Below are 50,929 nucleotides of genomic sequence, written 5' to 3'. Positions count from 1 at the left end.
CTTTAAAAGGTAGAAGTAGCGCTACTGATACTTTGATAGAATCAGGTAATGTCAACTTTGTACTAACTTCCACAAAACTGACGGGATTAGGCACAGATGCTCTTTCTAGTATTGAAAAAGCACAGTTAACGGGGGGGGTTAGTAATAATACTCTTGATACGGTTAATTTCAATGGCTCTGTCATTTTATTCGGACAAGAAGGCAACGATAACCTAAAAAGTGGGAGTGAAGTTGATCAACTTTTTGGAGGGGATGGCAATGATACTCTTACTGGTGGCGCTGGTAATGATACTCTTACTGGTGGTACTGGTAGTGACTTTTTCCGTTTTAATTTTAGCACTGAAAGAGTTGATCGTATTACTGATTTTAACATCATTGATGATACTATTCTGATCTCCCGTAGTGGTTTTGGCAGTGGTTTAGTAGCTGGTACATTATTACCTACTCAGTTGAGAATAGGTTCATCAGCGACTACTTCCGCTCATCGTTTCATCTATAATTCTAGTAGTGGAGGGTTATTCTTTGATGTGGATGGTAGCGGTGCAACGGCGGCGGTGCAAATTGCTACTTTAAATACTGGTTTAGCTTTGACGAATGCTGATATTGGCGTAATTTAAGGTTGGTAGTTTGCCCAAGAGGGCTTAAAGGAACACTCAGTAAGGGAATAAAAGATACAAAGTGAGGGTAGGCAAAAGGCACTCTTGCTACAGCCAAGAAATATTTATGAAATACTTAAAATACAAACTTGGCTAGTATAGCCGTAACAATTGTGCAGTAAATGTTAACAATTCAAAAGAGAAGAAATCAGCCTTAAAAAATCAAATTTTAAGTTTTCGTGATCTAAGCTAAAAAGGTTCACCAATTTGACAAAAATAATGTTAGTTTTGTAACTGTATTAATATGTTACGACTTTTTAAAATTACTAACAAAAAATTATGGGTTTTCCGGCAGTTTTTGAATTATCCAGTCTCAATGGTACAAACGGTTTTATCATTAACGGTATTAACATAGGTGACGAATTAGGGACGGTAAGTAATGCGGGGGATGTCAACGGTGATGGTTTTGATGATCTCATTATCGGTGCAAAGGGTGCAGATGTCAATGGCACTGATTCAGGACAAAGTTATGTAGTATTTGGTAAAAGTGGTGGTTTTTCCTCTACCCTTAATCTATCAACCCTAAACGGTACAAATGGTTTTACCATTAACGGTCTTAACGGAGGTGACTTCTCAGGGACGGTAAGTAGTGCGGGGGATGTCAACGGTGATGGTTTTGATGATCTCATTATCGGTGCAAAGGGTGCAGATGTCAATGGCACTGATTCAGGACAAAGTTATGTAGTATTTGGTAAAAGTGGTGGTTTTTCCTCTATTCTTAATCTATCAACTCTAAACGGTACAAATGGTTTTACTATTAATGGTATTAACGACGGTAACTGGTCAGGGTATTCGGTAAGTAGTGCGGGGGATGTTAATGGCGATGGTTTTGATGATCTCATTATTGGTGCACCAGTTACAGATGCCAATGACACTGATTCAGGACAAAGTTATGTAGTATTTGGTAAAAGTGGTGGTTTTTCCTCTATTCTTAATCTATCAACTCTAAACGGTACAAATGGTTTTATCATTAATGGTAACGACGGTGAGGAATTAGGGATTTCGGTAAGTAATGCTGGAGATGTCAACAGTGATGGTTTTGATGATCTCATTATCGGTGGACCGTTTGCAGATGCCAATGGCATTATTAATAATTCAGGACAAAGTTATGTAGTATTTGGTAAAAGTGGTGGTTTTTCCCCTATTCTTAATCCATCAACTCTAAACGGTACAAATGGTTTTACCATTAATGGTATTAGCGCAAGTAACTGGTCAGGTTATTCGGTAAGTAGTGCTGGGGATGTTAACGGCGATGGTTTTGATGATCTCATTATTGGCGCACCAATTAAAGATGTCAATGGTAATGAATCAGGACAAAGTTATGTAGTATTTGGTAAAAGTGGTGGTTTTTCCCCTATTCTTAATCTATCAACTCTAAACGGTACAAACGGTTTTATCATCAACGGTATTAATGCACATGACTTCTCAGGGACAGTAAGTAGTGCGGGGGATGTTAACGGTGATGGTTTTGATGATCTCATTATCGGCGCATATGGTGCAGATGTCAATGGCACTGATTCAGGACAAAGTTATATCATTTTTGGTAGAGTAACAAGTCTTTCTCTCATAGGCACTAGCGGTAATGATAGTTTAACAGGGAATACAGAAAATGATACCTTACAAGGATTAGGCGGTAACGACACCCTACAAGGGTTAGACGGAAATGATAGCCTAGTGGGTGGCACGGGTGCTGACAGTATGGTAGGAGGTAATGGTAACGATACTTACAATGTGGACAATACGGGCGATCAAATCACCGAAAATCTCAATGAAGGAACAGATACGGTACAATCATCCATCAGCTATACATTAGGCAATAACCTAGAAAACCTCACCTTAAGTGGTACGGCTAATATTAACGGTACGGGAAATACCTTAAACAACCGTCTTACAGGTAACAGTGGTGATAATAACCTCAACGGTGGTGATGGTAACGATACCCTCAATGGTGCTAGTGGTGCAGATACTCTTATTGGTGGTAACGGCAATGATACTTATACCGTTGATAACCTTGGGGATGTCGTCACAGAAACATTAAACGCTGGTACAGACTTAGTTAACAGTAGCGTAACTTATACCTTAGCCGTAAATGTCGAAAATCTTACTTTAACAGGTACAACTAATATTAATGGTATTGGTAACGCTTTGGCTAACCGTCTTACAGGTAACAGTGGTAATAACAGTCTTAACGGTGGCGATGGTAATGATACTCTTAACGGAGGAGTTGGGGATGATACTCTCATCGGTAGTTTAGGGGATGATTTTTACTATGTTGATAACACTAGCGATGTAGTCATAGAGTTAGCTAGTCAAGGCACAGATACGGTAATTTCTACCATCTCCTATACTTTGATAGCTAATGTCGAAAATCTTACTTTAAACGGTAGTACGAATATCAATGGTATAGGTAATACTTTAAATAACTTTATTACTGGTAACACTGGGAATAATAGCCTTAATGGAGGTGATGGTAACGATACTCTTTTAGGTGGGGATGGAAACGATACCCTCATGGGTGATAACGGTAATGATAGTATTGTCGGTGGCAATGGCAATGATAGTATTGGCGGTGGTGTAGGTAATGATACCATGACGGGCGGTGTTGGCAATGATAGCTATACTGTGGATAGCAGTTTAGATGTAGTTATAGAGTTAGCTAATCAAGGTACAGATTTAGTCTTCTCCTCCCTTACTTATACCCTGACAGATAACCTAGAAAACCTGACTTTAACAGGCACAACGGCTATCAACGGTATTGGCAATACATTGAATAACCTTATCACCGGCAACAGTGGCAATAATAATCTCAGTGGTGGTGACGGTAACGATACCCTCAACGGTGGCAGTGGTAATGATACCCTAACCGGCGGTAGTGGTAATGATACCCTAGACGGTGGTATTGGTGCAGACAGTATGGTAGGAGGTTTAGGAGACGATACCTACTCTGTCGATAACACCAGCAGCGATCGCATTGTGGAAGCCTTAAACGAAGGCACAGATTTAGTATTCTCCTCCGTCACTTATACTCTAGCTACTAACTTAGAAAACCTCACCTTAACAGGTATAGAGAATATCAACGCTACCGGTAATATTTTAGATAACCGTATCACCGGCAACAGTGGTAATAATAGCCTTAACGGTGGTGATGGAAACGATACTTTAACAGGAGGTAGTGGTAATGATACCCTCAACGGTAGTACTGGTGTTGATAGTATGGTAGGAGGTTTAGGAGACGATACCTACTCTGTCGATAACATCGGCGATATGGTGGTAGAAATTGCCAATCAAGGCATTGATACCGTTTTATCCTCCCTTACTTACACCCTGACAGGTAACGTAGAAAACCTCACCTTAACAGGCACAACGGCAATAAATGGTATCGGCAACACCTTAAATAACCTTATCACCGGCAACAGTGGCGCTAATAATCTCACCGGTGGTAGTGGTAATGATACCCTAACCGGTGGTAGTGGTAACGATACCCTAGACGGTGGTGTAGGTAATGATACTCTAACCGGTGGTAGCGGTAATGATACCTATTATGTCGATAATAGCAGTGGCGATATGGTAGTCGAATTATTGAATGAAGGTACAGATTTAGTATTCTCCTCCGTTACTTATACCCTGACAGATAACCTAGAAAATCTGACTTTAACAGGCACAACGGCTATCAACGGTACAGGCAATACATTGAATAACCTTATCACCGGCAACAGTGGCAATAATAATCTTAGTGGTGGTGACGGTAATGATACTTTAACCGGTGGCAGTGGTAACGATAGTTTAACCGGCGGTAGTGGTAATGATTCATTCCGTTTTAATTCTACTTCTGAAGGAATTGATCGTCTTACGGACTTTAATATAACCGATGACACCCTTCGAGTTTTAGGTAGTGGTTTTGGCGGTGGTTTAATAACTGGTACATTATTACCAACTCAGTTTACCATTGGTTCATCGGCGACTACTTCGGCTCATCGTTTCTTCTATAATTCTAGTACGGGAGGGTTATTCTTTGATTCCGATGGTAGCGGTGCAACGGCGGCGGTGCAATTTGCCACTTTAAGTACTGGTTTAGCCTTGACTAATGCTGATCTTGTGGTCATTTAAAGTTTATAGTAGGGTCGGTATCAACCACCATTAAACCTTGATTTATCAAAATTTTGGGTTTAAAACCCCGTCCTTCTAGGACGGCTTTATATTTCTTAATCTTCTTACCATTCTCAAAAATGTATGTTAATATATAAAGACGAGTTTAAAGTATTAGTTAAATGTTAAAAGCATATCGTTACAGAATCTACCCAACCACTGAGCAAAAAGTCTTACTAGCTAAGTCTTTCGGTTGTTGTCGTTGGTTTTACAACTATGCACTCAACTTAACTAATGAAACTTACAAGGCTACTGGAAAAGGATTAAGTCGTAATGAAATAATCAATAAACTACCTGAATTAAAAAAAGAGTATGAATGGTTAAAGTACCTTCTCAGTCTTTGCAACAGGTAGCTTTAGATTTGTCGAGAGCTTTCCTTCATTTCTTTGAAAAACGGGCAAAATTCCCTAAATTTAAAAAGAAAGGTAACAGGCAATCAATCAGGTTTCCCCAAAAAATTAAGTTAGATGGTGATTATTTAACTTTACCTAAATTGAAAAAGGTAGAATGTAAAGTATCTCGTTTACCTGTAGGTAAATTAAAATCAATTACCGTGTCAGTAAATCCATCTGGACAATATTTTGCTAGTTGTCTTTATGATGACGGTATTGATTTACCATCCCCCCAATCCCCCTTAGTAAGGGAAGAATTAAAGGGGGGTTGTAAAGCAATAGGGATTGATTTAGGCTTAACTCATTTTTGTATTACCTCTGATGGTAGTAAACATGGTAATCCTAAACATTACCGAAAACATGAAAAAAAATTAGCTAGGAGACAAAAACAGTTAGCTAAGAAGCAAAAAGGTTCTAATAATCGTCAGAAAGCCAGAAAAGCCGTTGCTAAAGTACATGAAAAGATAACTAGATGTAGAGAAGATTTCTTGCATAAACTATCACGCAAAATAGTTGACGAAAATCAAGTCATTTGTCTAGAAAATTTAGCAGTGAAAAACATGGTAAAAAATCATAAATTAGCTAAGTCTATTAGTGATTGTGGCTGGGGACAATTCTGCACTATGCTTAAATATAAAGCAGAATCGGAAGGTAAAATTTACCTCGAAGTAGATAGATTTTTCCCTAGCTCTAAAACCTGTAATAACTGCTTACATCAAATAGATAAATTAAGTTTAGATATTAGAATGTGGCAATGTCCTCAATGTAGAACGATACATGACAGGGATATTAATGCCGCTATCAATATCAGGGATGAAGGTTTGCGTATTTTAAAAGCGGTGGGACACATCGCTATAGCTTCTGGAGAGAGAGTAAGACCGAGTAAAGGTACTGCTTTTACAAGGCATCACTCTGTGAAGGAAGAATCCTAGCCGTAAAAGGCGGGGAGTTGTCAATCTCGCTCATGACGCTCATGGTGCAAAGTGATTTTCGTAATTTTATGAAACAAAATTTAGGTAATCAAAGGGATTGGATTTGGCACGGTTGGCATATTCATTATACTTTTCAACGAGTCGCAAAGGAACACAAATCGGTGGATATTCCCATTCTACTTTTACATGGTTTTGGTGCATCCCTGGGGCATTGGCGACATAATATCCCTGTTTTAAGTCAACATCACACCGTTTACGCCCTTGATTTACTCGGTTTTGGTGCTTCCCAAAAAGTCTATACTAACTATGGTGTACCCTTGTGGTCAGAATTAGTTTATGATTTCTGGAATACCTTTATTGCTCAACCTTGTATTCTTATCGGTAACTCCATTGGTTCATTAATTGCTTTAAACACGGTAGTAGAATATCCCATGATAGCTAAAGGTTTAGTTATGTTGAGTCTCCCTGATATATGCGCAAGACAAAAATTAATTCCTCCTAAAATTCAACCCCTTATCAATACCTTAGAAAATTTATTTGCTTCTCCTTTACTTATCCGTCTCATTTTTTATTTAGTGCGTCAACCTAGCATTATTCGCCGTAGTTTGAAACTTGCTTATATAGATCATACTAATGTTGATGACCAATTGGTAAATATTATCAGTCTTCCCCCCCGTGATCAAGGTGCAGTTCGTGCTTTAATTGCTTTAACTAAGTCGGTGAGTAATTTTTCTTTATCAGCCACAGAATTATTACAACAAGTTAACATTCCTATTTTATTACTTTGGGGTAAAGGCGATCGATTAATTCCCCCCACTTTAGCTACTAAATTCTCACAAATCAACCCTAAAATTGAACTAAAATTATTAGATAATCTGGGGCATTGTCTTCATGACGAAAATCCCAATTTATTTCATCAATTATTATTTCAATGGTGGTTCTACCAAGAGTGCTATGTAAATGTATCTAAAGTTACAGAAAGGAATTTATGACTACCCTAATTACCACATCTAATTGGTATATTGGGAAAACAATTTTAGTAAATCAAAATAAAAGCCGACAAATTCGCTATTTTTTAAAGAAAGTATTATCGAAATAACTTGACACTATTTTTTTTCAATAACTTGATATATTTTTACCGTAAATAACTGATCATCCCCTGATTTTCCTAATGTCATTACCTCTTTTTTTGCTTCTATTCTACCTTGACGAGTAATGATTTTTTGACTTTCTAATTCTAAATAACTTATTTCAATTTCTGCCCAGTTTGGCTCGTCTTCTTCCTCATTTTCTACCTTTTCTTGGGCAATAACTCTACCAGTTTTTGGATAAATTAACCATTTTTCGCCGATTTCTTGCCATAAGTTAGCCTCAAAAATTTGCTCTAAATATGATAAACCACTCCAACCTCGATAATAGGGACGCAATTTGTTAATATCTTCAGAATGGTGAATTAATGTATCTAATATATCTAAGTTTAAATGTCCCCAAAATCTACCACTAGGAAAGTCAATTAAAGTCGGTGCAAAACGATGTCCTCCAATATGACTACAACGCCATATTCTCATATTTTCTTTACTATATTCTTTTCTTAATTTTTCATAAATAGGATAGCCAAAACGACTACAGACTATATCCACGTTACCATGGGTGCAAACTAAAATTTCTCTGATATTGTCCGAATTTTGTCGATATTCTTCAAATTCATCAAGATTCGACGATGTAATTAGGCTAATGGCTAAGTCGTTGATTTTGTCAAGGGGTAAAAGATATTCTCTCTTTTCTAGGTTGGCAAATAATTCCGCCGGGCGATGGTAATAAATTATACGGGTTAAGTCTTTTCTTGAGTATATCTTATCAGGTGCAATCGCTAACGGACGAAATTTATCTAATTTTCCTTGAGAGATTAATTCAGACATGAGAGAAACAAAGGGTTTTAATTCTTCTCTGCTAGTCCAAAATTTGGCTTCCCACGGTTGGGGTAATTCTATCATTAACCATTGATCATAACATCCTGCGCTCCCTAATGGATTTTCGCCACTATTTTGAGAGACAAGGTTACAAAATTGGCAATCATTTAGGGTTAACGGTGATTCTAACAACATAAACTACTTCAATTATTTTTTTTTGATCGTATCTTAATCCTGCACTTTTTAGGAATATTTTGCAATAACTTTATTATCTTTTTAGATTCTAGTTTTTCATAAATTCTAATAGTGTTAAATGTAGTTATTATTACTTTTCTCGATACCTATTTTACTGTTGATTATTTAAGGCGATCGCTATAATCATTCCCTCGAAACCTTTACAAAGATTTGAGACTCATCAGTTAAAATAAACGTATATCAAACTTACTAGAGGCAAAAAAAATATGGACACAAGCAGTGGAAAATGTCCAGTAATGCACGGCAGTGTTACTACAAATAGTATGTCTAATATGGAATGGTGGCCTAAGGCACTAAACCTCGATATTTTGAGTCAGCACGATCGTAAGAGCAATCCCATGGGAGTACATTTTAACTATCGGGAAGAGGTAAAAAAACTTGACATAGCATCCCTCAAACAAGATTTGCACACACTGATGAAGGATAGTCAAGATTGGTGGCCAGCAGATTGGGGACATTATGGTGGTTTAATGATTCGGATGAGTTGGCACGCAGCAGGAACTTATCGTATTGCGGATGGTCGAGGTGGTGCAGGTACAGGTAATCAGCGTTTTGCCCCTCTTAACTCTTGGCCGGATAACGTCAACTTAGACAAGGCTCGTCGTTTACTTTGGCCGATCAAGAAAAAATATGGTAACAAACTCAGTTGGGCTGATCTGATAGCCTACGCTGGTACGATCGCCTATGAATCTATGGGATTAAAAACCTTCGGTTTTGCTTTTGGACGGGAAGACATCTGGCATCCGGAAAAAGATATTTACTGGGGTTCGGAGAAGCAATGGCTTGCTCCTACTGATAATCCCCAAAGTCGCTATTCTGGGGAAAGGGAACTGGAAAATCCTTTGGCTGCTGTAATGATGGGGCTAATCTACGTCAATCCCGAAGGTGTGGACGGCAATCCAGATCCTCTCAAAACCGCCCATGATGTGCGTGTTACCTTTGCTCGTATGGCGATGAATGATGAGGAAACCGTTGCCCTCACCGCTGGTGGTCACACGGTGGGCAAATGTCATGGCAATGGCGATGCAGGGTTACTTGGTGCCGAACCAGAAGCCTCCGAAGTGGAAGATCAAGGCTTAGGTTGGATTAACAAAACTCAGCGTGGCATTGGGCGTAACACCGTCACCAGTGGCATTGAAGGGGCTTGGACGACTTACCCTACCCAGTGGGATAACAGTTATTTCCACTTACTGCTTAATTATGACTGGGAATTGAAGAAAAGCCCAGCAGGTGCGTGGCAGTGGGAACCCATCAACGTTAAAGAAGAGGATAAGCCTGTGGATGTAGAAGATCCCTCTATCCGCCGTAACTTGGTTATGACTGATGCTGATATGGCGATGAAAATAGATCCTGAATATCGCAAAATTTCCGAGCGCTTTTATCATGATCCTGAATACTTTGCTGATGTTTTTGCACGGGCGTGGTTTAAACTAACCCACCGAGATATGGGTCCCAAAACTCGCTACATTGGTACAGAAGCCCCCCGAGAAGACTTAATTTGGCAAGATCCCATTCCCGTAGGCAACAGCAATTATGATGCTCAATCCGTCAAGGAAAAAATTGCTAACAGTGGTTTAAGCATTAGCGAAATGGTATGCACCGCTTGGGATAGCGCCAGAACTTTTCGGGGTTCGGACAAGCGTGGAGGAGCTAACGGGGCGCGTATTCGCCTAACTCCCCAAAAGGATTGGGAAGGTAATGAGCCTGTACGTTTAGCTAAAGTCTTGGCTATACTCGAAGGTATTGCTGAAGATAGCGGTGCAAGTGTCGCTGATGTCATTGTATTGGCTGGTAATGTGGGTATTGAGAAAGCCGCTAAAGCAGGAGGATTTGATATTACCGTTCCCTTTTCTCCAGGGCGTGGTGATGCAACGGACGAGATCACAGATGCTGAATCCTTTGCACCTCTTGAACCCCTCCACGATGGCTACCGTAATTGGCTGAAGAAAGATTACGCTGTTACTCCTGAAGAATTGATGCTGGATCGAACTCACTTGATGGGGTTAACTGCTCCTGAAATGACTGTTTTAGTAGGGGGTATGCGTGTTTTGGGTACTAATTATGGGGCTACTAAACACGGTGTATTTACTGATCGTCAAGGTGTATTGACTAACGACTTTTTTGTGAATCTTACAGATATGAACTATTTGTGGAAACCAGCAGGTAATAACCTGTATGAAATATGCGATCGCAAAACTGGTCAAGTCAAATGGACAGCTACACGGGTTGATCTTGTATTCGGTTCAAACTCAATTCTTCGTGCCTATGCCGAAGTTTATGCACAAGATGACAACAAGGAAAAATTCGTGCAGGATTTTGTAAACGCTTGGGTAAAGATGATGAATGCCGATCGTTTTGATCTATAGCAGATAACGAGTTGATTAGGACGTTTTGAGATTCCTCTCGTTATCTCGGAATGATAACTATAGATTTTGAGAATGTCTTAACTAACCGGTTTATTGCTATAGCTTAAGCCTAATACTAAATCTCCGTATCAGAGTAACACAATGTTTGCTATATTTAGGATTAGATGCGTGTTGGGAAGCAGTTCTTAGCGAGATCGCTCTTTGTTGGTTTCTAAAACCTAGACTATATTTCTGTTTTAGATTTAGATTACTCCCGATGAGAGCCTTGCTAGATTTGCTTCATCAATTTAGATCTTATACTTGTGTTTTATAATGTTCTTAGTAAGGCTTTAGCTGTTATTTATCAAGGGTTATAAATTCTTTATAGAACCCATTTGGTATCTTTTTTAGAAGAATTACATAGTAATGATTTGAGAATAAATGCTTTAATCTCGTCAAAACCTTTTGTTATTTCGGTTACAGATGTAAATATCAAATAGGTTCTATACCGGCTTTATTTTTTCTTTGCTGCAATCGCCAATCCTGCACCCTTTACCTGTCTCAATTGATCCATGACGGCGACAACAACGCCATGAGATACTTTTTCGTCGGCGTTAATAATTACCATTCCCTGCTGATTGTTAGGGATTAATTTTGTCACTGCACTCGGTAAACTATTGACTTGAACGGGTTGTTTATTTAAGAAAACCTTGCCATCGGCTTGAATGGTGACATTGATTTGGGCAACTTTTTGCGATTCAGTGGTTTTTGCCGAAGGTAAATTAACGGGTAATCCTTCTGATCGAATTAAAGAAACACTGGATATAATAAAGAATGCCAAAATCGAGAAAATAGCGTCAATCATTGGCACAAGATTAATTTCCCCTTGTACCTCTTCCCGTTCATCTATTTGCATATACTTTTTCTCCTTTTTCGTAGATACGACGATATAAAAGTTCTAATTGCCCTCCCCATTCTTGAATTAAAGCGATTTGACGGAGATAAAGAGAACGAAAAACATTAGCAAACATTAAAGTAGTGATCGCTACCACTATTCCCATAACTGTAGAAATTAAAGCCTCACTAATACCTCCAGTTACTCCAGTGGTGCTTGTGCCTCCTGTGTTACCTAAATCAAGGGATGCAAAGGATTGCATTAAACCTAATATTGTGCCTAATAACCCAAATAAAGGAGCAATAGTGATCACGGTTTGAAAAAAAGTGTTAAATCTTTTTAATAAAGGTAACTCTGCTTGAGTCGCTGTTTCTAACGCTAAACGAAACTCTGTTGCATTTGCTTGTTCTAATTCTAAGGCTTCTAAAAAAATACGAGCTGTAGGTAAATCAGCATTTTTTCTTAACTTGGCGATCGCAGTTACATAGTCAGAACGATAAATTTTCAAAACTTCTTTGATTAAAGGTTTTTCCCTTGATTTAATACGATTCCAAAACCAAAAACGCTCAATAACTAAAGCTACCGTCATTATTGAGAAAGCTACAAGAGGAATTGAGACAATACCCCCAGCGACTAAAAATTCATATGCCGACATTGATTCTAACATCGATTTTTCAAGTAATAGCAAATTTTTATTAATTATTCTAAGATTCTAAATATAGCAAAGTTTGATAACTAACGCAAATAAATATCAATAACTGTCATCAATTTTGGAACATTATCAGCAAACATAAAAATCTTAAGTTAGTTTAGGGAGTGAAAATTACAAAATTTTTGTGAATTAATTATATTAATTGAGTAGGAGAAAAAACAAATTATAATCCCATTTTAAAATTAATTAATGGGGATCAAACCTCGAAATTTCATTTACCATTAGGGAAAAATAATCCTGAAATATTTTGGACAATTTCTTTATTATCTCAACACTAACTGTACTTTTCTAAGTTTTATGTATCTTGAATTTACAGACAAATAGAGTATGTTTAGCCATAAATTTAAGGGATATTTACTAGATATTTTTCAATGTCATCAAGAATAGCATTTATAGCAAAAATATCTGAATTATGCCAGTGAAACCCCACTAAATAAACTTTATCGAGTTGAACCACATTGAGTTGATTCCATAGTATATTACGTCTTAATTTATCTAAAGTAGTTTGATCATCTTGTCTTTCCCAACTGACAAAAAAAAGAACATCACCATCAATATCCGAAATTCTTTCTAAGGAAATATTATCAATATAAAAATAATCTCCTTTCTGTGACTCAGGGTGCTCAAATCCAATATCTTTTAAAACAGAGCCAGAATAATGATTTTCTCCATAAGCCCAAATACCATACTCCGATGAAGTATTTGCTACAGAAATTTCCATCGAATTTACAGAATCACCAAGTTTTTCTTTAATTTCATTTACTCGTTTCCAATACTCATCCATTAATTGACTACTTATATCTTCTTTATCAAGTATTACAGCTAAATTATTTAAACGCTCTTTCCAAAAAGAAGGTGCTGACGGATAATCAGTCTTAATCATTACAGTGGGAGCAATGTGAGAAAGTTTACTATATATTTGTTTTAACTGAGTATAAGAAATAATCAAATCTGGTTTGATCTGTAAAATTTTTTCCAGATTTGGTGAATCAAACGCACCTACAGACTCTATTTCTGGTAGCTTATCCTCAAGATATTTAGGTGTGGGAAAACCAGTGAACTCAGTATGGGCGATCGGTATAACTCCTAAAGCAATACTATTGGCTAAATCATATGGGTGAAGGATTATAACTTTTTTAATATTTTTAGGAATACAAGTTTCTCCTAACTCATGTTTAATCACACGGCAATTTTTTTCTGGGGATTGAGATGGTAAAGAATTATTATTTTCTAAATTTTGGGGATTGCAACCACTAATAAATAGTATTGTTAACAAACTAAATAAATAGCGTGAAAAACAGAAAAAATTTTTCATTCAATCCTCCATTAAAATTGTACTGAAAATGAGCCAATAAGGCTAAAGGGTTGTCCTGGCTCAATCCCTGTCTGATTTCCCGTTACCGATTGAATGTAATCAACATTAGAAATATTTTTAAAGTTGAGAGCAAAACGGTAGTTGTCACGGCGATAAAAAATAGCTGCGTTACCAATGATATAGTCGCCTACTGTATAGCTGTTTGCTAAATCTCCATAACGATCACCAACATAATTAAAACCGGCGCCAAATCCTAATCCTTCTAAAGTTCCTGATTGAATTTCATAAGTCATCCACAAACTCGCCATATTATAGGGAACTCCAAACAAACGATTATTAACAAAATCGGGATCAGTATCCTGTGTTACTTTGGCATCTATGTAAGAGTAAGAACCGATAATATTCCAACCGGGTAAAATCTCACCGACAATATCAAATTCAATCCCTTGGCTTTGTTGTTCTCCTATGGCAGAAGAAAAGAGCAGATTGACAGGATCAGTAACCGCCACATTCTGCTTGGTAATATTAAAATATGTCAATGTTCCTAGTAATTTTTGGTCAAATAATTCTGTTTTGATTCCCACCTCGAATCCTTCTCCCCGTTCAGGTTTTAGGGGATTACCACTGGCTGTTGTGGCCGAGCTAGGATCGAAGGATTGAGAATAATTAGCAAAGAGACTGAGTTCTGGAATTAGGCGATACAACAAACCTATTCTTGGAGTCACAGCATCATTGCTTTGTTCCAATCTTCCTCCATCAACAAAACCAGTTTGCACATTCGTTGTGTCTTGACTCACGGTGTCATAACGTAATCCAGCAACCAAAATTAAGTTGTCGAAGAAGGAAATTTGATCTTGAAGATAAATACCTAAGCGACTAGAAGTATTCAGGGTGTTATTAAAAGGTAACAAATCAGCACGACTAGGTTTAGAAGCGAGATTGTAATCTGGATTAAAGATGTTGATGGAAGAAGGACCACCAAAGAGTGAGATAATTCTGTCCTCATTGTGATTCAGGTCAATCCCTGTCAATAATTCATGTTTAACTGATCCCGTTGCAAACTTGCCCACGACACTGGTGTTTAGGGAATATGATTGCTGTTCACCATCTTGATCCGCATAAAAACGGGTGACGGTAGGACCATCAACAGCAAGAGGAAGGGCAACAACGCTGTAGTTATAGTTATAGCTGAGATAACGAAAACCGTTTCGTACTTTCCAGTTATCATTAAAGCGATGTTCAAAGCTATACCCGGCACTAACATAATCCTTGTTGATTGTGTCATTGGGATCGTTAATCACTCGTGATCGAGGAATTGGTGCAACTCCTTTGCCAAATTGACTAATTCCAAAATCTGCAGGTCCTCTATCGTTGATATACTCAACGGAAAACTCCATATCAGTGCGATCATCAATTTTCAAAGCGATAACGGGAGCGATAGAATACCTCTCCATTGCTATGTCAAAGTCTCAGAAACTCCATTCATGTTTATACAACCCATTCAAGCGATACAAAAATTGACCATCACGACTTAAAGGACCAGAAAGATCAAAACGAGGACGTACTAATCCATAATTACCTAGTTGAAGTTCTATTTCTGCAAAAGGTTCATTTAAAGGTTTTTTCGACACCAGATTAATCATTCCACCGGGTTGAATTTGTCCGTACAAAATCGAAGATGGTCCTTTAAGCACTTCAACTTGTTCAAGGTTTGCAACCTCTGGAATGGGATCAAAACTCCCGTAAACTCTGTATCCATCCCTTAAAACTGGAACAGAAGTCCCTAAAGGATTACCAAATCCTCGAATATTGAAGTTAGCCGAGCGTCCTTGAGAAGTACTTTGAGAAACCACACTACTAACATTCTGTAAAACCTCCTGAATATTGGTTGCTTGTTGCGATCTAATTACCTGTTGAGGTACAACTTGCACAGAAAAAGGAGTTTCAATAATAGGTGTATCAGTTCGTGTTCCCGTTGAAGCATTAGGAACAAAATATCCTCGTGATTGTTGTGCTTCTTGAGTTGCGATAATCTCAATTTGTGTCTGGGATGTTGCTGTATCTCCAGCCGTCAAACCCAAGACTAAATTAATTTCAGAGGGGATAACCTGAGCAGTGGGGATTCCCGTTTTACTCGTTACCGTAATCCTGATAGCGTCCGAATCAAGGGACGTTGCTCTAATTTCAGTGATGTTGTTACTGGGGTTTTCTACCCTAAACTCCTCCGTTAAAACTGCATCTAAAACGTCAATAACTAGGGTATTTTCTTGAGTGTAGATTAATGGCTGTAAACTGGTGGGGGTATCTGTTTCAAGGATAATTTGTAATCCTTTTTCCGATGATTCTACCCTAATGCCCCTAATTTGTGTTAGATTTTGACTTAAAAGTAACTCTGCTTTTTGAGAAATAGCTTCAATATCACTTAACCTAAGTACTTTATTTTCCAATTCCTCACTTTGAGCAGGAGTAGCCATAAAAGCCATCATTAAGCCCGATAGTAAAAAATGTTGAGAAAACTGATCTAATTTCATCTAGCTATAACTCCTCACAATAATTGAACAGTATTAAGAAAAATTCTTAATTAGACTGACAGTGTTTTTATGATAAGGAATTGACGCTTTAAATTGAGACGCTAGACGGATTTTTTTTAATAACGGTAGAGGGATTGTTATGATAGGCAAATAATGGGCAATCCTTAAAAGCGAATATCTTGCCATAATTGAGCATGACAAAAGTTTCTCAAATGTTTAACATTTTTGGTTGCAATGACAACATATCTACCCCTCCATCTTTCTTGTAAAAGCTGGTAAGTTGAACAAATAATAATATCTGCATCTAAACTTTTATTATCTGCGGTTGGTATTCCTGTGTTTCTAGTTTTTGCCCAGTTTATTGCCGCTAAGTCTAAAACAGTTTCATCAATAGGTAAAAATTCTAGCCATTTTTTCAATTCATTTAAGTTGTTTAATTCCTCATTCGATTATAAATCTTTTGCCCCCTTGATCCCCCAATTTTGGGGTAAGAACAAAACAACTCCCCATACTTGGGCTAAATCATACTGAGGACTCTTTCTCCACTTCTTCTATGTTTATTAACCACGATCGATCGCCCTCTTTCAAACTACTTTGATACTCAACAAACTCCCTTAAATCCTCGTCATTGAGGGGGTTTGTTTTACCTAAATTACTCTTTGGACTTAACTGATAATACCATATTTTCTTAGTGGCAGTTTCCCCAAATAGTTGTAAGGGTTTCTTCTCAAAAAATAACACTACTGTTTTAACTCTTGTTTTTGCCTTATCCTTATCATATTCTCCCTTCTCGTTTCTGGGTACTGCCCAACTTGACCAACGATACTCCCTATCAATGATAAAATTATATTCTTCCCCTTCAAACTCTGCAATCCTGTCTAGTTTAATGGAAAGGTCGATCACGAAATGGCGAACGATCAAGCTTGGCAAGAAGGAATAAAATTAAATTTTTATCACAATCCTTCTAAAGCCGGTATCTGTTTTGCTAATTCCTTCAATTTGTACTCGTCTTACCACTGCTAAAACTGATCATATATGTTATGTACTTCCAGATGAACCCAAATCTTGATAACGAGAAAATTCCTCCTCTTCCCTTTTCTTCCGCCTCCTCCCCCTCTTGCTTTCATCAATTTTCTGATGTCGTCATTTGGTATTGTTAAACCTCTCCTTTTTTTCTACTATTTGTATCAATTAGAATACATAGCCTTCTTTATTTTCCGCAGCATAACTTCTATTTAATAATTCGTTAATGGTAACATCAAAAACAGGTACACCATTAAATACTGTGCCAACTTGGTTTTGATTAAAATGAATCATGGCTACTTTATAAGCCGAATCTGGTAAAGGTAAATATCCCACTTCATGAACTACTTTAGACGCATTCTCAAGATAGAAAGCAACAAAATTGACTAAATCATCATTTTCTTGGGCTTTTTTAGCATTTACATAAATAAATAAAGGGCGAGTTAATGGGCGATAGGAATTATCAATAATTGTGGCATCAGAAGGTATTACTCCCCCCTTGCCGTTATCGATCGCTACGACTTGTAATTTGTCTTTGTGTTCCATATAATAAGCATAACCAAAATAGCCAAGAGAGTTAGGATCTTGTGCTACACCATTAACTAATGCTTCATCATCTTCACTATAAACATAATCTTTTCTACTACCTTTTTCGCCGATAATCGCCTTCGTAAAGTATTCAAATGTACCAGAATCTTCACCCGGACCAAATAGATTAAGGGGTTTATCCGCCCATTGACTATTAACTTGATTCCAACGGGTGATTTTATGTTCTGCCGATGGTTGCCACATGGTTTTCAATTCTTCTACTGTGATGGTTTTTGCCCAATCATTGGTAGGGTGAATAACAACAGTTAAGGCATCAAAAGCAACGGGTAATTCGATATAAGCAATACCGTTTTGTTTGCATTCATCCATAAAACGTTGAGGAATAGGTACAGATGAATTATTAATATCGGTTTTGCCTTCACAAAATTTTTTAAATCCGCCTACAGAGCCTGAAAATTCTGATTCTACTTCAATATTGTTTTTATTAGAAGCATTAAATTTTTCAACAATTAAGTTAGTAATAGGATAAACAGTACTAGAACCATCTACTTTTATATTTCCTGATAATTCAGATTTTGTTCCATTACAGCCCGATAATATAGCTGATAAAATAAAAGCAGAAAACAAAATTTTGTAAGGAGATAGTGAGAGATTATTTATCATAAATCGCCAGTTAATATTTTTTAATAAAACCTTTATGTACATTATAGTAATTCTTAATTAGTTGTCATATTAAATTAGCTCTAATCTTTATAATTGTAAAGAATAATATTTGATCATTTTTACCACCATGAAAGACTGCTATGTCATTTTTTTATTGATATTTTTGCAAAGAAATTATAGATTAACTAAAGAGAAAATTCCTTAATTTATTCTTAACCTTTTTTCATTTTGAGTTTTAAAAATATCCATATTTCTTATTTCTTATCTTACAATATTTGCCAAAAAGAACCTAAATATTTTACAAAATTTTAAGGTCTTAACCTTCTCTTTACCTAAAAAAAGTCAATACTATATTAATATAAAAACTTGAACAGTATAAAAGGAAAAAATTAAGAAAATATCGTGTTTAAAAGAAACAATAGATTAATTAGATCTTTATCAATACTAACTTTTGCCTTAAGTTTAACGGCTTGTGGAGGCGGTGGTGGGACAACTACCACTCCCGAAAAAACTCCTGAAGGAGGAGAAACCAGTAGTTTGAATGTTCCTTTTGAAAATACCGTTAGTTTAACGGGTGCTGGTGCTAGTTTTCCGGCCCCTTTATATCAAAATTGGTTTGTAGCACTAAACCAAAAAGTACCTAAATTACAGGTAAATTATCAGTCTGTGGGTAGTGGTGCAGGAGTTGAACAATTTACTGCCGGTACCATCGATTTTGGTGCTAGTGACACTGCCATGAAAGATGATGAAATAGCAAAAGTTAGTAAGGGTTTTTTAATGTTACCTGTTACCGCCGGTTCCATCGTTTTTGCTTATAATTTACCCGGGGTGGAAGGTTTAAAGTTAAGTAGAGAAACCTATGTCGAGATTGCTTTAGGAAAAATAACTAAGTGGAATGATCCTAAAATTGTGGCTGATAAACCTGATTTAACTTTACCCGATAAACCCATCACTTTTGTACATCGTTCCGATGGTAGTGGCACAACTGGGGTATTTACCAAACATTTAGCCTCTATTAGTGAAGATTGGAAAAAGAAAGTAGGAGAGGGTAAAACTGTTCAATGGGGACCAGATGGAGGAAAATTCCTTGGTGGCAAAGGTAATGAGGGGGTCACGGCTACCATTATGCAAAATCAGGGAGCTATTGGCTATGTCGAATATGGTTATGCTAAAAATAATAAATTAACTATGGCTGCCATTCAAAATAAAGCCGGTCAATTTATTCCTCCTACCGATGAGGCGGCTTCAGAAACTTTAGCTAACGTAGAGTTACCGGAAAATTTACGCGCTTTTATTACCGATCCTGAAGGAGAAAAATCTTATCCGATTGTTACCTATAGCTGGATTTTAGCTTTTCCTAAATACGATGATCCCCATAAAGCGATCGCCATGGAAGCGATGATTCAATATGCTTTAACAGAAGGTCAAAAAGTCGCTCCAGCATTGGGTTATGTACCTTTACCAGCCAATGTTGTCGAAAAAGTAGCAAAAGTAGCTGATCAAATTAGTCCAGATTTCACCATCAAGGTTAACTAAAATTTAACTATCATAGTCTAGGCTAGTTCCAAAATATAAAAGATTAAATAGATTTTTCCTCCTGAGGATTAAAGGATAAACTACATCTAATAAACAAACAACAATAATAGCTTTTAAAATTCTTTTGATACTCAATAAAGTATAACTAAGTAAAATGGCACAGTCCTATTTTTCTAATACAGATAATCTAAAGATGGGAGAAAGATCTCCTTTAGAAAAAATTTTAGATAATGGTTTTAAATGGTTTACCTTTGCCTTTGCTCTTAGCATTGGTCTAATTTTAATTAACATAGCACTTATTGTTATCGTTGCCGCTTTTCCTGGTATTAGAGAATTTAATTTTGGCTTTTTTACTAATAGTAATTGGAATCCTGTTACCGATGAATATGGAGTGATAGCTGTAGTTTACGGGACGATCGTCTCTTCCTTAATTGCTCTTCTCATTGCTATGCATTTGGTAGTAGGTGCGGCGGTGTTTTTAAGTGAAGACTTTATTCCCGAACAAATTCGCATAGTTTTAGTGTTTTTAGTAGAATTATTAGCGGCAATTCCTAGCGTAGTTTACGGATTATGGGGTATTTTTGTCTTAATACCTATTACTAATGTTTTTGGAACTTGGCTTCATAGTAATTTTGGTTGGTTTCCTTTGTTCAGTAGTGAACCGGCCGGAGCGGGAATGTTACCTGCTGGAATACTTTTATCTATCATGATTTTACCAATTATTATTGCCATTTCCCGAGACTCTTTAGCTTCATTACCCCCTGATTTACGTCAAGCATCTTTAGCATTGGGGGCTACCCGTTGGGAAACTATTTTTCGAGTTTTAATTCCTAGTGCGATTTCTGGCATTATGGGCAGTGTTATGTTAGGGTTAGGTCGTGCTATGGGTGAAACGGTGGCAGCAACAATGATTATCGGAAATGCTAACCGTTTAAGTATTTCTATACTAGATCCTGCTAATACCATTGCTTCCTTGATGGCTAACCAATTCTCGGAAGCTACTGGGTTACAAATTTCAGCATTAATGTATGCTGGTTTAATTTTGATGATTTTAACCTTAATTGTCAATATTCTCGCAGAATATATCGTTCATAAAGTTAAAGCCAAATATGAATAAATTAATGGATTAAAACAATCAAGTAATAGGTTACATTCTTTTACCACAAAACGTAATTACAACGGTGGCTAAAGTAGCCGATAAAATTAGTCCAGATTTTACGATAACTGTTAACTAGAATTTAACCTTGATGGTCTAAATTTATAGAAAGTAATTAAGACACTGAGAAAGGAAAACTGAAAATTAACTATTTTTAAATTTTAAGATTGAATTTCCTTCAGGTAGTAACATTATTAATGTTAAGATGGTAACAATTACTACAAAAATTAGATTAAAACGAAAAAATCAAAAGTTAATGGTTAATTATTAATTATTTAGTGGTGTTCTTATTAATAAAAAGATAACTAAAAAATGACACAATCCGATTATTCTAATACAGATAAGATAATGATGGGAGAGAGATCTCCTTTAGAAAAGACTTTCGATCAGGGTTTCAGGTGGTTAACCCTTGGTTTTGCCATAAGTATCGGTTTAATTCTAATTAGTATAGCGGTTATTATTGCCGTTGGTGCTTTTCCGGCTATTAAACAATTTAATTTTAGTTTTTTTACTAACAGTAATTGGAATCCCGTTACCGATGAATATGGTGTTATAGCGGTAATTTATGGTACAATTGTTAGTTCTTTAATTTCCCTTATTATTGCCATTCCTTTAGGAGTAGGTGCTGCGGTTTTTTTGAGTGAAGATTTTATTCCTGAACAAATCCGCACAGTTTTAGTTTTTTTAGTAGAATTATTAGCGGCAATTCCTAGCGTAGTTTATGGACTTTGGGGTATTTTTGTTTTAATTCCAATTACTACTGTCTTTGGTACTTGGTTAAATCAGAATTTTGGTTGGTTTCCTCTGTTTAGTAGTCCGCCAGCAGGACCGGGTATGTTACCGGCAGGGATAGTTTTATCCATCATGATTTTACCGATTATTATTGCCATTTCTCGTGATTCTTTAGCTTCTTTACCCCCTGATTTACGTCAAGCCTCTTTAGGATTAGGGGCAACTCGTTGGGAAACCATTTTTCGAGTTTTAATTCCCGCTGCTATTTCCGGTATTATGGGCGGTGTCATGTTAGCTTTAGGTCGTGCTATGGGTGAAACTATGGCTGCAACTATGATTATTGGTAACTCAAACCGTTTAAGTATTTCTATACTAGATCCTGCTAATACCATCGCCTCTCTAATTGCCAACCAATTCGCAGAAGCCAGTGGTTTACAAATTTCAGCTTTAATGTATGCTGGTTTAGTTTTAATGCTTTTAACTTTAATTGTCAATATTCTTGCTGAATATATCGTTAATCAAGTTAAAGCAAAATACGAATAACAATGAACAATGAATAATTATTATATCTGTATTTATATTTATTAAAAATTAGTTTATATGATTACTACTACGATCGGCAGTTTAAAAAAGAATTCCTCCAGTCCTAGAGTTATACTAGGAACGGTGATGACGGGATTAAGTGGTTTATGTATGATCTTAACTTTAATCCCTTTAATAGCAGTACTTTTCTTTGTCTTTGTACAAGGTTTTAGTCGCCTTGATACTGATTTATTTACCCAATTACCGCCTCCTCCTGGTTTAGATGAAGGGGGTTTAGCCAATGCTATTATCGGTACTCTTGTCGTGGTTGGAATAGCAGTAGTAATTGCGGTACCTGTAGGAGTTTTAGCTGCCGTTTATCTCTCAGAATTTAGTCACGGCAATAAGTTTGCCACCAGTATTCGGTTCGCTACTAACGTCCTTAGCGGTGTTCCCTCTATTATTGCAGGGATTTTTGCTTTCGGTTTATTAGTATCTAGTGGTATTGTTGGATTTTCTGCCATCGCTGGAGGTGTTGCTTTAGCGGTATTGATGTTACCGACTATTATTCGTACCACCGATGAGGCTTTAAAAATTGTACCTCAAGAAATTCGTTGGGCTGCCCTAGGAGTTGGTGCTTATAACTATCAAACGGTTTTAAAAATCGTCCTTCCCGCCGCTTTACCTGGTATCGTAACTGGTATTACTTTGGCGATCGCCAGAGCTGCTGGAGAAACTGCACCTTTAATTTTTACCGCATTATTCTCAAACTTTTGGCCTAATATTTCCCCTCAAGGATTAGCCGAGCCCATCGCTACGTTATCGGTATTAGTTTATAACTTTGCGATTTTACCTTTTAAACCCCAACAAGAATTAGCTTGGGCAGGGTCATTGATTTTGGTATTATTAGTATTAGGTACGAGTATTTTAGCTCGTTTAGCTACCCGTAGAAAAGTTTATTAAGTAAACTGAAAATATTTGTATTAAAAAAAACAAGTGAACGAGCAAACTAAAAAAAATTATTAATTAAATAAATAAATAAATAAAAGAGAAAAAATGCAAGAGTCACTAAGGAATGATGAAGAATTGTTAAGGCAATCAGTAATAGAATTAATGGATGTCGATATATTTTATGGTACTTATAAAGCCGTTAAAGAAGTAAATCTCAACATTCCTAAAAACAAAATTACTGCTTTTATTGGACCTTCTGGATGTGGGAAAAGTACAATTTTAAGGTGTTTAAACCGCTTAAATGACTTAATTAGTTCTTTTAAACTCAAAGGTAGAGTTACCTATCACGGACAGGATTTATACGCTAAAGATATTGATCCTGTTGAAGTAAGAAAACGTATAGGTATGGTGTTTCAAAGACCTAATCCTTTCCCAAAAACTATTTATGATAATGTTGCCTATGGTGCCAGAGTTAATGGCTATAAAGGTGATTTAGACGAGTTAGTGGAAACTTCTTTACGCCGTGCCGCTTTATGGGATGAAGTTAAAGATAAATTAGGGGAAAGCGGTTTTTCGTTATCTGGGGGACAACAACAACGATTATGTATTGCTCGTACTGTTGCTGCCCAACCAGAAGTAGTCTTAATGGATGAACCTTGTTCTGCTCTTGATCCTATTTCTACTTTAAAGATAGAAGAATTAATGCAAGAACTTAAGGAAAATTATACCATTGTTATTGTTACTCATAATATGCAACAAGCCACTAGAGTTGCGGATATGACTGCCTTTTTTAACGCCGAAGCAGTGGGTAATAAAGGTAATAAAGTCGGTTATTTGGTTGAATTTGATCAAACTGAAAAAATCTTTAGTAATCCTGAAGAACAATCCACAAAAGATTATGTTAGTGGTAGATTTGGTTAATAATTAGGAATTGTATCCAAAATTTTTCGGATGAATTATAAGCCCGTTAATCTATTTTCTTAGTCTTTTTCGGTTTAAGCTTATCGTGGATATTTATTTCAAAATATGCGTACTAATGCCATTCAATTACCACTAATTCCTATCATTAATGAATTAATCAAAAATAATCCCGATACTATTTCCTTAGGGCAAGGAGTTGTTTTTTATCCTCCTCCTCCTGAAGCCTTTAATCAGATTAACAATTTTCTGGAAAATCCTTTAAATAATTTATATCAATCAGTTCAAGGAATACCTCTTTTATTAGCACAAATAAAGGAAAAATTAGCAGTAGATAATCATATTTTAGTTGATGATCAATTATCAATTTTTGTTACCGCTGGTTCTAATATGGCTTTCATGAATGCAATTTTAGCTATTACTAATCCTGAAGACGAAATTATTATTTTATCTCCCTATTATTTCAATCATGAAATGGCGATTAGATTGGCAAATTGTACACCCATAATTGTAGAAACAGATGATCAATATCAACCAAATATTAATAAAATTGTTAGTGCTATCACTTCAAAAACTAAAGCGATTGTGACTATTTCTCCTAATAATCCCACAGGTGTTGTTTATTCTAAAAATGATTTATTAATGATTAATCATATTTGTGGAGAAAAAGGTATTTATCATATCAGTGATGAGGCTTATGAATACTTTATTTATAATCAGGTTAAACATTATTCACCAGCTTCTTTTGCTAATAGTTATAAACATACAATTTCTTTATTTAGTTTATCGAAAGCCTACGGTTTTGCTAGTAGTCGTATTGGTTATATGGTAATTCCTCAACATTTAGAAATGGGAGTCAAAAAAATTCAAGATACTATTTTAATATGCCCCCCGGTAATTTCTCAATATATCGCATTAGGAGCCTTAAAAATAGGCATTAATTATTGTCAAAAATATTTATTAGAAATTAATAAAGTACGAAAAATAATGTTAAGTTCCTTAGAGCAAATTAGTGAAATTTGTCAAGTAAGTCAATCTGATGGAGCGTTTTATTTTTTCCTAAAAATTAATACTAAAATGAATTCTTTTGATTTAGCTAAAAAACTAATAGAAAATCATCGAGTAGCTGTTATACCCGGTACAACTTTTGGTGTCGAAAATGATTGCTATTTAAGAGTTGCTTATGGTTCATTAAACTATGAAACAGCATCCATCGGAATCCATAGATTAATTGAAGGTTTATCAAAAAAATTTAGAATTTAGAATCAAGAAATTTGCTCATTGCACTTAAGATATTTTTTTTTGAATTCTTGTTTCTTGGGGTTTAAATCCCTTGCCACACCTAACACCCAACACTGCGGCACCTTTACACCACCGAAAATTTGATACCTCTTGATGGTTGGGAATTAGAAATTAAGCGGTAAAGATGTCTATTCCTCGTTGCTCATTATTTATCGCTTCTCTTAGGTTATGACACAATTTTTCAACTTCTTTTAAGCCTTCTTCTCGGTTATTATTTGCCAATTTTTTCACAAAGGCACTACCCACAATTACGCCATCTGCACCCCATTGTTTCATTTGTATTGCTTGGTTCGGTTCAGAAATACCAAAACCTACCCCTATGGGTTTCTCCGTGACGCTTTTTAACTTACTAATTAAATCTTCTACTCGACTTTCTACTTGCGATCGCATACCAGTAACACCAGTGACACTAACTAAATAAATGAAACCCTGAGATTTTTCGGCAATATGCTTAATTCTATCTATAGGAGAAGTTGGTGCAACTAATAAAGTCACTTCAATACCAAATTTCTCCGCTATTTCTAAGAAACTTTCGGCTTCCTCTAAGGGTAAATCAGGTACAACTAAACCCTTAACCCCAACATCAGCAATGGTTTTCAGGAAATTTTCTACCCCTCGATAAAAAATAGGATTGTAGTAAGTAAATAAAATAATGGGGATGCTAATTTCATCTTGAAGATTTTTGACAATTTCTAGCACATCATTTAAACATACCCCATTTTTTAAAGCACGAGTAGCTGCTGCTTGAATTACAGGACCATCCGCAAGAGGATCAGAATAAGGCACACCTAATTCAATCATATCGGCACCATTATGGGCTAAAATTTTAATAGCTTTAACAGTTGTTTGTAAATCAGGATCTCCAGCTGTTATAAAAGGAATTAAAGCACATTTATTTTTGTCTTTTAATTGTTTAAATCTTTCAGAAATTGATGTCATTTTTTAATAGTTAATAATTAATAGTTAATGATCAAAGTAATTCATAACTGTTCATTCCTAATTCCTTGTTCCCCTAATTTTTCATCAACTTCTCTATCTCTTCAGGAGACATTTTTTCTAATTGTTTAGCAAAAAAAGCGTCATCATAATCTTTTACTTGTTGATGATAAGTCATATTATTAGTAAAAACTCGGAATAAATAAGTTGATACCCAACCAATTAAACCTAACACTAAAACTCCCTGACTCCAAATACCGGCTTGAGTCGAATCAACTCCTAAAAATTTAAAAACAACATAGACTAAACCCCCTAAAAAAAACACTCCTAAAGCAATGAAAATAGCATCTATTCTTCTCATAATTAAGTCCTAATTATCTTCTTATTTAAGCTTTTTTCTTATTCAGTTAATTCTCGGCGATGAGGACGAAAATTTAAAAATGGACTTAATAATATCATGCCCGGAAAAGAAAAGAACACCATAAAATACATAAATCCTCTTTCAAAAGAACTCGCTACATACCATCTTTTATTCAGATAAAAATAAACCCCACCCGGAAGTGCTAATAAATATAAACCACTAAGACTTAAATATAAAATAGCGGTGATAATGGTTTCTAAGTCAATATTTTCAATGTTTAATAAGTTTTCCATAATTATTGCTGATTTTCGTCTCACTTTTCTCTACTTCTTTAAGTTACTATATCTCAATTTTTGGCTTAATTAATTATTTATCCTTTACTTGATCTAAAATTAATTGTTGTACTTTGGCGATCGCCGGATTTAATTCATAAGTACGTCCAAGTCGATTAGTTAAAAATGCTTCTTGTTCTTGTTTAATCATCGCCACATCTTGACGCACTAAACCATCTAATAATCCTTTAGCCGCACCAAAAAGACTATTTTTCACCAAGCGACGAAAAGTAACCGGTAACTTATGTAAACGCCAAAAAGCCTCTAAAGATGTAAAATGAACTAAATAAGCCTTCGTGGTAGTTTCATTTATCGGACAAAAAAGGCAGTAAATTTTAAAATCCTTACCTAATGTAGAACTCCAATGAGGATAACCATAGCTTACTATCAAAGGTTCAGGATGTAAACGGCGTAAAGCAGGAAAAAATAACTGAGAAATTGACCAAATTTTATCAATACGATAGTAACTTTGAGCTTCATATAACACATCCACCCGATGATCATTAATGGTAATTTCTTTTAAGGAAGCCGAAGCCCATGCCTGATAATTGTCATGTAAATGCCCATGATACATATCCATCAAATTTTCAATAAGATAAGAAAAATGACCAGGACAATCAATAGTAGTCATACTACCGATATAGTTTAAATGCTCCCATTCAGGTAATCCCATCGGTGAAATTTTCTTCCTATCACCATCCCCCGGAAATAACCAAATAAAACCATCAAATTCTTTGACAGGATAACGTCTTAACTGACAATTAGGTAACTTTTGTTTCTCCGTTAAATAAGGTACAAAAGAGCATTTTCCCTCACCATCAAATCGCCAACCATGATAAGCACATTCAAGATCATTATCAACTACTTGACCATCACTTAATTTTACCAAACGATGGGGACAGCAATCCTCTAAAGCCTGAATTTCACCTTTTTCATTACGGAAAAGTACGATATTTTCATGCCATAAAGTAACACCCAAAGGCTTATTTTTTACTTCAGAGCTACTAGCTACCACATACCAGTGATTAAGATTTATACCGCAAGTGCGTATATTTGGTTTAACGTCTAATTGTCCCATCAATAATAAGAATAAGTAATAAATAAGTAGGTAAGTAAAATTTATTGTGGATTTTATTTTTCCCAAGCCCTTGACAACAAGAGGTAACAAGGGGCTCCCATCTCCTCATCTCCTCATCTCCTCATCTCCTCATCTCCTCATCTCCTCATCTCCTCATCTCCTCATCTCCTCATCTCCTCATCTCCTCATCTCCTCATCTCCTCATCTCCTCATCTCCTCATCTCCTCATCCCTCTTGAAACGGGCATCTTGCCTCTAATTCCTAATTTTTGGAAACCCGAATACCAAAGATGAGATCTTGATTATCTCTGATAAATTGCTCAACTTTTTCTCGCAAAAGAGGTACAGATTTATGAGTGATAATATGGGTTTTAAATTCCTGCCCTTCACTTAAATGTTTCCCATAGGCAGATTGTAGATAAACTCGATAATTTTCATCATTGCTTAAATGTACTTTGAAAAAAGCCAAAGCCATCGAATTAGTATATTCATCTAATAGATAAGGTGAAGGTAAAGTTAAATTACCCACAGTTTCCACTAAATCAGTGATACCAGCATCTAACTGAGAAAAATCAACGTGTGCTTGGCCCTCTTGTAGTTGAAAATAAGTATTTTGACTTTTGAGAAAGGGAAAAGTTCGAACTTGTTCAAAAATAAAGGGAGTAGCTGGATCGTAACTACCGGCCCCAAAAAAAGTGGGTATTTCTACCTCATTTAACCCATTTACCCCAAAAAGAGAAGCATTAACGGGATTAAACGTAAATGCCGCTTTTACTCTGGGATCTCGAAAATCATAATCTTTTCTAGGTAATTGTAAAGCTCGACATTGTAACAAAAGAGAATTATTTAAGTTGCCGATTGCTAGGTTACAACTATTTTCAAGGTGTTCAAAATCAATTTTAGCCCCCGCTACCGCCAAAGCCGTATAACCCCCAAAAGAATGCCCAGCAACTCCCACACTATTTAAGTTTAAATTCCCCCCAAATTGACTACCATTTAAACGGGTTAATTCATCTAATAAAAAAGTAACATCTTTTGGTCGATCAATAAATTCATTAAGGAGGAAAATTTGACGAGAAAATCCAGCTATGAAATCTTGTGTTTGACGAAGATCACTACCCGGATGTTGAGGCATTGCCACTACATAACCATAGGAAGCCAAATGACTAGCAATTTTAGCAAAATCTTCAGGACGAGAGCTTAAACCGTGAGATAATACAATAACAGGATTATTCGGAGTTAATTGTTGAGGTTGATATAACTCTACATAAAATTTTCGATTTCTTTGGGAATCAAATAAATTTAAAGTACTATTCTTAATCGGTAAAGTTCCGGGTTTTCTAATGTCCGTTAATTGGTTAAAATCAACAGGAGCACTAGACTTCGTTTCTATAGTGGCTAAATTTACTATTTCAGAATTAAATAACTCACTACCTTTAAAAACTAAATTAATTTGATTACTATATCTCAATACTTGGGAAATGTTAACTTGAACATCTACGGATAAATTTCGTAGTACATTAATTAAAGTTAAACCATCTTTTTCCATAGAGGCTTTGACTAATGCACCTCTGAGAATATGTTTGCCATTACGCCCCCCTCTAATGTTAATTACTGAACCAAAATAATTAAGTAAGCGTTCACCTTCATCTGTATTTAAAATACGAGAAATTAATACAGGATCTACTATGACAGGAGTAGTTAAAGCCCTTCTAAACTCTGCGGTTTGTTCTTGATTAACCCTTGCCAAATTAAGATAAAAACCTAAGTTTTGATTAATAGTACCATCTTTAGCAAATTGTTCCAAAGAATTTACTCGTAAATTGGCAATAAACGGAGTATAAACAAACAGAATATTCTCAGCAGCATAAACTTTTTTAATATCTAAAGCACCTAAACTAAGAATACTTAAAGTTAAAGCTGTGAGTTTACGATGAAAATAACCCTGAGTCAAGCTCATAAAAATCAAGTTAATATTTATTTTTAGTAATTAAATTAATCTTAGTTCAGAGTGCAAAATTATATCATTTTTGTTTAACTCAGAGGTATAAGATTGAAGGTTTCAATTATATTTCAATACCTAGGTTGATTTGAAGAATAAAACCACCTGAGTTCGATAAAAAAATTCTTGAGGTTAATAGTTGCAGGTTGCAGGTTTTTATTAAAAGGTTTTAGGTTTTAGAATTAATTTGATACCTAACACCTAACACCTAAAATCTAATTGCGTAGTTTTTTTATTCATCTTGTAGCGGTAATTCTAAATTTGACTCTAATTCCGCTTTTTGTTGTACTTTTTCTCTAGTTTCAAAAGTTAAAGGTACTTTCTCCAATTCAGGTAAAGCCACTAATTTACGACGTTTTTGAGTCCGTTGTTGAGTTGTAAAGATTGGTAAAGGTTGTTCTTTTGATTGTTCATCTAACCAATAATTAGCAACAGGTAAAGTATGTTCTAAATCTTCTAATAAACGAGGAATAATCATCACCGCATTTAATTCCCCTATTCTTTCCGCTTCTACCATTCCTGCTTCAATGGCTACAGCTACATTCGCTACCGATCCTCTGATAATAGCCGTACATAAACCAGCACCTATAGTTTCGTAGGAGGCTAATTGTACATCCGCAGATTTTAACATCGCATCTGCCGCCCCTACCATAGCGGGAAATCCTTTGGTTTCAATTAAACCAATAGATCTATTACTTAATCTACTATAACCTCGTTTTTGTTGTGCTTCTACCACCAAACGACTACCAATAGGAAATATTGCCTCTAAATTAGGCATCGGACGAGCAATCACTAATTTTGTGTGTAATTGCCCTATTTGTTCTGCCATTTTTGCTCCTTCTTCCACCGCTAAACGTACATCTGCGATATTACCTCTTACAACTGCTGTACAATGACCAGCACCGATTTTTTCATAACCAACCAACAAAACTTCTGCCGACTTAAGCATCATGTCAGCAGTACCAACAATTGCGGGAAAACTTAATGTAGAAACTAAACCGAGGGCGCTATCGGGACTAATCTGCCTATGTCTCATGAATGATATTGAGAATAATTATATATTCTCTTTATATGTAGAACAAAACTCAAAACTCTTTCTTATAATCTAATCATACATTAATAATGAAGAATTTAGAATTTAGAATTTAGAATTTAGAATTTAGAATTTAGAATTTAGAATTTAGAATTTAGAATTTAGAATTTAGAATTTAGAATTTAGAATTTAGAATGAGGCAATGATGAATTAGAAATTAGGAGAAATAAAATTATCAACTATTCACCCCATCACTATTTACTATTTATTACCTAATCACTATTACTTATTACTTATTACCTCCTCTTCCGCCTCTAAAGGAATTAGGCGATCGCCAAAGTTTTACTTATAGAATCAAGGAGTAAAGCGGCTTTATCCGTTTTTTCCCAAGGTAAATCTAAGTCAGTGCGTCCAAAATGTCCATAAGCAGCAACATCTTGATAAAAACGACCATTTCTTTGGGAAGGAAGAGAACACAAGTTAAACATTTGAATAATTCCCGCCGGGCGTAAGTCAAAATGTGCCTTAACTAAAGGTAAGAGTTTTTCTTCAGGAACGGTGCTAGTACCAAAAGTTTCTATAAAAATACTAACAGGTTGAGCAACACCGATGGCATAGCTGACTTGTACTTCGCACTTACTAGCTAAACCAGCCGCAACAATATTTTTAGCTACATAACGAGCGGCATAAGAAGCGCTACGATCGACTTTAGTGGGATCTTTACCAGAAAAAGCACCACCACCGTGACGAGAATAACCGCCGTAGGTATCAATAATAATTTTACGTCCTGTTAAACCAGAATCACCTTGAGGACCACCGATGACAAATTTACCTGTAGGATTGAGTAAAAAACGAGTTTGATCACTAGGTTTAAGTTGTAAATCGTGGAATACCGGATCAACTACTACCTCTTGAACCGCTTCTCTAAGGGTTGCTTGAATAGCTTTATTATCTGTAATATTACCAATAGTAGGAGCGTGTTGAGTTGAAACTAAAATAGTATCAATTCCCACTGGTCTATCATTTTCATAAGCAATGGTAACTTGGGTTTTACCATCGGGGCCTAAATAGGGTAACTCTCCTGATTTTCTGACTACCGCTAAACGTCTGGCGATGCGGTGAGCTAAACTGATGGTTAAAGGCATTAATTCGGGAGTCTCATTACAAGCAAATCCAAACATGATACCTTGATCTCCTGCCCCAATTTGATCAAGTTCATCGTCACTAAGATTTTCTCGTTGTTCTTGTGCTTGATTAACCCCTTGAGCAATATCCGCTGATTGTTCGTCCAAAGCTACTAAAACTGAGCAACTCTCCGCAGAGAAACCGTTACTAGCATCATTATAACCAATATCAGCAATTTTTTTACGAGCTAAATCAATATAATTGACCTGTGCTTTTGATGACATTTCCCCAGTAATTAATACTAAACCAGTATTAACAACTACTTCTGCCGCCACTCGACTATATTGATCTTGAGTTAACAAGGCATCTAAAATAGTATCAGAGATTTGGTCACAAATTTTGTCCGGATGCCCCTCTGTAACGGACTCGGACGTAAATAAATAGTTACGACTCAATTCTTTTTTACCTCAATGATTTTGGATCTAATCTTACATGATCTAAGTTAATATTGCCATAGAGCAAACTATTAAAAAAATCTTCTTGACAACTAAATTGTCTAATTTTTCTTTCAAAATTATTAATTTTATTGTTTATGGGTTAATAATCAGTCTTTTTAGCTGTCAAAAACTCGTTAAAAAATCTGAACAATTAGCTATTATAACTCCAGAAAAAAAACAAAAAATAATTAATAAGATTTACGCTCAACAAAAAACTTTAAATTTATGTAATCAAGAACGAGATAAAGCATTATCAAAAGACTCAGCTAATATATATCTCTTAAATAAGCAACAATATTTAGTAGAAATTTTATGTTTTTTAGGTGCTTATCAAAATAATTATCAATATCTTTTATTAAATAACCTATCTTCAGAAATTAAAATAATTGATTTTGTTACTTTTGACAGTAATAGTGATAAATTAAGGTTAACAAATACTAATATTTTAAATGGTACAGCAGAATTTGATTCTCTTAGTCAAACTTTAATTCTCGAAACCAAAACAAGAAGTTTAGGGGATTGTGGTAGTTTTGTGAAATATCAATGGCAAAATTCAGCATTTGTCTTAAAAGAATATCGTCATAAACCTAATTGTGATCAAGTTTTTATTCCTCCTGAAAATTATCCTCTTATTTACCCCTAGAAAAACCATTTTTTGCTCATTTTTTCCATAAGTGAGTGAGTAAAATTAATCGATGCCCTTTATTTTTCTCAAAGCTATAGTAACAATCAGTAACAATAAATAACAATAAGTAACAAAGAGTTTAAACTAAGATCTTGCATGACTTACATTAATACTTAATAGTTAAAGGTGAGCAAATCAATTCTCTTATGGTTAATGCCAATTCTTATACTCCTTACTCATTACTCCCTCTTACCAGTCAATTTGTGGGTAGGTGCAAGATTTGAGTTAAACCCCTTGCCTTGCATTCCTACTATACAATTAATTTTGCATAAATACTTATAAACTGAGTTTGATTTCTTAGTACAAAAGTTCACATGGTAGAATAAAATAAAATTTTTGTAAAGAAATCTTGATCTTATTTAAGTTTAAATTATGATACAAATTAATACTATTGCGAAATACGGATTTTTATTTTTATTACTACTGCCTTTATCGGGCTGTTTTTGGGAAAAGAAAACAGAAGCACAAGAAGAAAAACCCATAACTCAAACTTCTCTTTCTCCATCAGTAGATGTCATTAAAGTTACAAGGGGAGTATTAACTCAACCCAGAGAATATATTGGTACAACAGAACCTATTAAAGAAATTATATTACGATCTCAAGCCCAAGGGCAAATATTAAATTTTAAAGTAGATATAGGGGATAAAGTTACCCAAGGACAAGTGATAGCTCAATTAGATGATACTCTTTTAAAGGCGGCATTATCTAAAGCTGAAGCAGAATTGGTTTCTCTTAACTCCGCAGTGATAGAGGCTCAAGCTGATGTTATTTCCGCTCAAGCTGAGGTAAAATCAAATCAAGTACGTTTAGCTCAGTTAGAAGTTGATGCTAGGAGATTAGAAGAATTATACAACGAAGGAGCGATCGCCAAAAGAGATGTAGAGTTAGCCATAACAGAAGCAAAAACGGCGAAACAATCGGTAAAAGCCTCAGAATCTCAGGTAAATGTTAAAAAAGCGGCGGTAGAAACCGCAAAAGGGAGAATTATTAGTCAAAAAGCTGCCATTGAAGAGGAGAAAAAACGGCTAATTTTTACCCAAATAAAAGCACCAAGTAGCGGTTATGTATTAGAGATATTAAAAGAGCAAGGTAATTTGATTCAACCCGGAGGAGAAATTATTAAAATAGGAGATTTTAGCCAAGTAAAAGTAAATGTTGCTGTATCAGAATTAGAGTTAGAAAAGTTAAAATTAGGCAAAACAGTTAACGTTAATTTAGATGCTTTTCCTGAACAAAAATTCACAGGCATAATTAAGAGAATATCCCCCGCGGCTGAAAGAGATTCACGACAAATTCCTCTAGAAATTTTATTAAATAATCAAGAGCAAAAAATTAATAGTGGTTTATTAGCTAGGGTAAGATTTAGTAATAATGAAACTCCACCTATTTTGATTCCTGAATCAGCTTTAAAAATTGGTAATCCTAGAGAAACAAAACTATCAAATACCGTCTTTCTTTTAGATAATATTAATGGTAATGAACAAGTAATTACTAGAAAAATTACCTTAGGAGAAAATAAAAATGGTAGAGTTGAAATATTAGCAGGATTAAATCCAGATGATCGTTTAATCGTCAGAAGTACTGGTAAAATAGAAAATGGACAAAAAGTAAGATTAAGTGCAATTTCGACTATTAACTGAAATCATAAGTAGGTAAAAAATGTTAGGGTGTTAGGGTATTAGGGGTAATGGGGGATTTTTTACTTCCCGATATCAGGTAATAATAATAAATCTTGAAATAATCAATTTATGATAGTAATAAATAGTAATAAGTTGGTAGCTGGTGTACCACCATTATCCTCAAAAATCCGAATGGTAAAGTTATCTGTTGTTGGGGCGGAGTTATTGAAAGCATAGATTCCCCACCAGTTAATTTGAGTAATAGTATTACTATCCGAAGTTAAAGAGAAATTGTCAACTGCTCGAGTCGTAGTATTAAAGTCACTTTGATAACCACTTGCTAAATTAGGATTACCATTATTAAAAATGGTGATGGCTTGAACTGAATTTACATCTACAGTTAAGGCGAGGTTAGTTAAAGTTGCAAGGGAAAGAGCTAAAGATAAGTTTTGCTTACCCCCCCCGATTTTGATATAAGTTTTGGTGATGTCACTTTTTACTTTGAATTGGTAATTTTTTTATAATTGTACTTTTCGAGAGCAGAATTATCCAGTTTTTTTGATAAAGTTTTGATAAATTAAGTTATGGCAATAATTAAGTATAAATACGCACAACCTAATTTTTAACCGTCAATTAAAGAAGATTCTACCGTTTCTTCAACATTAAGCTAAAAAGTTAACATTTGTTACAGTAAATTTTCTTTAGTTAAGTAATGGACTTTTTTTCTGTTAAAATTATACTCAAATAAGTAAAAAACATTAAATCAAGTTTAATAAAATTGAGATAAAAAATAAGTATATATACTCATAAAAATAGCAAAGTTTATGAAAATTAATATCTCAAAAATGAAGGATAAATTATTGATGATGTTTTAAATAAATATGGTAGCCACTATTAATCCTTAGAAAAAATGTTCTCGTAGAGAATTAAGGAATCGGCTTTTATCATAATGGTAATAGTGTTTTTGATGTTTTTTCTAATCATTGATTTTTTTACCTATAATTTAGGATTACTATATATTGTTTTAAATAGTCAACAATTTAAAATTATCTTTCCATAATTCTTGATTCATTTATCTATTAATTAGGAGATAAAGACTATGGCTACTATGACAATGACTCCACCTAAAAATGCCATCAAAACTCACAAGGTAACATTGGTTTTTCCCAGTGGGAATAAAAAAGTGTTAAATGTGAAAGAAAATGAATATATTAGTGATGTAGCAATTACTGAAGGCATAAAATTACCGTCATCCTGTAACGCTGGAGTTTGTGTAACTTGTACTGCAAAATTGGTAGAAGGTTCGATTATTCATGATCACACTTTTTTAAAACCGAAGGAAGAAGAAGCAGGATTTTTATTAACTTGTCGAACTTTTGTTACCTCAGATTGTGTTATTTTAACTAATCAAGAAGATGCGTTATTAGATATGTAAATAATTTAAAATAGATCATTGACAATAAACAATTATTCTGCATTAAATTAGTGATTTAGTTTCAAAAATTACAGAGAGTTTTTCTTAATTAATACTTTTGATTTTTCAGCATTTTTAATAGATAATAGTAAAGAGATAAAATAGCATTATATTAACTATTAAAATGTCAGAAGTTAGAAAAGCCGTTCAAAAACTTTATAACACATATCCTTTTCCTCCAGATCCATTATTAGATGAACCGCCTCCGGGTTATAATTGGCGTTGGCATTACCAATCTGCTTATAATTTTTGTACGGGAATGAAGCCTCAAAAAGAAAAAATCCGTATTTTGGATGCTGGTTGTGGTACTGGTTCTGGTACAGAATATTTACTATTGCATAATCCTACGGCGGATATTGTTGCTATTGATATTAGTGAAAATGCCTTAGCTACGGCACAAAAACGGCTGGAAAAATCGGGAGTATTAAATAATTTTCAAGGTACAATTACTTTTAAACAACTTCCTCTTGAATCTGTTAATACTTTAGAGGGAAGTTTTGATTTAATTAACTGTGTCGGTGTATTACATCATTTACCAGAGCCTGAAATCGGCATTAAAGCCATAGCGGAAAAGTTAGCCGAAGGTGGTATTATGCACATTTTTGTCTATGGAGAGTTAGGTAGATGGGAAATTCAACTGATGCAAAAAGCCATTGCCTTGTTACAAGGTGATAATCGAGGTGATTATGTTGACGGGGTGAAAGTTGGTAGGGAAATTTTTGCCACCTTACCTGAAGATAACCGCCTAGTCACTAAAGAAAAACTGCGTTGGCAGTGGGAAAATCAAAGAGATGAATGTTTTGCGGATATGTATGTGCATCCTCAAGAGGTTGACTATAATATTGATACTTTGTTTAAATTCATTGCTGTTTCTGGTTTAGAATTTATTGGTTTTTCTAACCCTGAGTCATGGCAATTAGAGAGGTTAATTGGCAAAAATCAAGACTTAATTAATCGAGCAAAAAATTTAACAGATCAACAACGTTATCGTTTGATAGAATTACTAGATCCTGATAATATCACTCACTATGAATTTTTCTTAGGAAAACCTCCTTTAATTAAAGAAAATTGGCAAGATAATCAATTACTAAAACAAGCAAAACCAGAATTAAATCCTTGTTTGTTAGGTTGGGAAAGTAAAAGTTTATTAAACTATCAATTTCATCCTATAACTATTGATGATGAGGAATTTTCTTTTATGCAATACTGTGGTAAAAATCCTGCGGAAAATTTAACAGTAGGAGATATTCTTTCTCAAACTAATTTTACTTTAGATCAAGTTCGATCGCTGGTCAAAAAACAATTAATAATGTTAGTTAATAATTAACAATTAACAATTAACAATTATGGGCAAGATATAGTAATCTTATTTGATTTGTGGCATTTCCCTCGGTAAAAATTTAGAATTTAGAAATGACTTGAGTTTGGGAGTTATTAATATTTAATTTACTACAATCTATTTTCCGATTGCTATATTTATTCCACAATTATTAATCAATCATTTCTCATTCTCTATTCGCCCTTCTGAATTTTTCATTTTTCATTACTGATTATTTTGGCAAGACTAAAATTACGAAACTGAAGTGCTTGTTTTTCAATTTTATCAGCTAAACGATTACAAACAAGATGAGATAACTCGAAAATAAGAGAGTCTTCTACATAATAATAGGCGGAAGTCCCTTCGGCACGACGATTAATAATTCCTGCCTGTAACATTATTTTAAGGTGTTTAGAAACATTTGCTTGACTGGTTTTTGTCTTTTCCACTAATTCTTGCACACACTTTTCCCCATCTCCTAATAAATTTAAGATTTGTAAACGCATAGGGTTGCTTAATATATTAAAATATTCTGCTACTTGTTCGAGAATTTCAGGTGGTACAGATTTAACTACAGTCATAAAACTAGAGATAATTAACATCTATATTTTACTTAGTTCTTGTACTTTTTCCCAATCTCTTTAAGTATGAAGTTAAAATTTATTCTTCTGTTGTAGTTTTGAAAAAAATTTCTCCTCTCATTACTTATTACTTATTAATTTATTAACGTACAACTCCTCTTAATTCTTCTGTTTCAATGGGTTTAATCAAATATAGGCATAATAAATTCCAAAAAATAGCAATTTGTAAAGGTAATTGACGGAAAAATTTAACCAGTTTATTGTTAGTATTTTTCTCGATATTTGATAATTGTAGATTATAGTCAGAACATTTTTCTAAACGAGGAAAAAATTCAGGATGATTAGTATCTAAAATGACAGGAAAAGCTTTGGCCGCTGTGTTATTAGTATTAATAGTAACTTCACGATCATATTGTTGAGCATTTAATCCTACGGAAGCATAAAAATCTGCTCTTTCATGGACTGTTAAGGTATGAGTAGCAAAAACTGATAGTAAGAAAAATCTTGACCATAATTTAGCTTTCCATCCTTTCCACATAGAAGTCTGCGATCGCAATAAAGCGTTAAAAATATCACCGTGACGACTTTCATCTTGACACCAATGCTCAAATTTTTTGAAAATAGGATAGAATTGATATTCAGGATTACGCTCTAAATGACGATACATTAAGATATAACGCCAATAACCGATTTTTTCTGACAAATACACGGCATAAATTACCCATTCTGGCTTAAAGAAAGTATAAACCCGATGTTTGGTTAAATAGCCTAAATCCAAAGAAATGTTAAAATCACTCATGGCTTTATTAATAAAACCTGCATGACGTGCCTCATCCCTTGCCATTAAATGAAAAATCTCTGCCAACATAGGGTTACTCTCTTTTAAACGACGAGATAATTCTTTAAAAAGGATAAACCCCGAAAATTCTGAAGTGCAAGAACGTTCAAGAAAATCTACAAAAGCGGTTTTTGTGGTTTTGTCAATGTTATCCCAACTTTTCTCAAAATCTTCATCTCTAACAAAATGATTTCGGTTATAATCGGTTTTCATTTCCGCAATCATCGCTTTCAATTCTTCCTCTTGAAGAGATAAATCCATTTTGGCGATGGCATCAAAATCAGTGGTATAAAATCTAGGGGTAAGGAGAGTTTCTTTCACAGAGGTTTTTTTTATACCGGGTTTAATCGCTGTAGCAGTCATTTATTTATCACTTAATAGTTATATTGCTGTTTAATATTTTAATTATTATAGTGATAGTTAGCAATAATCGTTACATTACTTAACTGAGGTTAGTCGTAATGGCTTTAGCCGTTATTCTTAACAAAAATTACATAGCCATTTGATGAATAATTAGTTTATCTTTTTCTTCTTACTGTATTTATAATTTTGTTTAATCATCTTTTATAACGGTTTTTTCTTTAGTACTATGCTACATTATATATCTGTAAATCAAACCAAAAAGTTGTACCCACTCCTTCTTCACTGACTAAATGAATTCGAGTATTATGTTTATCAATAATATTTTTCACAATGGATAAACCTAACCCAGTGCCTTCTAAAGTATGTACTCGGTTTTCGACTCGGAAAAAGCGATCAAATATAGCTTCTTGATCTTCAGGGGCAATACCTATTCCCGTATCTGTAATTTCTACCCTTACATGAGAATATTCTTGAGGATTTTCAGGGTTAGCTTTGACGGCATAAGCCTTAATGGTAACAGTACCTTTTTCTAAGGTGAATTTAAGAGCGTTACCAACTAAATTAGTAAATACTTGTAAAAGTAGATCATAATGACCCCAAATAGGTGGTAAAGAAGGCTGAATATCTTGGATTAATTCTATATTTTTATCCTTAGCATTTAACTGATAAGTTCTTAAAGTTTGTTCGATGGGTTGTGCTAAATCTAAGGGTGTAAATTCATAATTACGAGAGGATTCTAAACGAGATAAATCTAAGACATCATTGACTAAGCGAGTTAGACGATCAGTCTCATGATTAGCAGTTTGTAAAAATTCTAATTTTTCTGCTTCTGTTAAGTCATCACCATATTCAAAAAGAGTTTCTATAAAAGATTTAATATTAAATAAAGGAGTTCTTAATTCATGGGAAACATTACTAATAAATTGACTTTTAGCCTCATTTAACTCTACCTCTTTTGTTATATCCTGTACAGTTATCACAATTCCTTTAATATTTTCTCTATTTTGATCTAATACTTGAGTAAGTAAAACCCTAAAAGTATTTTGATTTGGTGGATTTAAACTTATAATAAATTCTCCTCTTGAGGGTAAAATATTATGATGTTCTTTTTCTTCTTTTGTCTGTTCTTCTTGAGAAATATGAGTTAGAGGTTGTTGCAATTGTTCAGTTACTTCTGGAGGTAAATATTCCAAGAAATTTTCACCAATAATATGGGTTTCTTCCCATTTAAACATTCTTCGTGCGGTGGGATTTACTAAGATTAATTTTAGTTGTGAATCTAATAAAATTGCTCCGTCAGCGATAGTGGAAACAAGAGTTTCAAGTTTAGCTTTTTCTGCGGTTAATTCTTCGATATTTTGTTCTTCAAATTTCTCTAATCTTTCTGCCATATCATTAAAACTTAAAATCAATTCACCTAATTCACCACCAAGAGGTAAATCAATTCTTTGCTTAAAATTTCCAGTGGCGATGTTTTTCACCCCCAACAATAATTCTTTAATCGGTTGAGTAATGGTTAAAGCATTAAATACACCTCCTAAAATAACCATTGCCCAAATGGAAATAAAAACCGCAATAGTTACATCTCTAGTAAGGTTAGAAGAGGCTACAACCGTGGGATTAGGGTTAATACCAATAGCTAACACCCCTAAATATTGATTCTTTAAAGATAAAGGCACAAAAACATCGGTAACTTTACCATCTGGAGTTAAATGTTGTCTAACTACGGGATTGTTAACCTCTGGGTTATAATCTTCTGGTAATTCTAATTTTCGTTGAATAGTAAGGGAATTTTTGACTTCATCTTGAGAAAAAGGAATACCAAAAAAAATATGCCCTTCCTCATTGGCATAAATAATATATCTGACACTAGATGTACTGTGAAAAAAACGTCCAGAAAATTGTGCTACTTCTGTTAACTTATCTTCGGCAATCAAAGGTGTCACATTACTAGCTAAAAGTAAGCCTAAATCTCGTCCGAAACGAGTATCATTAATTTGAGCATCTTGTTGAATAGAGTTAACCGCCCAAAAAGTCAAACTACTCATCACTAACGATACCACGAGGGTGGCGATCGCCATTAATTTAGTTTGAAGGGTAAATTCTGACCACCAACGAGCGATAATTTCCTTAAACACTTGTAATTTGCACCAAAGTAACTCAATAAAATCTAAATCCTAAGACTAATGTACCTTAAAATCATGAGAAATTAGAAATATTGAACTGCAACATATAAATATTACTAATTATTAACCTTAATTATTTTCCCTAAAATAATGAATAAATTTACCTATCAAAGAAAAATATATTTTGCTGATACTGATGCAGCGGGAGTAGTTTATTTTGCTAATTTATTATCAATTTGTCATGAAAGTTACGAAGAATATTTAACTAAATTAAAGATTAATTTACCAGATTTTTTTAGGAATAATATAATTGCTATTCCTATTATTCATGCTGAAATAGATTTTTTTAAACCTCTTTTTTGTGGTGATTTAATTATGATTGATCTTAGCACTAAATTAATTAATGACAAAATTTTTGAAATTAGCTACAAAATCAATCAAGATAATGTGTTAATTGCCTCAGCTTTAACAAGGCATATTTGCATAAATCCACAAACAAGAAAAACTCAAGAAATTCCTCTCATTATTAAAAAAAATTTATAAATTTAACTTTAAATTAACCTGATATTAATATCTTTTTTGTTTATACTAAAATGGTTAAAACTCACAAAAAGATCTTTAAATATGTTTGAAAAAATTTTAATACCCAATCCTTGTTCAGAAAAACCCTCTTCTCTTCGTCCTCGTAAAGGAGTTATTATCGGTTTAGGGCAGGTTGGTTTAGCCTGTGCCTATTCTCTACTAATTCAAAATTGTTTTGATGAATTAATTTTACAGGATATAGACACAGAGAAATTAGAAGGGGAAGTAATGGATTTATCCCATGGAATTTCATTTTTACCACCAACGGATTTAAAAATGGGCACTGTTGCTGATGTAGGACAAAATGCTGACATAGTAATAATAACTGCCGGAGTTGCACAACAAGAAGGAGAAAGTCGTTTAAGTTTACTAGATCGCAATATTAATATTTATAAAAGTATTTTAAAAGATGTAGTTAAATATTGCCCTGAATCCATTATTTTAGTAGTTAGTAATCCTGTAGATATTTTAACTTACGCTACCTTAAAAATCACTGGTTTTCCTTCCTCAAGAGTCATCGGTTCTGGTACAGTATTAGATAGCGCTCGTTTTCGTTCATTAATTGCCAAAGAAATGGGTATTGATGCGCGTAGCGTTCACGCCTACATTATTGGTGAACATGGAGATAGTAAAGTACCAGTATGGAGTACAGCAAATATTGGCGGTATGAAAATTGTACCTGATGGATGGGAAAATTTGACCACCGAAGAGCAAAATAAATTATCGAGTATTTCCTTCAATGTCACAAATGCCGCCTACGAGATTATTCAAAGGAAAGGTTATACCTCTTATGCTATTGGTTTAGCTACCACTGACATTGTCAAAGCGATTTTATATTCTCAAGAGCGCATTTTAACCGTTAGTGGATTAATGACAGGTTTATATGGCATTGAAGATGTTTGTTTAAGTATCCCTAGGGTTATCAATGAGAGGGGTATCTTAAAAACAGTTAATCTTACCCTCAGCGATGATGAAGAAAAATTATTACAACAATCAGCACAAGTTTTACATGATGTGTTTAACAAAGTAAAGATTTGATATTTGCTATCAAGGAGGAAATAAGGGATGAATCCTTTACTAAAAGCTAATTAAGAATATTTTTAATGTTATATTTAATATTCGGTTCGTTCAAATAGTTCTAATATTTTCTCTCGCAAAGACGCAAAGAAGGCACAAAGTTTTTATAACTCATTATCTGAATTTTATCTAAGTAGGATTAGTCAAATTAATCCTCCATTTTATTTTCGGGCAATCTAGCAGAAAAAGGGGTTTAAACCCCTTCCTTATATATAATTAATTTTGCACTGGTACTTATACAATATTCTTGATTATTAATATTCCTAACGTAATTAAACAACCTAATAATAAAGTGACACTACTAAAACTACTAATTCCGAAACCTAAAGCTCTTTTTTTCGCTTCTTGATAATAACCCCAAGCATATAAAACCCTTCCTAAAATCCAAATACCTCCTAAAATTGCTCCCCATAATTCACTAATATAATAAGAAAAAATCCACATTAAAGGTAAGAAGAATATTAGTTGTTCTAACATATTTTCTTGTACTCTTAATGCCCTTTCAAAATTAGGCTCTCCTGACATTGCCGGAGGCATTACTTGATATTTTGCCCTCGCTCTGCCAACATTAATAATTGTTACAAAATAAACTAAAAGGGCAGAAACTGTTATAATACTTGCACCTAATAACATAATAAAATTAATCCTTTTTATTAAATATTAAAAATTGAATTATTGCCAATTATTCTCGGCTTGTTCAATAACGTATTTTGCTACTTGATTAATCTCTTTTTCTGTGAGACGATCTTTAAATGATGACATATTATTTTTACCATTAGTAATTATATTAGCGATAGCTTCTACAGAATTATAACCATTTTTTTGCAAAGTTTTTAACCGCAGATTTTTACCTCTACGAATAATATTACTACCATTAGGGTGACATCCGGCACAGTTAATAGAAAAAATTTCTTTCCCAGTTAAGTTATTTAAAGTTTGAGCTTGTATAGGTGAAATTAGGTATAAATTTAATAAGAAAAAGAAACTTAAACTTAAGAAAAATAAGAGAGTTTTTTGCATATTGTATTATGAATAGTTAGCTAATTTAATCTAAATATTTTAAGTTAACATTTTTAGCAACAAATTATTATACTTATCTTAGCATTTGAAAGGATTAAAATTAACTGAGTTTTTCACCTAATTGTAAATGAGTGCCGTTAACAAAATTCCATGCAGATTGCTGTTTTTTACCAGCTAATTGTACTTCTAATACTAACAATAAACCTGAGCTTGTTTGCACAACAAAACCAAAATTTTTAATAGTTTTTACTATTTCGCCAATTTCCCCAAAAAGTGTTTCTAAATCTTGTAGCAATGATGATAATTTTCTTAAATTTGAGGGTAAATCTAAGGTTTTTATTTCTGTTAAAGGTAAACTCCTCATTATTTTTAAAATTTGCGATCGAAAAGTGGTGATACAATGGGGATAAAATGCCCTAATTTGGTTATGAATTTGTAAGGAAGATTTATGCCAATCGATACGATAATCAACTTTATCAATTAAACGGGCATAAGTTACTAAATCTTCATTTTGAGGAATCGGTTTTAGCTCATTTTTCTGTAATTGTGTTAAAGTTTCTAGCAATAAATCAGCACCTTGAGAAGCTAAAGCTAAGGATAATTCCTCAACATTAGTAAATAAATCAATAGAGGTATAGGCTTTCAGTAACATATCTCCTGTATCCATGCCTTCATCCATCAACATAGTTGTTACTCCCGTTTCTGTTTTGCCATCATAAATACTCCATTGAATAGGTGCAGCACCTCGATATTCTGGTAAAATTGAACCGTGAACATTAATACAGCCTAATTTCGGCATATTAAGAATTTTAGACGATAAAATTTGCCCGTAAGCAACAACCACAAACACATCAGCATGACTTTTTTGTAACAATTCGAGAGTTTCTTTATCTTTTTTGATTCTCGTGGGTTGCCATACTGGTAAATTATGTTTTAATGCTAATTCTTTCACTGGAGAAGGTATCATTTTATTACCCCTGCCACGTCTTTTGTCTGGTTGGGTGACAACAGCGATTATTTTATGGGAAGAATTGTCTAATAATTTTTCTAACGTAGTGACTGCAAATTCAGGTGTACCAAAATAAACTAGACGCATTTTATGATAAGTAATAGATAATGGGTGATTTGTCGTTTGTCATTTGTCATTGGCGATTCCTCATTCCTCATTCCTCATTCCTCATTAATTTTATGGTTTCTTTGTCTGTTTTAATTGAAAAGGCGATCGCCAATCAAGTAATTAGTTTTCCTACTGATACGTTACCAGCTTTAGGTGTAAAACCAAGTTACAGCGAATTGATTTTTAAGTTGAAGCAAAGAAGTTATGAAAAACCCTTAATTTTAATGACTAGCAGTATAGAAGAAATTTGGCAATATGTCAAAGGTACATCAGCAGAATTAAAAATTTGGCAAGAGATAGCCTATAAATATTTACCCGGAGGTTTAACAATGGTTTTACCTGCTTCTTCTCTCATTCCCCCCACAATGAATCCTCTTAATCCTAACAGTATAGGGGTTCGTGTTCCTGATTTTTCGATCGCCCAAGAAATTCTTAAACATACTGGTGCATTAGCTACCACAAGTGCTAACCTATCAGGAGAAGAAGCCTTAACAGATATGTCAGCCATTGCCAAAAAGTTTCCTTCTGTGTCTGTTTTAGACTATGATAATAAAAATATTGGAATTGCCTCTACTGTTATAAAATGGACAGGAGAAAATTGGCAAACTTTACGACAAGGAAAAATTATAATTAATTAAAAATTAAGGGCGTTGGTTAATTCAAATATTGTCACTATTGCCTATTCCCTACCCAAAACCAAAACCAAAAATCATAGCTTAATTCACCAACTCTGATTTTACCATTGCCCATTGCCTGAAGAATTAAGAATCATTAATACATTGTGAAGCAAAATCAACCAGATTTATCTCTATTAATACCTTGTTATAATGAAGAAGAAAATTTAGAAAAACTTTTTTCTCATTTACAATTAGTATTAAATCCCCTCAATTTAGATTATGAAATAGTTTGCATTAATGATGGTAGCAAAGATGATACTTTACAACAACTAATTAACTATCACCGTCAAGATAACCGCATTAAAATTATTAATTTATCTCGCAATTTTGGAAAAGAAATCGCCATGAGTGCTGGATTAGATTATACCACAGGAAAAGTCGTTATTCCCATTGATGCCGAATTACAAGATCCACCAGAATTAATTATTGATTTAATGGCAAAATGGCGAGAAGGTTATGACATGGTTTATGCCGTGAGAAAATCTCGTCAAGGAGAGTCATGGTTAAAGAAAAAAACTGCTGATTATTTTTATAGTATTATTGGCAAAATTAGTGTTATTCCTATTCCTCCCAACACAGGAGATTATCGTTTATTAGATGAAAAAGTTGTCAAGGCTTTAAGACAATTACCAGAAAAAAATCGCTTTATGAAAGGTTTATTTTCATGGGTTGGTTATCGACAGGCAGCGATATATTTTGAAAGGTTGCCAAGATACGGGGGAAAAAGTAGTTTTAATTATTGGAAATTATGGAATTTTGCTTTAGATGGTATCACTTCTTTTAGCTCAATTCCCCTTAAAATTTGGAGTTATTTTGGTGTCTTTATCTCTTTAATTGCTTTACTATATGGATTATTTTTATTACTGAAAACTCTGATTTTTGGCATTGACTTACCCGGTTATGCTTCCACTATTGTGGCAATTTTATTTTTAGGTGGTATTCAGTTAATTACTTTAGGTGTTATGGGAGAATATATCGCTAGAATTTATGAAGAAGTAAAAGGAAGACCATTATATCTTATCAGGGAAACTTACGGTTTTGAAGAACAATAATCATAATTAAATTTATCTGACAGCACTTTTAAAAATTGGTAAACTACATTAAATAACTGCAATGCCTACCTTACAATTTGTTGCACTTTATTGAATTAAAATATTATTTAATTTAATCTTAAAAAATCTCTTAATTTTTACCATTCAATTTATCAAAAGGGAATATAATTTGAAACCATGCACCTTTAGTTTTAGGATGATTATTAGCTGTAATTAAGCCTTGATGTGCTTCAATAATTTGCTTAACAATACTTAATCCCAAACCGCTACCCTCCCTTGCATTTCTTACTCTGGATTTATCTCCTCGATATAGTCGCTCGAAAATATAAGGTAAATCATTTGTATTAAAACCGGTACCAGAATCAATCAAATTTATTTCTAAGTATTTCTCATCATCATCATTATTTTTAATATTAACTTTAACTATAATTAAACCACCGTAAGAACTATGTTTAATACTATTATCAAATAAATTAACAAATACTTGAGTTAAACGGTTAATATCTGCGGAAATAATTATTTTTTCTTCTCCTTGATATTCCAAAGAAATTTGTTCTTGATCTGCTAATATCTTTAAAGATTTCCATGCAGATAATATTAATTGTTTTAAATCTAATTGTTGAAAATTTAAGGTTTCATAAGGATTTTTATCTAAAGTAGCAATTTCTAACCAATTTTCTACTAAATCGATTAAACGGTTAATTTCTTGGGACATTTGTTCCACCCAAATTTTACCTTTTCCATCAGTATATTTTAGCAAAGTTTCGGCTAGTAATAACATAGAAGTTAAAGGAGTTCTCAATTCATGACTTAAATCTGAATAAGCCTCATCTCGTCGGTTAGATAATTCTTTGATTAGTTGTTGATTTTCGATAAAAATACTAACGTGTCTTGCCGGTAAAGGATAACTATAAGCTTTCAAAAAAACGGGTTTATAATTTTCTATTTCGAGGTTATCTTCTTTTTCTAAAATATAATTAGTAGTAGGAAAAAACTGCCATTCAATAACTAATTTTTGCTGAGTTTTTCGAGTTTGTTGAATTAATTGATCTAATTCATAAGATCGTACTAATTCTAAAAATAATCTTAACACTTCTGGATTCCAACGCTGAATATGTAAGATTTTTTTTGCTTCTTCATTACATTCTTGTAAGCAATTTTCTGCATCTATTCTTAAATAAGCCAGAGGAATTTGATTAATTAAATGACGATGAAGATCTAACTCTAATTGGGTATAATAAAAACGGTTATTTAGTAAGTTAACATTTCGTCTAACTTGAACTATTTTGGGGAATGAATCAAGAGTTTCAAATTGTGATAGGGAATGTAAAATATCTGTTAATTGAATATTAACTTGATAATTTTTCCATAAACAAATAGCTAAACCAACGCTTAACCCACATAAAAAATACAACATTTTTGACAACTTCCCATTCTGCCTTATCCGTAGTAGTTAGTGTAAAATTAACTGTATGTTTTTTCAAAGTTCGTAGTCAAGGTTTTGGCTGTTATAAATTAACAATAAGCCCTCAATAGCTTACTACAAACATACCAATAATTTTGCCTACCTAATTATTTAAGCATACCTATCTATCTTGTCATTTTTTAGCTCAAATTTTGACGATCATTTTAATTAAATTATCAATAACTCTCTCTGGTACAATGGGAATAATAATATTTCCTCCTAGTATTTCTTGTGTAATAACATAGTGAATTAAAGTATAAACAAAAATAACGGCGATCGCCTCTGGGTCATCTAATTGTAAGTCATCACAGTTCGAGAGATAATTAGTTAAAGTTGCCATGGCGGGTTTACAAACATTCTCCAAAAATATTTGGGTTAACTCTGGCTGATTTTTGGCTTCAGTAACAATAATATGTACAAAAGCTAAATATTGTGAATCACTAATTTCTTGAATAATTCTTTGTGCTAATTCCCTCAAAACAAATTCTGGTTTTCCTTGTAACGGTTTACCCCAAACTAACTGAAATTCTTGGGTTGCCACTTGTTTAATCAAGGCTTTAAATAAACTTTCTTTATCGCCAAAATGACTATATAGAGTCTGTTTAGAAACTCCTGCCGCATGGGCAATTTTATCCATACTTGCACCCACATAACCAAATTCTAAAAATTGGGATAATGCCCCTTTGAATATTTGCTCGGCTTTTGCTTCAGCTTTTTTTTGTTGATAATTGGAAATCATTTTTTTATTTGACGCAATAAGGAATTAAGAATTAGGAGTAGGGATTGAATAATATTCAACCCTTACACCGAATTAGGTATTAGCAAGAGGTTTAAACCCCTTGTTAGGAATGAGAAAGTCACCCTCTCACCAATGATGAATCACCCATGACTAATCACCTAATTATTTATTCTTGACAATATCATACCATACCGTCTAGTATGATTATTAGATTAGATCAATTAAATTTTGCAGTTTAGTATAACTCAGAACAAAATGAGCGAAAATACCTCTGTTTTTCGAGACAACGGTAAAAAGTGGGTAATAATTTCTACGGCGTTAGGAATAATTACTTTGATTAGTACAAGCGTTTATTTTCTGCAAAAAGGGAGTTTTCAAACACAACCCGATACCCCTATAGTCGAAAAAGCCCCCATAACCGCCGTAAGTGCTTTAGGTAGAATTGAGCCTCAAGGAGAAATAATTAAAGTAGCTGCAAATCCTTCTATGTCAGGATCGAAGGTTAAATCTTTACTGGTTTCAGAAGGTAGTATTGTCAAAAAAGGAGATATAATTGCTATTACTTCTGATTACGATACCAAAAAAGCCGAATTGATTAGTGCACAAAAAGATTTAGAAGTTGCTCAAGCTAATTTAGCGATTATCAAAGCAGGAGCGAAAGAAGGTGAAATTAATGCTCAAAAATCAACCATTGAAAGATTAAATGCTCAATTAACGGCACAAAAAGAAGTAGATAGGGCAAAAATTACTCGTTTACAAGCTCAATTAGTTGCTGAAAAAAAAGAAAGACAAGCAACGATAGAAAGACTACAAGCAGAATTAAATAATGCCCAAAGTGAATTAAGCCGTTATCAAGAATTAGTTAAAGAAGGGGTTATTTCGCAATCAGATTTTGAAACCAGAGAATTAACCGTTGAAACTACCAAAAAACGTTATCAAGAATCAGAGGGTAGTTATCAAAAAACTGTCACCACCATCACCGAAGAAATCAGGGAAATAAAAGCCCTAGCCTTACAAAATATTAATACTTTAACAAAACAGGTAAAAGAAGCCCAAGCACGGTTAGAGGAAATTTCAGAAATTAGGAAGGTTGATGTTGTCAAAGCTCAAGCTGAAGTACAAAAAGCAATATCAATGGTTCATCAAGCTACCATAGAATTAAGTCTAACTCAAATTAAAGCCCCAAATGATGGGCAGGTGATTGACATAAAAGCCTATGAAGGTGAAACCATTGACAATGCTGAGGGAGTAATTGAAATGGCTAACACAAAACAAATGTTAATCATTGCGGAAGTTTATGAAAGTGATATTAGTAAATTAAAATTAGGACAAAAAGCGATAATTAAAAGTGAAAATAATAGTTTTCCTGATTCTATTACTGGTAATGTCAT

The 50,929-nt window shown here is 34.1% G+C and carries 43 protein-coding genes and 1 pseudogene; 20 read left to right on the top strand and 24 right to left on the bottom strand.

Features of this window, described 5'->3' with window-relative positions; all coding sequences use genetic code 11:
* The 4 genes and pseudogenes from FWJ34_RS01885 to FWJ34_RS01870 all read left to right on the top strand — a co-directional run.
* Window positions 1-617, top strand: a 617-nt coding sequence (locus FWJ34_RS01885; protein ID WP_308253635.1) for a calcium-binding protein, incomplete at its 5' end; no start/stop codon positions are given.
* Between the two features lie 318 nt (window positions 618-935).
* Window positions 936-4,763 (top strand): hypothetical protein, encoded by a 3,828-nt coding sequence (locus FWJ34_RS01880; RefSeq protein WP_308253634.1) that lies wholly within the window; start codon window positions 936-938, stop codon window positions 4,761-4,763.
* A gap of 161 nt (window positions 4,764-4,924) precedes the next feature.
* Window positions 4,925-6,126 (top strand): annotated as a pseudogene (locus FWJ34_RS01875) (RNA-guided endonuclease TnpB family protein).
* 68 nt (window positions 6,127-6,194) lie between these two features.
* On the top strand, window positions 6,195-7,118 hold the full coding sequence (locus tag FWJ34_RS01870; RefSeq protein WP_308253633.1) for an alpha/beta fold hydrolase: 924 nt from the start codon (window positions 6,195-6,197) through the stop codon (window positions 7,116-7,118).
* 114 nt (window positions 7,119-7,232) lie between these two features.
* Here FWJ34_RS01870 and FWJ34_RS01865 read toward each other — a convergent pair whose 3' ends face one another.
* A complete protein-coding gene (locus FWJ34_RS01865) occupies window positions 7,233-8,231 on the bottom strand; it encodes a sucrase ferredoxin (protein ID WP_308253632.1) in 999 nt (332 codons plus the stop codon).
* Window positions 8,232-8,497: 266 nt separating this feature from the next.
* Between FWJ34_RS01865 and katG the strand changes: the two genes are divergently transcribed.
* A complete protein-coding gene (gene katG / locus FWJ34_RS01860; protein ID WP_308253631.1) occupies window positions 8,498-10,657 on the top strand; it encodes a catalase/peroxidase HPI in 2,160 nt (719 codons plus the stop codon).
* Between the two features lie 493 nt (window positions 10,658-11,150).
* Here the strand turns inward: katG and FWJ34_RS01855 are convergent, their stop codons facing one another.
* From FWJ34_RS01855 to FWJ34_RS01820, 8 genes are all read right to left on the bottom strand, one after another.
* Entirely contained in the window at window positions 11,151-11,552 is a 402-nt protein-coding gene (locus tag FWJ34_RS01855) for a biopolymer transporter ExbD (RefSeq protein WP_308253630.1), read from the bottom strand.
* Window positions 11,539-12,186 (bottom strand): MotA/TolQ/ExbB proton channel family protein, encoded by a 648-nt coding sequence (locus tag FWJ34_RS01850; protein WP_308253629.1) that lies wholly within the window; start codon window positions 12,184-12,186, stop codon window positions 11,539-11,541. Before FWJ34_RS01850 ends, FWJ34_RS01855 begins: the two co-directional genes overlap by 14 nt.
* A gap of 400 nt (window positions 12,187-12,586) precedes the next feature.
* Entirely contained in the window at window positions 12,587-13,558 is a 972-nt protein-coding gene (locus tag FWJ34_RS01845; protein WP_308253628.1) for an iron-siderophore ABC transporter substrate-binding protein, read from the bottom strand.
* A gap of 11 nt (window positions 13,559-13,569) precedes the next feature.
* Window positions 13,570-15,012 carry a TonB-dependent siderophore receptor gene (locus FWJ34_RS01840; RefSeq protein ID WP_308253627.1) on the bottom strand — a complete coding sequence of 481 codons (1,443 nt, stop codon included), beginning with the start codon at window positions 15,010-15,012 and terminating at the stop codon, window positions 13,570-13,572.
* A gap of 15 nt (window positions 15,013-15,027) precedes the next feature.
* On the bottom strand, window positions 15,028-16,089 hold the full coding sequence (locus tag FWJ34_RS01835; RefSeq protein WP_308253626.1) for a TonB-dependent receptor plug domain-containing protein: 1,062 nt from the start codon (window positions 16,087-16,089) through the stop codon (window positions 15,028-15,030).
* Window positions 16,090-16,253: 164 nt separating this feature from the next.
* Window positions 16,254-16,508: a hypothetical protein gene (locus FWJ34_RS01830; RefSeq protein WP_308253625.1), complete on the bottom strand. Its 255-nt coding sequence runs from the start codon at window positions 16,506-16,508 to the stop codon at window positions 16,254-16,256.
* Window positions 16,509-16,611: 103 nt separating this feature from the next.
* On the bottom strand, window positions 16,612-16,992 hold the full coding sequence (locus FWJ34_RS01825) for a hypothetical protein (RefSeq protein WP_308253624.1): 381 nt from the start codon (window positions 16,990-16,992) through the stop codon (window positions 16,612-16,614).
* 288 nt (window positions 16,993-17,280) lie between these two features.
* Window positions 17,281-18,324, bottom strand: coding sequence for a PstS family phosphate ABC transporter substrate-binding protein (locus tag FWJ34_RS01820; RefSeq protein WP_308253622.1), 1,044 nt, complete (start codon window positions 18,322-18,324; stop codon window positions 17,281-17,283).
* A 399-nt stretch (window positions 18,325-18,723) separates the two neighbouring features.
* Between FWJ34_RS01820 and pstS the strand changes: the two genes are divergently transcribed.
* From pstS to FWJ34_RS01790, 6 genes are all read left to right on the top strand, one after another.
* Complete coding sequence (gene pstS / locus FWJ34_RS01815) at window positions 18,724-19,860, top strand: phosphate ABC transporter substrate-binding protein PstS (protein ID WP_308253640.1); 1,137 nt, start codon at window positions 18,724-18,726, stop codon at window positions 19,858-19,860.
* Between the two features lie 154 nt (window positions 19,861-20,014).
* Window positions 20,015-20,977 (top strand): phosphate ABC transporter permease subunit PstC, encoded by a 963-nt coding sequence (gene pstC, locus FWJ34_RS01810; RefSeq protein ID WP_308253621.1) that lies wholly within the window; start codon window positions 20,015-20,017, stop codon window positions 20,975-20,977.
* 351 nt (window positions 20,978-21,328) lie between these two features.
* The gene (gene pstC, locus FWJ34_RS01805) at window positions 21,329-22,291 is read left to right on the top strand and encodes a phosphate ABC transporter permease subunit PstC (protein WP_308253620.1); all 963 of its coding nucleotides are present in this window, start codon (window positions 21,329-21,331) and stop codon (window positions 22,289-22,291) included.
* Window positions 22,292-22,348: 57 nt separating this feature from the next.
* Window positions 22,349-23,233 (top strand): phosphate ABC transporter permease PstA, encoded by an 885-nt coding sequence (gene pstA, locus FWJ34_RS01800; RefSeq protein WP_308253619.1) that lies wholly within the window; start codon window positions 22,349-22,351, stop codon window positions 23,231-23,233.
* A 93-nt stretch (window positions 23,234-23,326) separates the two neighbouring features.
* Window positions 23,327-24,142, top strand: a complete 816-nt coding sequence (gene pstB, locus FWJ34_RS01795; RefSeq protein ID WP_308253618.1) for a phosphate ABC transporter ATP-binding protein PstB — start codon at window positions 23,327-23,329, stop codon at window positions 24,140-24,142.
* Window positions 24,143-24,247: 105 nt separating this feature from the next.
* Window positions 24,248-25,402: a pyridoxal phosphate-dependent aminotransferase gene (locus tag FWJ34_RS01790; RefSeq protein WP_308253617.1), complete on the top strand. Its 1,155-nt coding sequence runs from the start codon at window positions 24,248-24,250 to the stop codon at window positions 25,400-25,402.
* A gap of 150 nt (window positions 25,403-25,552) precedes the next feature.
* Here the strand turns inward: FWJ34_RS01790 and trpA are convergent, their stop codons facing one another.
* The 7 genes from trpA to metK all read right to left on the bottom strand — a co-directional run bounded on the left by trpA (window position 25,553) and on the right by metK (window position 32,762).
* Entirely contained in the window at window positions 25,553-26,380 is an 828-nt protein-coding gene (trpA, locus tag FWJ34_RS01785) for a tryptophan synthase subunit alpha (RefSeq protein ID WP_308253616.1), read from the bottom strand.
* A 73-nt stretch (window positions 26,381-26,453) separates the two neighbouring features.
* The gene (locus FWJ34_RS01780) at window positions 26,454-26,738 is read right to left on the bottom strand and encodes a DUF3007 family protein (RefSeq protein WP_308253615.1); all 285 of its coding nucleotides are present in this window, start codon (window positions 26,736-26,738) and stop codon (window positions 26,454-26,456) included.
* Window positions 26,739-26,776: 38 nt separating this feature from the next.
* Window positions 26,777-27,031 (bottom strand): NAD(P)H-quinone oxidoreductase subunit L, encoded by a 255-nt coding sequence (gene ndhL / locus FWJ34_RS01775; protein ID WP_308253614.1) that lies wholly within the window; start codon window positions 27,029-27,031, stop codon window positions 26,777-26,779.
* 73 nt (window positions 27,032-27,104) lie between these two features.
* The gene (locus FWJ34_RS01770) at window positions 27,105-28,148 is read right to left on the bottom strand and encodes an aromatic ring-hydroxylating dioxygenase subunit alpha (RefSeq protein ID WP_308253613.1); all 1,044 of its coding nucleotides are present in this window, start codon (window positions 28,146-28,148) and stop codon (window positions 27,105-27,107) included.
* A 261-nt stretch (window positions 28,149-28,409) separates the two neighbouring features.
* On the bottom strand, window positions 28,410-30,107 hold the full coding sequence (locus FWJ34_RS01765) for an alpha/beta hydrolase (protein WP_308253611.1): 1,698 nt from the start codon (window positions 30,105-30,107) through the stop codon (window positions 28,410-28,412).
* Window positions 30,108-30,381: 274 nt separating this feature from the next.
* Window positions 30,382-31,185 carry a carbon dioxide-concentrating mechanism protein gene (locus FWJ34_RS01760; RefSeq protein WP_308253609.1) on the bottom strand — a complete coding sequence of 268 codons (804 nt, stop codon included), beginning with the start codon at window positions 31,183-31,185 and terminating at the stop codon, window positions 30,382-30,384.
* Window positions 31,186-31,505: 320 nt separating this feature from the next.
* Window positions 31,506-32,762 carry a methionine adenosyltransferase gene (gene metK / locus FWJ34_RS01755; protein WP_308253607.1) on the bottom strand — a complete coding sequence of 419 codons (1,257 nt, stop codon included), beginning with the start codon at window positions 32,760-32,762 and terminating at the stop codon, window positions 31,506-31,508.
* Window positions 32,763-32,847: 85 nt separating this feature from the next.
* Here metK and FWJ34_RS01750 point away from each other — a divergent pair, with 85 nt between their 5' ends.
* The 4 genes from FWJ34_RS01750 (at window position 32,848) to FWJ34_RS01735 (ending at window position 37,910) form a co-directional block, all read left to right on the top strand.
* Window positions 32,848-33,447 carry a DUF1176 domain-containing protein gene (locus FWJ34_RS01750; protein WP_308253605.1) on the top strand — a complete coding sequence of 200 codons (600 nt, stop codon included), beginning with the start codon at window positions 32,848-32,850 and terminating at the stop codon, window positions 33,445-33,447.
* A 414-nt stretch (window positions 33,448-33,861) separates the two neighbouring features.
* Complete coding sequence (locus FWJ34_RS01745) at window positions 33,862-35,130, top strand: efflux RND transporter periplasmic adaptor subunit (RefSeq protein ID WP_308253604.1); 1,269 nt, start codon at window positions 33,862-33,864, stop codon at window positions 35,128-35,130.
* Window positions 35,131-36,208: 1,078 nt separating this feature from the next.
* A complete protein-coding gene (locus tag FWJ34_RS01740) occupies window positions 36,209-36,544 on the top strand; it encodes a 2Fe-2S iron-sulfur cluster-binding protein (protein ID WP_308253603.1) in 336 nt (111 codons plus the stop codon).
* Between the two features lie 163 nt (window positions 36,545-36,707).
* Window positions 36,708-37,910, top strand: coding sequence for a class I SAM-dependent methyltransferase (locus FWJ34_RS01735; RefSeq protein WP_308253602.1), 1,203 nt, complete (start codon window positions 36,708-36,710; stop codon window positions 37,908-37,910).
* Window positions 37,911-38,116: 206 nt separating this feature from the next.
* Here FWJ34_RS01735 and FWJ34_RS01730 read toward each other — a convergent pair whose 3' ends face one another.
* The 3 genes from FWJ34_RS01730 to nblS form a co-directional block, all read right to left on the bottom strand.
* Window positions 38,117-38,482 carry a metalloregulator ArsR/SmtB family transcription factor gene (locus tag FWJ34_RS01730; protein WP_308253601.1) on the bottom strand — a complete coding sequence of 122 codons (366 nt, stop codon included), beginning with the start codon at window positions 38,480-38,482 and terminating at the stop codon, window positions 38,117-38,119.
* A 142-nt stretch (window positions 38,483-38,624) separates the two neighbouring features.
* A complete protein-coding gene (gene acsF, locus FWJ34_RS01725; RefSeq protein WP_308253600.1) occupies window positions 38,625-39,683 on the bottom strand; it encodes a magnesium-protoporphyrin IX monomethyl ester (oxidative) cyclase in 1,059 nt (352 codons plus the stop codon).
* Window positions 39,684-39,907: 224 nt separating this feature from the next.
* Window positions 39,908-41,764 carry a two-component system sensor histidine kinase NblS gene (gene nblS, locus FWJ34_RS01720; RefSeq protein WP_308253639.1) on the bottom strand — a complete coding sequence of 619 codons (1,857 nt, stop codon included), beginning with the start codon at window positions 41,762-41,764 and terminating at the stop codon, window positions 39,908-39,910.
* Window positions 41,765-41,959: 195 nt separating this feature from the next.
* On the opposite strand from nblS, the gene FWJ34_RS01715 reads away from it, so the two are divergent.
* Both FWJ34_RS01715 and FWJ34_RS01710 read left to right on the top strand, forming a co-directional pair.
* Window positions 41,960-42,352: a thioesterase family protein gene (locus tag FWJ34_RS01715; protein WP_308253599.1), complete on the top strand. Its 393-nt coding sequence runs from the start codon at window positions 41,960-41,962 to the stop codon at window positions 42,350-42,352.
* Between the two features lie 81 nt (window positions 42,353-42,433).
* A complete protein-coding gene (locus tag FWJ34_RS01710; protein ID WP_308253598.1) occupies window positions 42,434-43,429 on the top strand; it encodes an L-lactate dehydrogenase in 996 nt (331 codons plus the stop codon).
* A 273-nt stretch (window positions 43,430-43,702) separates the two neighbouring features.
* Here the strand turns inward: FWJ34_RS01710 and FWJ34_RS01705 are convergent, their stop codons facing one another.
* The 3 genes from FWJ34_RS01705 to fmt all read right to left on the bottom strand — a co-directional run bounded on the left by FWJ34_RS01705 (window position 43,703) and on the right by fmt (window position 45,584).
* Window positions 43,703-44,101: an MAPEG family protein gene (locus FWJ34_RS01705; protein WP_308253597.1), complete on the bottom strand. Its 399-nt coding sequence runs from the start codon at window positions 44,099-44,101 to the stop codon at window positions 43,703-43,705.
* 39 nt (window positions 44,102-44,140) lie between these two features.
* The gene (locus tag FWJ34_RS01700) at window positions 44,141-44,488 is read right to left on the bottom strand and encodes a c-type cytochrome (protein WP_308253595.1); all 348 of its coding nucleotides are present in this window, start codon (window positions 44,486-44,488) and stop codon (window positions 44,141-44,143) included.
* A gap of 100 nt (window positions 44,489-44,588) precedes the next feature.
* Complete coding sequence (gene fmt / locus FWJ34_RS01695; protein ID WP_308253593.1) at window positions 44,589-45,584, bottom strand: methionyl-tRNA formyltransferase; 996 nt, start codon at window positions 45,582-45,584, stop codon at window positions 44,589-44,591.
* A 92-nt stretch (window positions 45,585-45,676) separates the two neighbouring features.
* Between fmt and FWJ34_RS01690 the strand changes: the two genes are divergently transcribed.
* Entirely contained in the window at window positions 45,677-46,243 is a 567-nt protein-coding gene (locus tag FWJ34_RS01690) for an L-threonylcarbamoyladenylate synthase (protein WP_308253637.1), read from the top strand.
* 140 nt (window positions 46,244-46,383) lie between these two features.
* On the top strand, window positions 46,384-47,334 hold the full coding sequence (locus tag FWJ34_RS01685; RefSeq protein WP_308253636.1) for a glycosyltransferase family 2 protein: 951 nt from the start codon (window positions 46,384-46,386) through the stop codon (window positions 47,332-47,334).
* A gap of 130 nt (window positions 47,335-47,464) precedes the next feature.
* Here FWJ34_RS01685 and FWJ34_RS01680 read toward each other — a convergent pair whose 3' ends face one another.
* On the bottom strand, window positions 47,465-48,751 hold the full coding sequence (locus FWJ34_RS01680) for a HAMP domain-containing sensor histidine kinase (RefSeq protein WP_308253592.1): 1,287 nt from the start codon (window positions 48,749-48,751) through the stop codon (window positions 47,465-47,467).
* Between the two features lie 193 nt (window positions 48,752-48,944).
* Complete coding sequence (locus FWJ34_RS01675; RefSeq protein ID WP_308253591.1) at window positions 48,945-49,538, bottom strand: TetR/AcrR family transcriptional regulator; 594 nt, start codon at window positions 49,536-49,538, stop codon at window positions 48,945-48,947.
* A gap of 255 nt (window positions 49,539-49,793) precedes the next feature.
* Between FWJ34_RS01675 and FWJ34_RS01670 the strand changes: the two genes are divergently transcribed.
* Window positions 49,794-50,929 (top strand): HlyD family efflux transporter periplasmic adaptor subunit (locus FWJ34_RS01670; protein ID WP_308253589.1); only part of this gene is annotated, 1,136 nt, incomplete at its 3' end.

Source organism: Geminocystis sp. GBBB08 (genome assembly GCF_016743215.1).
In the GTDB taxonomy this organism is placed as follows: Bacteria; Cyanobacteriota; Cyanobacteriia; order Cyanobacteriales; family Cyanobacteriaceae; genus Geminocystis.
This window is presented reverse-complemented; position numbering and strand designations above follow the sequence as displayed.

Coding starts and splice junctions, on each gene's coding strand:
- FWJ34_RS01880 (WP_308253634.1), top strand. CDS start 936: ATGGGTTTTCCGGCAGTTTTTGAATTATCCAGTCTCAATGGTACAAAC.
- FWJ34_RS01870 (WP_308253633.1), top strand. CDS start 6,195: ATGAAACAAAATTTAGGTAATCAAAGGGATTGGATTTGGCACGGTTGG.
- FWJ34_RS01865 (WP_308253632.1), bottom strand. CDS start 8,231: ATGTTGTTAGAATCACCGTTAACCCTAAATGATTGCCAATTTTGTAAC.
- katG (WP_308253631.1), top strand. CDS start 8,498: ATGGACACAAGCAGTGGAAAATGTCCAGTAATGCACGGCAGTGTTACT.
- FWJ34_RS01855 (WP_308253630.1), bottom strand. CDS start 11,552: ATGCAAATAGATGAACGGGAAGAGGTACAAGGGGAAATTAATCTTGTG.
- FWJ34_RS01850 (WP_308253629.1), bottom strand. CDS start 12,186: ATGTCGGCATATGAATTTTTAGTCGCTGGGGGTATTGTCTCAATTCCT.
- FWJ34_RS01845 (WP_308253628.1), bottom strand. CDS start 13,558: ATGAAAAATTTTTTCTGTTTTTCACGCTATTTATTTAGTTTGTTAACA.
- FWJ34_RS01840 (WP_308253627.1), bottom strand. CDS start 15,012: ATGGAGAGGTATTCTATCGCTCCCGTTATCGCTTTGAAAATTGATGAT.
- FWJ34_RS01835 (WP_308253626.1), bottom strand. CDS start 16,089: ATGAAATTAGATCAGTTTTCTCAACATTTTTTACTATCGGGCTTAATG.
- FWJ34_RS01820 (WP_308253622.1), bottom strand. CDS start 18,324: ATGATAAATAATCTCTCACTATCTCCTTACAAAATTTTGTTTTCTGCT.
- pstC (WP_308253621.1), top strand. CDS start 20,015: ATGGCACAGTCCTATTTTTCTAATACAGATAATCTAAAGATGGGAGAA.
- pstC (WP_308253620.1), top strand. CDS start 21,329: ATGACACAATCCGATTATTCTAATACAGATAAGATAATGATGGGAGAG.
- pstA (WP_308253619.1), top strand. CDS start 22,349: ATGATTACTACTACGATCGGCAGTTTAAAAAAGAATTCCTCCAGTCCT.
- pstB (WP_308253618.1), top strand. CDS start 23,327: ATGCAAGAGTCACTAAGGAATGATGAAGAATTGTTAAGGCAATCAGTA.
- FWJ34_RS01790 (WP_308253617.1), top strand. CDS start 24,248: ATGCGTACTAATGCCATTCAATTACCACTAATTCCTATCATTAATGAA.
- trpA (WP_308253616.1), bottom strand. CDS start 26,380: ATGACATCAATTTCTGAAAGATTTAAACAATTAAAAGACAAAAATAAA.
- FWJ34_RS01780 (WP_308253615.1), bottom strand. CDS start 26,738: ATGAGAAGAATAGATGCTATTTTCATTGCTTTAGGAGTGTTTTTTTTA.
- ndhL (WP_308253614.1), bottom strand. CDS start 27,031: ATGGAAAACTTATTAAACATTGAAAATATTGACTTAGAAACCATTATC.
- FWJ34_RS01770 (WP_308253613.1), bottom strand. CDS start 28,148: ATGGGACAATTAGACGTTAAACCAAATATACGCACTTGCGGTATAAAT.
- FWJ34_RS01765 (WP_308253611.1), bottom strand. CDS start 30,107: ATGAGCTTGACTCAGGGTTATTTTCATCGTAAACTCACAGCTTTAACT.
- FWJ34_RS01760 (WP_308253609.1), bottom strand. CDS start 31,185: ATGAGACATAGGCAGATTAGTCCCGATAGCGCCCTCGGTTTAGTTTCT.
- FWJ34_RS01745 (WP_308253604.1), top strand. CDS start 33,862: ATGATACAAATTAATACTATTGCGAAATACGGATTTTTATTTTTATTA.
- FWJ34_RS01740 (WP_308253603.1), top strand. CDS start 36,209: ATGGCTACTATGACAATGACTCCACCTAAAAATGCCATCAAAACTCAC.
- FWJ34_RS01735 (WP_308253602.1), top strand. CDS start 36,708: ATGTCAGAAGTTAGAAAAGCCGTTCAAAAACTTTATAACACATATCCT.
- FWJ34_RS01730 (WP_308253601.1), bottom strand. CDS start 38,482: ATGACTGTAGTTAAATCTGTACCACCTGAAATTCTCGAACAAGTAGCA.
- acsF (WP_308253600.1), bottom strand. CDS start 39,683: ATGACTGCTACAGCGATTAAACCCGGTATAAAAAAAACCTCTGTGAAA.
- nblS (WP_308253639.1), bottom strand. CDS start 41,764: ATGGCGATCGCCACCCTCGTGGTATCGTTAGTGATGAGTAGTTTGACT.
- FWJ34_RS01715 (WP_308253599.1), top strand. CDS start 41,960: ATGAATAAATTTACCTATCAAAGAAAAATATATTTTGCTGATACTGAT.
- FWJ34_RS01710 (WP_308253598.1), top strand. CDS start 42,434: ATGTTTGAAAAAATTTTAATACCCAATCCTTGTTCAGAAAAACCCTCT.
- FWJ34_RS01705 (WP_308253597.1), bottom strand. CDS start 44,101: ATGTTATTAGGTGCAAGTATTATAACAGTTTCTGCCCTTTTAGTTTAT.
- FWJ34_RS01700 (WP_308253595.1), bottom strand. CDS start 44,488: ATGCAAAAAACTCTCTTATTTTTCTTAAGTTTAAGTTTCTTTTTCTTA.
- fmt (WP_308253593.1), bottom strand. CDS start 45,584: ATGCGTCTAGTTTATTTTGGTACACCTGAATTTGCAGTCACTACGTTA.
- FWJ34_RS01690 (WP_308253637.1), top strand. CDS start 45,677: ATGGTTTCTTTGTCTGTTTTAATTGAAAAGGCGATCGCCAATCAAGTA.
- FWJ34_RS01680 (WP_308253592.1), bottom strand. CDS start 48,751: ATGTTGTATTTTTTATGTGGGTTAAGCGTTGGTTTAGCTATTTGTTTA.
- FWJ34_RS01675 (WP_308253591.1), bottom strand. CDS start 49,538: ATGATTTCCAATTATCAACAAAAAAAAGCTGAAGCAAAAGCCGAGCAA.